This window comes from Spirosoma lacussanchae, from assembly GCF_005870035.1.
Lineage (GTDB): Bacteria > Bacteroidota > Bacteroidia > Cytophagales > Spirosomataceae > Spirosoma > Spirosoma lacussanchae.
This window is the reverse complement of the sequence record NZ_SWJG01000009.1, coordinates 1-57,671: the sequence shown is the minus strand read 5'-3', so window position 1 is coordinate 57,671 and position 57,671 is coordinate 1. Positions and strand designations below refer to the sequence as shown.

49 protein-coding genes and 1 rRNA gene (1 of these 50 running past the window's edge) are annotated in these 57,671 nt (G+C 56.6%); 26 read left to right on the top strand and 24 right to left on the bottom strand.

All coding sequences use genetic code 11. The features are described from left to right. Together FBR45_RS22455 and FBR45_RS22450 are read right to left on the bottom strand one after the other, a co-directional pair. On the bottom strand, positions 1–8 hold the 5' end (the start) of the coding sequence (locus FBR45_RS22455; RefSeq protein ID WP_138506533.1) for a monovalent cation:proton antiporter-2 (CPA2) family protein. The gene continues 1,873 nt to the left of window position 1, outside the view; only the first 8 of its 1,881 coding nucleotides appear in the window; the start codon lies at positions 6–8; the stop codon falls past the left edge of the window. Between the two features lie 28 nt (positions 9–36). Further along, positions 37–645 carry an NAD(P)H-dependent oxidoreductase gene (locus FBR45_RS22450; RefSeq protein WP_138506531.1) on the bottom strand — a complete coding sequence of 203 codons (609 nt, stop codon included), beginning with the start codon at positions 643–645 and terminating at the stop codon, positions 37–39. Positions 646–938: 293 nt separating this feature from the next. Between FBR45_RS22450 and FBR45_RS22445 the strand changes: the two genes are divergently transcribed. Both FBR45_RS22445 and FBR45_RS22440 read left to right on the top strand, forming a co-directional pair. After that, positions 939–2,087 (top strand): glycoside hydrolase family 18 protein, encoded by a 1,149-nt coding sequence (locus FBR45_RS22445; protein WP_138506529.1) that lies wholly within the window; start codon positions 939–941, stop codon positions 2,085–2,087. Positions 2,088–2,368: 281 nt separating this feature from the next. Next, positions 2,369–3,718 carry a PQQ-dependent sugar dehydrogenase gene (locus FBR45_RS22440; protein WP_138506526.1) on the top strand — a complete coding sequence of 450 codons (1,350 nt, stop codon included), beginning with the start codon at positions 2,369–2,371 and terminating at the stop codon, positions 3,716–3,718. Positions 3,719–3,725: 7 nt separating this feature from the next. Here the strand turns inward: FBR45_RS22440 and FBR45_RS22435 are convergent, their stop codons facing one another. After that, positions 3,726–4,766, bottom strand: a complete 1,041-nt coding sequence (locus FBR45_RS22435; protein WP_138506524.1) for a sugar phosphate isomerase/epimerase family protein — start codon at positions 4,764–4,766, stop codon at positions 3,726–3,728. A gap of 278 nt (positions 4,767–5,044) precedes the next feature. Between FBR45_RS22435 and FBR45_RS22430 the strand changes: the two genes are divergently transcribed. From FBR45_RS22430 to FBR45_RS22410, 5 genes are all read left to right on the top strand, one after another. Beyond that, positions 5,045–5,926 (top strand): follicular epithelium yolk protein subunit, encoded by an 882-nt coding sequence (locus tag FBR45_RS22430; RefSeq protein WP_212748647.1) that lies wholly within the window; start codon positions 5,045–5,047, stop codon positions 5,924–5,926. A gap of 196 nt (positions 5,927–6,122) precedes the next feature. Next, positions 6,123–6,731: a dephospho-CoA kinase gene (gene coaE / locus FBR45_RS22425; protein ID WP_138506521.1), complete on the top strand. Its 609-nt coding sequence runs from the start codon at positions 6,123–6,125 to the stop codon at positions 6,729–6,731. 110 nt (positions 6,732–6,841) lie between these two features. Continuing rightward, positions 6,842–8,503, top strand: a complete 1,662-nt coding sequence (locus tag FBR45_RS22420; protein ID WP_138506519.1) for an amidase — start codon at positions 6,842–6,844, stop codon at positions 8,501–8,503. A 179-nt stretch (positions 8,504–8,682) separates the two neighbouring features. After that, positions 8,683–9,255, top strand: coding sequence for a DUF4136 domain-containing protein (locus FBR45_RS22415; RefSeq protein WP_138506517.1), 573 nt, complete (start codon positions 8,683–8,685; stop codon positions 9,253–9,255). Positions 9,256–9,372: 117 nt separating this feature from the next. After that, positions 9,373–10,200 carry a DUF937 domain-containing protein gene (locus tag FBR45_RS22410; RefSeq protein WP_138506515.1) on the top strand — a complete coding sequence of 276 codons (828 nt, stop codon included), beginning with the start codon at positions 9,373–9,375 and terminating at the stop codon, positions 10,198–10,200. On the opposite strand, the gene FBR45_RS22405 is transcribed toward FBR45_RS22410, so the two are convergent. After that, complete coding sequence (locus FBR45_RS22405; protein WP_138506513.1) at positions 10,143–11,054, bottom strand: nucleotidyltransferase family protein; 912 nt, start codon at positions 11,052–11,054, stop codon at positions 10,143–10,145. The genes FBR45_RS22410 and FBR45_RS22405 overlap by 58 nt on opposite strands. A 394-nt stretch (positions 11,055–11,448) precedes the next feature. Here FBR45_RS22405 and FBR45_RS22400 point away from each other — a divergent pair, with 394 nt between their 5' ends. The 6 genes from FBR45_RS22400 to FBR45_RS22375 all read left to right on the top strand — a co-directional run bounded on the left by FBR45_RS22400 (position 11,449) and on the right by FBR45_RS22375 (position 17,413). After that, positions 11,449–12,642, top strand: coding sequence for a homogentisate 1,2-dioxygenase (locus tag FBR45_RS22400; RefSeq protein WP_138506511.1), 1,194 nt, complete (start codon positions 11,449–11,451; stop codon positions 12,640–12,642). A gap of 147 nt (positions 12,643–12,789) precedes the next feature. Beyond that, positions 12,790–13,914, top strand: a complete 1,125-nt coding sequence (gene hppD, locus FBR45_RS22395) for a 4-hydroxyphenylpyruvate dioxygenase (protein ID WP_138506509.1) — start codon at positions 12,790–12,792, stop codon at positions 13,912–13,914. 64 nt (positions 13,915–13,978) lie between these two features. Next, the gene (locus FBR45_RS22390; protein WP_262709541.1) at positions 13,979–14,725 is read left to right on the top strand and encodes a phenylalanine 4-monooxygenase; all 747 of its coding nucleotides are present in this window, start codon (positions 13,979–13,981) and stop codon (positions 14,723–14,725) included. 114 nt (positions 14,726–14,839) lie between these two features. Continuing rightward, positions 14,840–15,277, top strand: coding sequence for a MarR family winged helix-turn-helix transcriptional regulator (locus FBR45_RS22385; protein ID WP_138506505.1), 438 nt, complete (start codon positions 14,840–14,842; stop codon positions 15,275–15,277). 50 nt (positions 15,278–15,327) lie between these two features. After that, entirely contained in the window at positions 15,328–16,530 is a 1,203-nt protein-coding gene (gene fahA, locus FBR45_RS22380; protein ID WP_138506503.1) for a fumarylacetoacetase, read from the top strand. Further along, entirely contained in the window at positions 16,517–17,413 is an 897-nt protein-coding gene (locus tag FBR45_RS22375; RefSeq protein WP_138506500.1) for a flavin reductase family protein, read from the top strand. Before fahA ends, FBR45_RS22375 begins: the two co-directional genes overlap by 14 nt. A 9-nt stretch (positions 17,414–17,422) precedes the next feature. On the opposite strand, the gene FBR45_RS22370 is transcribed toward FBR45_RS22375, so the two are convergent. Then, positions 17,423–17,767, bottom strand: a complete 345-nt coding sequence (locus FBR45_RS22370; RefSeq protein WP_138506498.1) for a hypothetical protein — start codon at positions 17,765–17,767, stop codon at positions 17,423–17,425. 311 nt (positions 17,768–18,078) lie between these two features. Between FBR45_RS22370 and FBR45_RS22365 the strand changes: the two genes are divergently transcribed. Both FBR45_RS22365 and FBR45_RS22360 read left to right on the top strand, forming a co-directional pair. Next, entirely contained in the window at positions 18,079–18,666 is a 588-nt protein-coding gene (locus FBR45_RS22365) for a DUF4142 domain-containing protein (protein ID WP_138506496.1), read from the top strand. After that, a complete protein-coding gene (locus tag FBR45_RS22360; RefSeq protein WP_138506494.1) occupies positions 18,653–19,264 on the top strand; it encodes a DUF4142 domain-containing protein in 612 nt (203 codons plus the stop codon). Before FBR45_RS22365 ends, FBR45_RS22360 begins: the two co-directional genes overlap by 14 nt. Before the next feature lie 99 nt (positions 19,265–19,363). Here the strand turns inward: FBR45_RS22360 and ggt are convergent, their stop codons facing one another. Beyond that, on the bottom strand, positions 19,364–21,166 hold the full coding sequence (ggt, locus tag FBR45_RS22355; protein WP_138506492.1) for a gamma-glutamyltransferase: 1,803 nt from the start codon (positions 21,164–21,166) through the stop codon (positions 19,364–19,366). A 257-nt stretch (positions 21,167–21,423) separates the two neighbouring features. Between ggt and FBR45_RS22350 the strand changes: the two genes are divergently transcribed. The 6 genes from FBR45_RS22350 to FBR45_RS22325 all read left to right on the top strand — a co-directional run bounded on the left by FBR45_RS22350 (position 21,424) and on the right by FBR45_RS22325 (position 30,170). Next, positions 21,424–22,665 carry an ABC transporter permease gene (locus FBR45_RS22350; protein WP_138506490.1) on the top strand — a complete coding sequence of 414 codons (1,242 nt, stop codon included), beginning with the start codon at positions 21,424–21,426 and terminating at the stop codon, positions 22,663–22,665. 319 nt (positions 22,666–22,984) lie between these two features. Next, entirely contained in the window at positions 22,985–24,577 is a 1,593-nt protein-coding gene (locus tag FBR45_RS22345; RefSeq protein ID WP_138506488.1) for a response regulator, read from the top strand. A gap of 20 nt (positions 24,578–24,597) precedes the next feature. Beyond that, on the top strand, positions 24,598–28,215 hold the full coding sequence (locus FBR45_RS22340) for a response regulator (RefSeq protein ID WP_138506486.1): 3,618 nt from the start codon (positions 24,598–24,600) through the stop codon (positions 28,213–28,215). Between the two features lie 180 nt (positions 28,216–28,395). Then, positions 28,396–28,761 (top strand): response regulator, encoded by a 366-nt coding sequence (locus FBR45_RS22335; RefSeq protein ID WP_138506483.1) that lies wholly within the window; start codon positions 28,396–28,398, stop codon positions 28,759–28,761. Between the two features lie 9 nt (positions 28,762–28,770). After that, on the top strand, positions 28,771–29,580 hold the full coding sequence (locus tag FBR45_RS22330) for a CheR family methyltransferase (RefSeq protein WP_138506481.1): 810 nt from the start codon (positions 28,771–28,773) through the stop codon (positions 29,578–29,580). Continuing rightward, positions 29,562–30,170: a chemotaxis protein CheB gene (locus tag FBR45_RS22325; RefSeq protein WP_138506479.1), complete on the top strand. Its 609-nt coding sequence runs from the start codon at positions 29,562–29,564 to the stop codon at positions 30,168–30,170. The genes FBR45_RS22330 and FBR45_RS22325 overlap by 19 nt, the downstream gene beginning before the upstream one ends. Before the next feature lie 3 nt (positions 30,171–30,173). Here the strand turns inward: FBR45_RS22325 and FBR45_RS22320 are convergent, their stop codons facing one another. From FBR45_RS22320 to FBR45_RS22300, 6 genes are all read right to left on the bottom strand, one after another. Next, on the bottom strand, positions 30,174–31,310 hold the full coding sequence (locus FBR45_RS22320) for a multinuclear nonheme iron-dependent oxidase (protein ID WP_138506478.1): 1,137 nt from the start codon (positions 31,308–31,310) through the stop codon (positions 30,174–30,176). A gap of 9 nt (positions 31,311–31,319) precedes the next feature. Beyond that, the gene (locus FBR45_RS26445) at positions 31,320–31,484 is read right to left on the bottom strand and encodes a chryseobasin-related MNIO class RiPP peptide (protein ID WP_171044941.1); all 165 of its coding nucleotides are present in this window, start codon (positions 31,482–31,484) and stop codon (positions 31,320–31,322) included. Between the two features lie 185 nt (positions 31,485–31,669). Then, positions 31,670–33,760, bottom strand: a complete 2,091-nt coding sequence (locus FBR45_RS22315; protein WP_138506476.1) for an alpha-1,4-glucan--maltose-1-phosphate maltosyltransferase — start codon at positions 33,758–33,760, stop codon at positions 31,670–31,672. A 191-nt stretch (positions 33,761–33,951) separates the two neighbouring features. Further along, entirely contained in the window at positions 33,952–35,460 is a 1,509-nt protein-coding gene (locus FBR45_RS22310) for a phosphatase PAP2 family protein (protein WP_138506473.1), read from the bottom strand. A gap of 63 nt (positions 35,461–35,523) precedes the next feature. Then, positions 35,524–36,426 carry a hypothetical protein gene (locus tag FBR45_RS22305; RefSeq protein ID WP_138506471.1) on the bottom strand — a complete coding sequence of 301 codons (903 nt, stop codon included), beginning with the start codon at positions 36,424–36,426 and terminating at the stop codon, positions 35,524–35,526. Positions 36,427–36,672: 246 nt separating this feature from the next. Beyond that, positions 36,673–37,755, bottom strand: a complete 1,083-nt coding sequence (locus FBR45_RS22300; protein WP_138506469.1) for a helix-turn-helix transcriptional regulator — start codon at positions 37,753–37,755, stop codon at positions 36,673–36,675. Positions 37,756–37,890: 135 nt separating this feature from the next. Here FBR45_RS22300 and FBR45_RS22295 point away from each other — a divergent pair, with 135 nt between their 5' ends. The 4 genes from FBR45_RS22295 (at position 37,891) to FBR45_RS22280 (ending at position 39,531) form a co-directional block, all read left to right on the top strand. Continuing rightward, positions 37,891–38,283, top strand: coding sequence for a pPIWI_RE_Z domain-containing protein (locus FBR45_RS22295; RefSeq protein ID WP_077921583.1), 393 nt, complete (start codon positions 37,891–37,893; stop codon positions 38,281–38,283). Then, entirely contained in the window at positions 38,283–38,531 is a 249-nt protein-coding gene (locus FBR45_RS22290) for a hypothetical protein (protein WP_138506467.1), read from the top strand. Before FBR45_RS22295 ends, FBR45_RS22290 begins: the two co-directional genes overlap by 1 nt. A gap of 235 nt (positions 38,532–38,766) precedes the next feature. Further along, positions 38,767–39,219, top strand: a complete 453-nt coding sequence (locus tag FBR45_RS22285; RefSeq protein ID WP_077921586.1) for a pPIWI_RE_Z domain-containing protein — start codon at positions 38,767–38,769, stop codon at positions 39,217–39,219. A 63-nt stretch (positions 39,220–39,282) separates the two neighbouring features. Then, a complete protein-coding gene (locus FBR45_RS22280) occupies positions 39,283–39,531 on the top strand; it encodes a hypothetical protein (RefSeq protein ID WP_129606986.1) in 249 nt (82 codons plus the stop codon). A 120-nt stretch (positions 39,532–39,651) separates the two neighbouring features. Here FBR45_RS22280 and FBR45_RS22275 read toward each other — a convergent pair whose 3' ends face one another. From FBR45_RS22275 to FBR45_RS22245, 7 genes are all read right to left on the bottom strand, one after another. After that, positions 39,652–40,563 (bottom strand): TolB-like translocation protein, encoded by a 912-nt coding sequence (locus FBR45_RS22275; protein ID WP_138506465.1) that lies wholly within the window; start codon positions 40,561–40,563, stop codon positions 39,652–39,654. 31 nt (positions 40,564–40,594) lie between these two features. Continuing rightward, complete coding sequence (locus FBR45_RS22270) at positions 40,595–42,433, bottom strand: SLC5 family protein (protein ID WP_138506463.1); 1,839 nt, start codon at positions 42,431–42,433, stop codon at positions 40,595–40,597. 41 nt (positions 42,434–42,474) lie between these two features. Beyond that, positions 42,475–42,831, bottom strand: a complete 357-nt coding sequence (locus FBR45_RS22265; RefSeq protein ID WP_138506461.1) for a four helix bundle protein — start codon at positions 42,829–42,831, stop codon at positions 42,475–42,477. A gap of 54 nt (positions 42,832–42,885) precedes the next feature. Beyond that, entirely contained in the window at positions 42,886–44,055 is a 1,170-nt protein-coding gene (locus tag FBR45_RS22260) for an LLM class flavin-dependent oxidoreductase (RefSeq protein WP_138506459.1), read from the bottom strand. After that, complete coding sequence (locus FBR45_RS22255) at positions 44,048–46,039, bottom strand: alpha-glucosidase (RefSeq protein ID WP_246082347.1); 1,992 nt, start codon at positions 46,037–46,039, stop codon at positions 44,048–44,050. Before FBR45_RS22255 ends, FBR45_RS22260 begins: the two co-directional genes overlap by 8 nt. Positions 46,040–46,114: 75 nt before the next feature. Continuing rightward, positions 46,115–48,988, bottom strand: a complete 2,874-nt coding sequence (locus FBR45_RS22250; protein WP_138506457.1) for a TonB-dependent receptor domain-containing protein — start codon at positions 48,986–48,988, stop codon at positions 46,115–46,117. 225 nt (positions 48,989–49,213) lie between these two features. Further along, the gene (locus FBR45_RS22245) at positions 49,214–52,069 is read right to left on the bottom strand and encodes a TonB-dependent receptor (protein WP_138506455.1); all 2,856 of its coding nucleotides are present in this window, start codon (positions 52,067–52,069) and stop codon (positions 49,214–49,216) included. Positions 52,070–52,268: 199 nt separating this feature from the next. On the opposite strand from FBR45_RS22245, the gene FBR45_RS22240 reads away from it, so the two are divergent. Next, positions 52,269–53,006 (top strand): DUF2490 domain-containing protein, encoded by a 738-nt coding sequence (locus FBR45_RS22240; protein WP_138506453.1) that lies wholly within the window; start codon positions 52,269–52,271, stop codon positions 53,004–53,006. Between the two features lie 19 nt (positions 53,007–53,025). Here the strand turns inward: FBR45_RS22240 and FBR45_RS22235 are convergent, their stop codons facing one another. From FBR45_RS22235 to rrf, 5 genes are all read right to left on the bottom strand, one after another. After that, positions 53,026–53,619: a YbhB/YbcL family Raf kinase inhibitor-like protein gene (locus FBR45_RS22235; RefSeq protein ID WP_138506451.1), complete on the bottom strand. Its 594-nt coding sequence runs from the start codon at positions 53,617–53,619 to the stop codon at positions 53,026–53,028. 141 nt (positions 53,620–53,760) lie between these two features. After that, positions 53,761–54,462 carry a hypothetical protein gene (locus FBR45_RS22230; protein ID WP_138506449.1) on the bottom strand — a complete coding sequence of 234 codons (702 nt, stop codon included), beginning with the start codon at positions 54,460–54,462 and terminating at the stop codon, positions 53,761–53,763. Between the two features lie 189 nt (positions 54,463–54,651). Continuing rightward, a complete protein-coding gene (locus FBR45_RS22225; RefSeq protein ID WP_138506447.1) occupies positions 54,652–56,817 on the bottom strand; it encodes a xanthine dehydrogenase family protein molybdopterin-binding subunit in 2,166 nt (721 codons plus the stop codon). Between the two features lie 2 nt (positions 56,818–56,819). After that, the gene (locus tag FBR45_RS22220) at positions 56,820–57,299 is read right to left on the bottom strand and encodes a (2Fe-2S)-binding protein (protein WP_138506445.1); all 480 of its coding nucleotides are present in this window, start codon (positions 57,297–57,299) and stop codon (positions 56,820–56,822) included. A 107-nt stretch (positions 57,300–57,406) separates the two neighbouring features. Beyond that, a 5S ribosomal RNA gene (gene rrf / locus FBR45_RS22215) occupies positions 57,407–57,517 on the bottom strand. Positions 57,518–57,671: the final 154 nt, after the last annotated feature.

Sequence of the window (57,671 nt, the reverse complement as noted above, 5' to 3'; positions counted from 1 at the left end):
TCCTGCATACAGAACGAGAGTAAGTGAGTGGCGTACTTATATAGGCTGGCGGCTCAGATCGGCCAGCAGATCATTCATATACTGTACCTGTCCGTAGGCCTCGGGCGTGATACGCTCATCGGCCAGGGCCGAGATCATCAGCCGAAACTCCTCGCTATAGGCCAGCAGCTGCTCGTCGGTAATCCGGTGCGTCTGGTGAATGACAAAGGGCGGCAGGTAGCTCATGTTACAGCGAACGGCCGTCTGATCGAACGGATACAGCAACTGGTTGATCGTATAGCGGTTAAAGCCCGTAGCGCTGTACGCTTCCCGGCTTCCTCCGCACGAAATGACATTCATCATTTTTTTTCCGACCAGAGCCCGGCCCTGCGAACCGTAGGCCCAGTTGTGTTCCAGCACCAGATCGAACCATTGCTTGATAATGGCCGGGCTGCTGTACCAGTAAAACGGGTGCTGGAGAACAATAATGTCGTGGTTCAGCAGCAGCCGCTGCTCCCGGTCCACGTCGATATACAGGTCGGGATACCGTTCGTACAGGTCGTTGACGGTGACATTATTCAGGCTGGAACAATGGCGGATCAGGGCGGCATGCACCCTGGATTTGCTCAGGACCGGATGGGCAAACTGGATTAACACTCGTGCCATACTGTCAAACGCTACATGGAGGATCTGTTGGCTACACAACCCAAGCCCGCTTCAGATAATTCATCTGCCCGCCCGACAAGCGCAACCAGGCGGCTCTTCCGGTCAGCAGCCCCTCAGCAGATACTGGCTTCTAAAGTAAGCGCGAATCAGGCTTCTGGCCAACGACTTACGGCCTGCCATTCAGAAATTTAAAGAAAGCACCGAAAACAACTTATGCTGGAATGGTAATTATTAAAATTTTTTACAAACTATTTGTACCTTATGGACGCAAACGACATATCGTATAAACCTCCATGAAAAACTCGCTTCTTGTTCTGGCGCTGCTCGTTCTGTGCCGCATCGGGTACGCCCAGTCTTCGTCTGGTAAATCATACGTCATCATTGGATACGTAACCGGTGAAGGCTGGACCAAAGAGCAGATCAACCCGAACAAACTGACCCATATCAACTACGCCTTTGCCGTACCGGCCCAGAACGGCGAACTGGCTCCCCTGACCGCCCGCGACTCGGCAAATCTGGCGGCACTTACCTCGTTAAGAGCCATCAACAAAGACCTTAAAATTTTGCTTTCCATCGGCGGCTGGGGCGGTTGCAAATACTTCTCCGACGTGGCCCTGACCGACCAGGCGCGCCAGAAATTCACGAACAGTGCCGTATCCCTGCTCCGCAAACACAAGCTCGACGGTATCGACATCGACTGGGAATACCCGGCGCAGGTCGGAGCAGATAATATTTACCGGCCAGAGGACAAACAAACCTACACCCTGTTGCTGAAAGCCCTGCGCGATGGACTCGACCAGCAGGGCCAGCAGGATCGGCGCACGGGCGCAAACCACTACCTGCTGACTACGGCTACCGGCGTCGATACGGCTTTTGTAAACCATACCGAGTTGGGCAAGGCCCAGCAGTATCTTGACTACGTCAACATCATGACCTATGACATCTACCACGGCAATGATAAAGTAACGGGCCACCATAGTAACCTTTACCAGTCGAAAACCGGAAACCAGTCGCGCAACAGTAGTGCCGACGGGGTAGAAGGCCACATCCGGGCGGGGGTGCCGGCCAGCAAAATTGTACTGGGCATCCCGTTCTACGGGCGGGGCTGGGCCAACGTAGCCAACAAGGACAACGGCCTGTACCAGCCCTCAACCGGTAAGCATTCGTTTATCAGCTACGATAAGCTGGTGGCCGATTACATCAATAAAAACGGCTTCGTTCGCTATTGGGACAAGGAGGCCATGGCCCCCTACCTCTGGAATCCAAACACCCACGAGTTTGTTTCCTACGCCGACGAAGCATCGTTTGTGCCTAAAATAGAGTACGTCAAGACGAAGGGGCTGGCCGGGGTTATGTTCTGGGAATACCTCTATGACCTCCAGCAGGATAAGCTGCTCAACAAGCTCTCCGACGGATTTCTTAAAAACAGGAAGTCGAAGTAACCAGCCGCAGCTAAAAGCCCCAGGGCCCGGTTCATTCGTTCTTCCGAATGGCATAGCAGCAGCCCGACCTTTCTGAAAGGTCGGGCTGCTGGCGTTACTACCTGATAATTAATGGGCCGGGTTTGGCCTGCTTATGCCTCGGTTTTCGGTCGGCAGGTCAATTCGTACTGGCTACCGATCGAATCAACAGCAGGTAACAGGTGACGAAAAAGCATTATAGTAGTATGTATATGTACAGGACATACATTCTACGATCCAGCTGATAATCACTTGTTTCGTTCATGCGCTTTTTTATTCTTGTTTGGCTGGCTACGCTTACCGCAGTAGCCCAGACACCGGTTATTCGGCTTACCCCCTACGCCACGGGCCTTTTTCATCCAGTCGATCTGACGTCTATCGATGCCACTACGTTCCTGGTAGGCCAGGCTAATGGCCAGGTCCGGCTGATCAGCAACGGCGTCCTGAACCCAACTCCTTACCTCGACATTAGCAATCTGGTGCAGGATCTGGAATACAACGGCATCTTTGGCCTGTGTCTCCACCCCAACTACGCGAGCAACGGCTATCTGTACATCCAGTATTTTCGAAAGTCTGACAAAGCAGGGGTAGTAGCCCGGTACACCCGCCATACCACCGACCCCAACCGGGCCGATCCGACCTCAGCGCTGATTATCCTGACCATTCCCTATCCGGGCGAGGGGCACCGGTCCGGGCGGATGGCTTTCGGCCCCGACGGCTACCTCTATATCACCACCGGCGATTCGGAACGGGGCGACCGGGGCTCGATCGGCGACCCGAACGGCTACGCGCAGAACCTGCAGAGCCCCTTCGGAAAACTGCTGCGTATCGATGTCAACAGCGGCTCGCCCTACGCCATTCCGCCCACCAACCCCTACGCCAGCCCGACCGATGGCGTGCCTGACGCTCTCTACGCCCTCGGACTGCGAAATCCCTGGCGGTGGAGCTTCGACCGGCTCACCGGCGACCTTTGGATTGCCGATGTGGGGCAGGACGGCTGGGATGAGCTCAACTTCATGCCCGCTGGGGCTTCTGCTCCGCAGAACTACGGCTGGCGGTGTTACGAAGGGTCGCATCCCTATATCAGCACCGGCTGTACCAACACGGCTTCCTTCGTAACGCCCCTGCTCGACTACCCCGCTTACAACAATAATGGCAACAAAACCGCGTCCATCACGGGTGGTTTCGTGTACCGGGGCAGCCGTTACCCGTCGCTCTACGGCTGGTACGTTTACGGCGACTGGTCGCAGGGAACCATCTGGACGCTACGCCGGAACGCAGCTACCGGAACCTACCAGAACGTGACTCAGGCGGCTACCGTAGCGAACCTGGTTTCGTTCGGCGAAGGCACCGATGGGGAGTTGTACGTACTCTCATTCCTGTCCGGCACGATCTATCAGGTCGGGACCGATGCCATCAGGAGTGTGCAGTCCGGCAACTGGCACGACCCCGCCACCTGGGACTGTACCTGTGTTCCTACGGCCAGTCGCGATGTAATCATTGCCAGTACCCACCGGGTCACCGTAGGGCAGGCGGCCCCGCTACGGTCGCTGGTGCTACAGGGTACCCTGTCCTTCCTGGCTGGTGGTGTACTGACCTATCCTTACGAATAGACCGGCACTAGCTCAGTATATTCCGGCAGAACTCGACGCATTTTTTCACCTCCGCCACCGAGTTCGACCCGGCGGGAATCTGATATTCCAGCTCAACCGTGGCCGGGAAGGTGTATTTCTGCTCGCGCATCAGTTTCAGCACATCGGTGAGGGGGGTGTCGCCCTGTCCCCACGGCAGATTGCCTTTGCCATGCGCCGGGGTTTGTCGGTCTTTGATGTGCATACTGGCAATGCGGTCGTGTTTCTGCCGGATCAGGCCCAACGGATCGGGCTGACCAGCGGCCAGGTAGTGACCCAGGTCGAAATTCATCGCATTTCCCGGCGACTGTGCCAGGGCGGTGTCCCAGAACGTAGGCGTTTGCTGTTCATGACCGTGGTATCCCACGCGTATCCCGTGTTTTTGGGCCATCTGCCCCAGCTTGAGCGTATGCGCATCGTTGGCCGGGTGTTCGAGAGTAACCTGATTGGCACCCAGTGCTTTGGCTGCCCGCATGCCGTAGTCGATCTCACCATCGCTGCTCTGCATCCCGAAGGCATCCGGCTTGAAGCCGTAAATGCTTACCCCTGCCTGTTTATACATCTTCCGCAACTGCTCGAATTTGGCCATCGGTGCCGACAGTCGCCATTTGGCCATCTCGGCCCGGTAGGCCTTCATCTGGCTTTCGGCTTCGGCCAGCGTCTTCTGCTCGTCGTCGGTAAGCGGCTGATTTTCGCGACGTTTCCGCATTAGCGGGAATACCGCCCGCATATCGACCGAATTTGTCGGCGCGCCGACGAACGACTCGGCCGGACCGCCCATAAGCTCGATAGCGCTGATGCCCGAGTCGAGTACGTATTTGAGCGTAGCCTCGGCACTCTGATCGGGCATTTCCCGGAACGAGTACGTAATTACCCCAATCTGTACCCCACCCATCATGGAGTTAGGTTTATCGCCCAGACTCCGGATGAGCGCAGGGGCTCCGAACAACTTACTGCTTCCTATCACCGCTCCCGAAACGAGGGTGGCGGTTGTGCCCAGAAAGGCTCGGCGTGTTTGATGCGTTTTCATAATAAGGGTTCCTGGTTTAGCAATCGGTTTGCCGCTAAAAGGCTGACGCTATCACACACATACTTTTACGACCCCGCCCGAGCCCGGCACTTTCGTAACGACAGCCACTCAACAGCCCATGTATCTACACTACACGCCCACCTATTGCGGGGGTATACATACCAGAACAATAATCTATCCGTTCAATAGATCTTATTGACATTATATTTACATTAATTAATATTTGTACATAAAATATTACTTTTTCAATTTTTCTTAAACCTCAAATTAACCAAATTATGGCAGCAGGAATTAACATTGGTATTACAGCGGGGCTGGAAAACCAAAATCCACAGGTTAGTGCATCGGGTACGATTATGCACATTATCACCGATCAGGAGCGGGCTCAGTTCGGCATTACCGACGGGCCATTGAAGCAGGCGGTGGCGGCCTATTTTGGCCAGGCTCCCGACGATGCTTTTCTACACAGCCCTACCCCCTGGGGCGACCTGTACGCCACTTACGGATGGCCTCAGGTGCAAACGGTACTATCGGTGCTCAACGCTCAGATACTGGGCATCACCTCGCAGCCCGTCATTGTCGGCACGCAGGAGTTCAGCAACCACAGTAGTGTTCGGGGTAGCTTCACGGTAGGCGTTTCGCAGTCGGTCACCGACACGGTAGAAACCAATTGGTCGAATACCTACGGCTTTGAAGTAGGCCAATCGATCAGCTACGGGATTAACATTCTGGGCGCGCAGGCCGAAGGCGAAACGTCGTTCTCGTTCAATGCCTCGTTTGGGCAGGGCGGTTCTGAGAGCAGTTCGACCACCATGGGTAATGAGCAGGCCGTTACGGTCGAGCTGGACCCCGGCCAGAGCGTCATTGCCCAGCTGTCGGCCAGTAAAGGGTCGATGCATGTACAGGTGCAGTATCAGGTATCGCTCACCGGCGTTACGGCCGTGAACTACGGAGGTACCTTCAAGGGGCATCACTTCTGGGCCTTGCCGATCAACAATGTGATGCAGGCTGCCAATTTGCAGACCACCTACCAGATAACCGAGACGATCGAAATTGGCTTCTTCACCAACGGTAAAATCGAGTTGGTAGACCCGTCTACGAAGCATGTTCTCGAAACGCTTGACCTAACTACGCAGTCGGCCGACCTGGTAGCTGCCTGAGCCAGCGCCGATCAGTATCCAGAGCACGTTGACCCGGCGCACCCGAACACTTGTTCGGGTGCGCCGGGCTTTTTTGTGTCGGTATATCATAAGTAAGGTAGCAGCGCTTCGAGTCCATCCTTGCGTCGATTAACTTGCGTTCCTATTGAGCAGGTCGGCCAATGTATCGGGCCGATCAGACACTGCTTTCGGACACATGAAACACCCTCTTCAGATTGGCGTAACCGGCGGCATTGGCTCCGGCAAGAGTATGGTTTGTCGGGTATTCAAAGCCCTGGGCGTTCCGGTATACGAAGCCGACGAACGAGCCAAATGGCTTACCGAACACGATCCCATCCTGAAAGCCGATATTGTTCGGGTGCTGGGCCCGCTGGCCTACGACACGCGGGGGCGTTACAACCGGGCCTGGGTGGCCACGCAGGTATTTGCCGATCCGGCGCGGCTGGCTCAGCTGAATGCCGTCATTCACCCGCGGGTGCTGTCCGATACGGTAGCCTGGGTTGGTCAGCATGCCAGCCAGCCGTACGTGATCAAAGAAGCCGCCCTGATGCGGGCCGCGGGCGATGGTAACTCGCTCGATAAAGTAATTGTGGTTCAGGCTCCGGTAGCGGTGCGGATCGAACGGATACGCCAGCGCGACCCGCACCGCTCCGACGACGAGATTCAGCACATCATCCGTCGGCAGATCAGCGACGACGAACGGCGACAACTGGCTGATTACGTACTTGACAACGACGAGAGCCGGTTGCTGCTCCCCCAGATCCTGTCGTTACACGCTGTTTTTTCGGCCCAATCAGCGGTTTAACCACTTTGCCGGCGTAAGTTGAGGGATATTGCCCCCTGCGTCCCGGCCTAAACAGATCATTTACCCCAACCAGATAACACCGGATTATACACCAGCCTACTGGTACACTGATGAAACAAACGCTACGTATTATGGCTGCCTGCGCGGGCAGCTTCCTGCTGGGCGCCTTCGTAATGGCCCCCGATGAGCCCCGAAAACCAATCACTGCCGACATGGCCGACATAGCTAGCCGACTGTTTGGCCTTGATTTCACGGCAGCGGAGCGCGACTCCATGCTGGCTAACCTCAACGACCAGCGTGCCGATTACGACGCGCTTCGCAAGGTTGACTTGCCTAATGAGGTAGCTCCGGCCCTGTATTTCAACCCCCAGCCAACGGGGTTCAAACTACCCACCGGTCCGTCGTCGTTCAGTGCATCGCCCGCCGGTAAGCTTACGCTGAACCGCAATGATCTTCCTTATTACACCATCGGCCAGTTGGGCTACCTGCTGCGGACCAGGCAGATGACGTCGGTCGAGATGACCACCTTTTTCATCGAGCGGCTCAAAAAATACAACCCGACGCTGTTCTGTGCCATCACCATCACCGAAGACCTGGCCCTTCAGCAGGCCCGCCGGGCCGATGAAGAGATCCGGCGCAACCGGTTTCGGGGGCCGCTCCATGGTATTCCGTACGGGGTAAAAGATCTGCTGGCCAAACGGGGGTATAAAACGACCTGGGGCTCGGTACCGTATAAAGACCAGACGATCAACACCGATGCTACGGTAATCCGGAAGCTCGAAGAAGCAGGTGCCGTTCTCTGCGCCAAGATGGCCGTAGGCGAGCTGGCCTGGGGTGACGTTTGGTTCGGCGGTATGTCACGCAATCCGTGGAAGCCGGAAACGGGGTCCAGTGGTTCGTCGGCAGGGTCGGCATCCTCGGTATCGGCGGGTTTGTTTCCGTTCGCAATCGGCACCGAAACCCTGGGGTCTATCGTATCGCCTTCTACGGTCTGCGGGACAACGGGTCTCCGCCCAACGTTTGGGCGGGTTAGCCGGTACGGAGCTATGGCGCTGAGCTGGAGCATGGATAAGATCGGCCCCATTGCCCGAACGGTTGAAGACTGCGCGCTGGTGTTCAATGCCATCTACGGCCCCGACGCCAATGACCCTACTGTGGTGACGGCTCCGTTCCGCTATGCGCCCCTGACCTCGCTACAGGGAGTTCGGATTGGCTACGTGCGGAAAGCCTTTGCCAGCAACTACCCCAACCGCGCCAACGATTCGCTCACGCTGGCGACCCTGCGTCAGCTGAAGGCGGAGCTGGTCCCTATCGATCTGCCCGACGACGTGCCCCCCGGCCGGATCTCCTTTGTACTGGGCGCAGAGGCAGCCGCGGCTTTCGATGAGCTGACGCGCTCGGGGCGTGACGACCAGATGGTCCGGCAGGTCAAAAACGCCTGGCCCAACGAGTTCCGGTCGTCGCGATTCATTCCGGCGGTGGAGTACATACAGGCCAACCGGGCTCGTACCAAACTTATCAATGACATGGCCAACGTTCTCAAAAATGCCCGGATTGACGTGTACATAGCACCCACCTACGCAGGCGGCAACCTGACGCTGACCAACCTGACGGGCCATCCGTGTGTGGTACTTCCCAATGGTTTCACCAAACAGAACCTGCCAACCAGCATCACCTTTATGGGTCAGTTGTATGAAGAAGGCAAGCTGCTGGCCGTTGCCAAAGCCTACCAGGACGCCACCGCCTGGCACAAAAAGCACCCAGCTTTGTAGAGACGCGATCCTTCGCGTCTCCTTCGCGTCAGCCATGAATTGTAATTACAAGACCTGCTGACGCGCAATTATACCATCCGGACATGAGACGCGAGGACCGGTGCGCCGGTCCGATCGCGTCTCTACGAAACTTTTTATATTCCTACTAGTTTAGTAGAGAAATAAAACAACACAACGTTATGAAGCGAATCATGCTGGTAGCCGTCCTGCTGACGGCTATGATCGGCTGCGCACCCCGGGTAACGGTAGATAGCAACAGCCGCGTAAATTTCAGTAAATACCGGACCTATGCCTGGATGGATTCAGACATTAAAGCAGGCAAAAACCCCCTCTATTATAATCAGTTAGCCACCGAGAGCGTAGAGAACACCTTAAGCCGGGTGCTGTCGGAGAAAGGCCTGAAACCGGTTCGTTCCCGTCCAGACCTGCTGGTTGGTTACCATTTTTTCGTAGAGGATAAAACCCGCACCGTGGCGACTCCCACGTCGCCGTTCTACGGTCCCTATCTGGGTTGGGGCCGCTGGGGCTATGGGGGCTGGGGACCTGGCTGGTGGGGCTGGGGCGGTCAACAGTATACCCAGGAGCAGTACCAGGCCGGTACGGTCGTGGTCGACATGGTTGACACCCGGACTCGTCAACTGGTATGGCGCGGATCGGTTCAGAACGCCATCGGTGACCCCGCCCGCATTGCGGCTCAGCTGACCAAAGAAGTCGAACGTATCGTTGAGAAATTCCCGGAGCGAAAAAGTTAACCTCCGCCAAAGGCGTTACCAACCATATAGTAAGTAGTCTTAAAAGCCGTTGTCGCCGACAAAAGCGACAACGGCTTTTTTGTGTGCGGCTTTGCCGACCGCCCAACCCGTATCGACATGATGACTACTGTATTTGACCTTGCCCAACAACGCCTGAATAAACCGGTTATCGATCAGCTGAGTACGCATCTGGGCGAAAGTTCACCGGCTATCAGCAAGGCCGTGCTCGGTGCGTTACCAACGGTATTAGGTCAACTGACACAAAGCATAACGGAGCCGGGAGGCTACAGCCTGCTGACCGACATGATAAAGCAGGTCAACTCGGTAATGCCCCCCGCCGGAGACGATGAGTCAGAAGACAGCCTTTTAGGGATGCTGAGCGGCAGCAGCGGTCAGCTAAACAGGTTGCTGGCAACCGGCTCTTCCATTACAGCCAGTCTCTTCGGCCCAACCGCCGACCTACTCATCAATTCGCTGGCGGAGTATAGTTCCGTTCGACCATCATCTGCCGCAGCAACCCTTAGCCTGACCAGTTCGGTCTTACTGAGTGTGCTGGGCAAACTAACCACCAGCGAGCCGTCCGTACTGACCCGCTCCGACGGCGGTAGCCTGCAGGCCGCCATGCCCGCTGATTTTCTGCTTTACCTGCGTACTATTCCGGGTCTGACATTTATGGATAGCCCGGTCGCTACTGCCGCCGAATGGACGGGTAGTAGTGACCGGGCTACGCTCGTATCCTCAACTCGTTCGGAAGACGTGCTGCCCTATTTTCAGGCGCACCCACAGGAGGATAAGGGAGGTCAGTGGCTGCCTTGGCTGATCCTGCTCCTGGGGTCCGCTCTATTTGTTTTCATGGTCAGGGCTTGCCGACGCGACAATCCGACCGACTACCACAAGGTATCGGGGTACGCGCCTTCATCGTGTAGCTGCCTGAGAGCGGCCTGAACCGTCGGCTTGTCATCGGGATAGGTCACTCCAAACCATTCTGACTGACTGCGGAACACTTTGCAGCGGCCCGTTTCGGTCTGGATCAGATTGGTCATCACGGTTGGAATATAAAACTCGGCTTTGGGCGAGTCGATGTTGGCGATAGCGTAACTCTCGAACTGTTTCTGTACCAGCGGAAATACGCTGGGCTTGAACCCCCAGAAGTTCATCGACACCGGCGTATCGGGCGAGAGGGGCGTCCGGTCGTCGTTTTCCTCAAAAACAATCCGCCGGCCAGTGGTTTCCTGCTCTTCCTGGTAAATTTTGGTCCGTTCGATAACCGATGCCAGGTGGCCATACGCATCTACCGTACAAACGCCCCGCGAAACAGATCCATTTTCAGACAGGGTCTTCTGCACTTCGTAACCAACCATGGCGTGTAGATCATCTTCGGTGTCGGTGGCCAGAAAGTTGCCGATCAGCTGAAAAGCCTCAAGCCCGTAAAAGTCGTCGGCGTTGATTACGGCGAAGGGCGTAGTCGTGTGCTCCCTGGCGCATAACATGGCATGGCCCGTACCCCAGGGCTTGGTGCGCCGAACCTCACCCAGCTCCTCGGGAACGTAGGCACCCAGCGATTGAATGGCGTAGTCTACCTCGATTTTTCCCGCTAATTTTTTCCCGAATATCTCGTCGAAGTCGTTTCGTAATTCCTCCCGGATAATGAAAACGACCTTGCCAAAGCCGGCTCGGATGGCATCGAAAAGCGAATAGTCAATAATCGTTTCGCCATGCGGACCAAACTGATCGAGTTGTTTGATTCCGCCATAACGGCTGCCCATACCGGCTGCCAGAATTAAAAGGGTAGGTTGCATCAAAGTGGTCAATAGTGGCAACGCTGCGCGCTACCAGATGAATAGTATGCTTCTGGACTGAATGATTACACGGCCAAAGGTACAGAAAACCCCTTTAGCCGCTTACCATGATTTGTGGCAACGGCCTGTCGACGGCGTTGGGCAGCCTGCTCCGCCGGTGACGCCTGCTCTACAACCGGCCCGGATCGGACTGTGTTTGACTTCTACCCCTATGCTGGCCTATTTATCATCTTTTTATAAAATTTAATCTGAACAATATTCAAGTTTTATAGTTGTTAGTATAAATTTGTGCACAACAATAGTTGTCATAACAACTACGCTTCACCAACAAAAGCCCGACCCTCCCGGCTGATTCCAGACAACCCATCAGCCGGGAGGGGTCGGCACCACCGATATGCCTTTCTATCACTCACTCGGTCAGATACCGCCCAAACGGCACACGCAGTTTGAGAAACCGCCTGGTCAGTCAGGCAGTCCAGGCGGCTTGTACTACGAGCAGCTTTTCGGTACGATCGGTTTCGATGGCATGTCGTCGCTCCTCTACCATGTTCATCGCCCAACGATGGTACGCGACGTGCTGGGCAGCGTAGATATGACGCCCAAACTGGCCGTCGAGAAAAATATTATGGCGCGGAAACTGATCGGGTTTGACGCCGAGCCAGCCGCCCCCGCCGATCGCGACGACTACCTTGGCAGTCGGATACCCCTCTTTGTCAACAAAGACCTGCTCGTTGGGGTAGCGGCCCCGCGCCAGTCGCTGACCGACTATTTCTACAAGAATGCCGACGCCGACGAGCTGCTGTTCGTTCATCGGGGCACCGGAACGCTTCGCACGCTGCTGGGGCAAATCCGGTTCGGCTACGGCGACTACCTGGTTATTCCGCGCGGCATGATCTACCAGATTTCGTTCGATACGCCCGAGACGAGGCTGCTGTACGTAGAATCGCACTCACCTATCTACACCCCCAGGCGCTATCGGAATCACTTCGGGCAGATGCTCGAACAGGCGCCCTTCTGCGAACGGGACATCCGCCGACCACAGGACCTTGAAACACACGACGAAACGGGCGATTTTCTGATGAAGATCAAAAAGCAGGGGACTCTGCACTCGCTCGTATACGCCACGCATCCGTTCGATGTAGTTGGCTGGGATGGGTACAATTATCCCTATGCCTTCAACATCCAGGATTTTGAACCGATTACGGGGCGGGTTCACCAGCCCCCGCCGGTCCACCAGACCTTTCAGACCGACACGTTTGTCGTTTGTTCGTTCTGCCCACGCCTGTACGATTATCATCCTAAGGCGATTCCGGCTCCCTATAACCACTCGAATATCGACTCCGACGAGGTCATCTATTATGTAGACGGCGATTTTATGTCACGCAACGACATTGCTCCGGGTCATATAACGCTGCACCCCGGCGGTATCCCTCACGGGCCTGCACCGGGCGCGATGGAGCGAAGTATCGGCAAACGGGAAACGGTCGAGTATGCCGTAATGGTCGATACGTTTCGCCCCCTGATGCTGACCGAACAGGCGCTCCGCATCGACGACGGAAAATACTACCAGTCGTGGCTGGATGCTTAGGCGATGCAAGGGGTTGGCTGGCGCTACCATTAGCTGACGCATGGGAGACGGGAAGGCCGGCTGACGAGAACAACGGCTGACGCACAGGAGACGCGAAGGCCGGGGCGCCGGTGCGATCGCGTCTCTACATCACATCAACAAACGATCATGGAAACACTAGACTATGTAGAAACAGCTGCGGCTGTTGACTTTCTGCCACTGAATGGTACGGATTACCTCGAACTGTATGTGGGCAATGCCCGGCAGTCGGCCCATTATTTTCAGACCGCGTTCGGGTTTCAGCCCGTGGCCCATGCCGGCCTGTCGACGGGACAACGCGACCGCGAATCGTACGTGGTACAGCAGGGTAAAATCCGGCTGGTACTGACCTCACCACTCCATGGCGATTCGGACATTGGCCGTCATATCGATCAACACGGCGATGGCGTTCGGGTCGTAGCGCTGTGGGTCGATGACGCGACAAAGTCCTTCGAGGAAACGACCCGACGCGGTGCCCGCCCGTTCCTGGAGCCCACCCGCGAGCAGGACGACAAGGGGTATGTTGTACGATCCGGCATCCATACCTACGGCGATACGGTGCATCTGTTTGTGGAGCGTAACGACTACACAGGCGTGTTTCTGCCTGGCTACGAAGCCTGGAACCCGACCTATCGCCCGGCCGACGCGGGTCTGAAGTACGTTGATCATATGGTAGGCAATGTGGGCTGGAACGAGATGAACCAGTGGATGCAGTTCTACCAGGATGTGATGGGCTTCCAACAGCTCGTTAGCTTCGACGATAAAGATATCTCGACCGATTATACGGCGCTGATGAGCAAGGTAATGAGTAACGGCAACGGCCGGGTCAAGTTTCCGATCAACGAACCGGCTGAGGGCAGGAAGAAATCGCAGATCGAAGAGTACCTCGACTTCTACGGCGGGCCCGGCGTTCAGCATATTGCCGTGGCTACCGACAACATCGTTGATACCGTACTGTCCCTCCGCGACCGGGGCGTCGAGTTTCTGACCGTACCCGATACCTACTACGACACCCTGGCCGACCGCGTTGGCCAGATCGACGAGGAAATAACCACGCTGCGCTCACTGGGCGTACTCGTTGACCGCGACGACGAGGGGTATCTGCTCCAGATTTTCACCAAGCCCGTTTGCCCGCGCCCCACGCTGTTTTTTGAAATTATTCAGCGCAAGGGGGCCCGTTCGTTCGGAAAAGGCAATTTCAAAGCCCTTTTTGAAGCCATCGAACGGGAACAGGCGCTGCGGGGAACGTTGTAATTTTAGCGATGGAGTACTTGGTGATCGACTACCTGAACTACAGGCCTTTCTCACTCAATCACCAATCACTCCATCACTCACCAACATGATCCAGAACTATTCGACATACACCCCCGACGATCAGGCCGTCTGGGAATTGCTGTTCCGGCGGCAAATGGAGCGCCTGCCGGGCCGGGCCAGTCAGGCGTATATGGACGGGATCGTGGCTACGGGTTTTCCGAATGCCCGCATCCCCGATTTTGAGCGTGACCTCAATCCACGCCTGCTCCCCATTACGGGCTGGCGGGTTGTGCCGGTGCCGGGCCTGATTGGCAACCGTGACTTTTTCGAGCTAATGGCCGACCGGCAGTTTCCGGCCACTACCTGGGTTCGCAGCCGCGACCAGCTCGATTACCTGCCTGAGCCAGATATGTTTCACGATACGTTTGGGCACGTGCCGGTGCTGACGAATCAGTCGTTTTGCGATTTTCTGGCTGCCCTGAGCCGGATTGCCCTGCGGTTTGTAGATCATCCCGAAGCCATCGACATGATCTCTCGGCTATACTGGTATACCGTTGAGTTTGGACTCATTCAGGAGCCCGACGGACTGCGTATTTACGGCGGAGGAATTCTCTCATCGCCGGGCGAGACGATCTACGCCCTGGAGAGCAATGTGCCCGAACGCAGTCCGTATAATGTGGCTACCCTGCTCCAGACACCCTATATCATCGATCATTTTCAGGCTCGTTATTTCGTCATCGACTCCTACGAGCAGCTGTTCCACTCGGTACCCGAGATTGAAGCAACCCTGGAGGGGTTATTGGTTAGTTAGCCCGTTAGTGGTTAGCTTCGCGTCAGTAGCCGTCACGGATGGTCATTTGTCGGTTCGCAGCCGACGAGCGTCAGCCTGTTCGTGAGGGCCAGTGATCACTGAATAACCCAGTCCATGACCCATCCTTCTGATACCCGGGCCTATTTTTTTAAAATTGACACAACGATCAAGAAGATCCGGAATGCGCTGCAGAAGCAGTTTAACGAAGCCGGTTTCGACCTGACCGTTGACCAGTGGGTGGTTATTGATCATCTGTACCGAAACCCCGGCATCAGCCAGAACAACCTGGCCGAGATGACCACGAAAGATGCGCCTACGGTTACGCGCATCATCGACCTGCTCAGCCAGAAAGGGCTCACCGAACGCCGGATGGCCGACGATGACCGGCGGAAGTTTCTGGTTTTTCTGACCGAAGCCGGGGCGGCCAAACACCGGGAGGTACTCCCCGTTGTATCGGCCATGCGACGAAAAGGCTGGGGCGAACTCAGCGAAGAAGACTATCAGCACTTCGTTCGCATCATGGATTCTATCTATCAAAATATAAGTGAATGACGGGGCCGAACGGGGGCTGGTTTCAGCTCCATTCGGCCTGTTCTCTTCCTATGTACGGCATTTTCAGTTACGGCATCAGCAGCCCGCGGGTGGGCTACAAATACGGCAACCACATACTCGATCTGGAAGTAGCCGGTCTGCTGGGTTTTTTCGACGATCTCGGTTTCGATCCCAACGTGTTCACCCGCTCGGCCCTGAACGATTTCATAGCCCTGGGGAAACCGGTCTGGCGGGCCGTAGGTCAGCGTATCAGGCAGCTGCTGGCCAGCAACGAAGCGGGCCTGAACGGCGTTCGGGATCAGGTACTCATCGACGAAACACGGGCCAGACTCTACCTGCCGGTTCGGGTCGGTGATTATACCGACTTTTACGCGGGCATCTACCATGCCGAACACGTTGGCCAGATGTTTCGCCCCGACGCGGCTCCCCTCCTGCCCAACTACCGCCACCTGCCCGTAGCCTACCACGGCCGGGCGTCGAGCCTGGTGGTGTCGGGTACACCCATCCGCCGGCCGGCCGGTCAGCTACCAACACCCGATGGTCAGCCGACTTTCGGGCCGTCGCGGGCGCTGGATTTCGAGCTGGAGCTGGGGCTGATTATCGGCAAAAGCAATCCGCTGGGCGAACCCATTGCCGTCGATGAAGCCGAAGACTATATTTTCGGGATCACGCTCTTCAACGACTGGTCGGCCCGGGACATCCAGCGGTGGGAATACCAGCCGCTGGGGCCTTTTCTGGGGAAAAACTTCGGGTCGAGTATGTCGGCCTGGATCGTACCGCTGATCGATCTGGAGCCTTTTCGGGTAGCCGCGCAGCCTCAGGAGCCCGCTCCACTCCCGTATCTGCAGGGTACCCATTCCCCGTCGGCCTTTGATCTGGAACTGGAAGTCGTTCTGCACACCCCCGACGACGCCGACGGGATCGTCATCAGCCGAACCAACGCTCGCTACCTGTACTGGTCATTTGCGCAGATGGTAGCCCATCATACCGTCAACGGCTGTAACCTCACCGTAGGCGATGTACTGGCTACCGGCACCGTGTCGGGTCCGGAACCGGGCAGCTACGGTTCACTGCTGGAGCTGAGCTGGAACGGCACCCGCCCGCTGCATTTGCCTAACAACAGCAGCCGTACGTTCCTGCTCGATGGCGACCGGATCAGCCTGCGCGGCTGGGGATTTTCGAACGGCCTTCGGGTCGACCTGGGCGATGTGCATGGCGACATACAACCACCTCTATCGCATGACCACCATTAACCCCGCCGATCTCAAACCCCACGAGTTCTACCGGCTCCTGAACAGTGCCGTAGCTCCGCGTCCGATTGCGTTTGTCAGTACAATCAGTGCCGATGGCCATGTGAACCTGGCGCCGTATAGCTTCTTCAACGTATTCGGTTTCAACCCACCCATACTGGTATTTTCGCCCAGTCGTAACCGACACGGCCACAAAAAACATACGCTGCTCAACGTTGAGGAGGTGCCCGAGGTGGTTATCAACATGGTCAGTCATGCTATGGTCGAGCAGACGTCGCTGGCCAGTGCCGAGTTTGACCGACACGTCAGCGAGTTCACCAAGGCAGGTTTTACGGAAGCCCCCTCCGAACGGGTCCGGCCACCGCGCGTGGCCGAGTCGCCGGTATCGTTCGAGTGCGTCGTACGGCAACTGCTGCCCGTCGGCCCGGATAACGATGCCGATGGGCCGGGCGCCGGTACGCTGGTCATTTGCGAGGTCGTGCTGGCCCACGTACAGGACGGCTTTTTGAGCGCATCAGGCGCCGTTGACCCACACCGGATGGATCTCGTCGGCCGGCTGGGGGGCGACTGGTATGTTCGGGCGCAGGGCGATGCCCTCTTTGAGGTAAGTCGTCCGCAGATGGGCATTGGTATCGATCAGTTGCCAGCCGCCGTACGAAACAGTGCTATTCTGACCGGTAATGATCTCGGCAAATTGGGTAGTGTGCTCAGCCTGCCCACGCCCGACGAGGTCAACGAATATCGCCTGTCGGGCACGCTGACCGAGCTTTTCAACGAAGCCCGAACCGGTTGCCAGTACCTGCCCGACCTGCTTCACCTCCGCGCCAGACAACTTCTCGCCCAGAACAACGTCCGCGAAGCCTGGCTAACCCTGCTGTCGGCTTAACCCACCCGATCAGTGGCCGCAGATCCTGATCGTGGTGGCGTGAGCGAGTGAAAGCGTTTCGCGGGTCATACCGGCGTGGAAGTCGATGTATGACGGGTGCCCATCGAACCAGTCGAGTATAAACTGGCGCTTTAGCAGGGTTGGTTTTGTTAACAGATGCGACTGATAAGAGGAGTGTGGATAGGTTGTGAAGTCTGACACAAAGCCGTGCTTTAGGGGGTTGCTGTGCATATAAAAAACGAGCTGACTGAAGTACGTATCCTGATCGACCCACTCCCGATGAAAAGGCCCCTCGAATAAGCCGCCCGTCCGGCCCATCAGCGCGTTGACCGTTTGCGCGTGACTGTTGAACACATGCTTCCCAGCAACCGGGATGGCTCCGATAGCTTCGTCCAGCCGCGCTCCGTGCGCCAGCGTTGGGTATCTACTTCGTATGGTTCTTTGATGCGGACCAGTATGGGAAAGAGGTTGTTTAGCAGGCAGCCATCGTACCGTACTCTGACGGTGCGCCGACTGCTGGGGTTACCGAGCGTATGACTTTAGCCGACTTACGACCCGACCGCTAAACCAGTAGATGGAAGGTTGACTGGCGGGTGGCATGATGCCTTGAAACCAAACAAGCGTTGACCAATCGGGTTCTGTTAGGTAGAAAATCCATAAACGCTATGAAACCAACGCTTATGTCTGCCGCACTCCTGGCAGGTTTTTTGATAAACGCAGGCTGCGCATCCGACGACAGTACCAGCAAAGCCAATAAGGTCAACGAAGAACGAATCGATAAGCAGGCAATTGCCATCAGCGACGACGATAAAGACAAGGCAAAAGACGTCTCCAAAAGCCTCGTCGATCTGGCCAGTATGAGCATGACCGAGTACGAGCTGAGCAAGGTTGCGTTTCAGCGAGCCACCAATCCGCAGGTTAAGGCGCTGGCCCAGCAGGCCATGAACGAACATCAGCAGTCGGAACGGGATCTGCGGGCGCTGGCCCGTCAGCTGAACGTCACCCTGCCGACGACTATGGCCCGGGAGGGTAAGAGCCGAATCGATGACCTACAGGATGCTCAGGCAGGTACTGCTTTCGACATCGACTACCTCTCCGAGATGGCCAAGGTCAACGATAAGGCCCTCGATATAGCCGATGATCTTGACGATAACGCTCCCAACGACGCGGTAAAGGAGCTTGCCAAAAAGGTACAGACTAACGACGAGAAGCATAAGGACCAGGCCAAACAGCTCAAAAATGTACTGGAGTAACCACGACCTGCGAAGACTGGCCTGTCTGCTGCTCACAGCGACGCCCCTGTGGCTGGGGAGCTGCTCGGCCCGAAAAGACAGTACAAAAGTGGCCGAAGCAACTAACGATAGTCTGATCGAACAAGTAACGCCCGATCAGGAGTCGCGTTTGCCCGCCGACTCTAAAGCCAATGCCAAAGACGTAGCTGAATTTATGGGAACCGTCGCAAACGCCAGCCAGACGGCCCGTACGCTCAGCGAACTGGCGCTGGAACGGACTACCGATCCAACCGTGAAAGCCCTGGCCCAGCGGTCGGTCGATCAGGAACGTCGGCACAAGGCCAGCCTCGACAGCGTGGCCCGGACCTACGCCATTGTGCTGCCTCAAACGTTATCGACGGATAGCGAATCGATGGTCAATGCGCTGCGGGGTGAGAAAGCCGGTGCTGATTTCGATAAGCGCTACCTGCGCTACCTGGCCGACCTGTACGATCAGCTGGTTAGCAAAACCAAGAACCTCAACCAGAACGCCAGCAGTCCGACAGTTAAAAACCTCGCCCTAACCATCTCCGCCCACGCCGACGACCTCATGACCGAAGCCGAAAAAGCGAAACGTTAATAATGATGAGTGATGAATGATCATCGTAGGCACCCGTGTCCCCACGGACACGGGTAACTCCCCCACTCATCGCTCATCGTTCATCACTCATCATTAAAATCAGTAGCCGCGGGCGGTGTTGTCGGCGCGGGGGTCCGATGCCCCTTCGTAGCTGCCGTCGGGCCGAATCAGCACGCAGTCCATGCGTCCGAGGGTGTTGGTCATTCGTTCGAGCACGTAACCCCGGTTTTGTAGCGACTGAACGGTCGTTTCAGAAAAAGCGCCGTTCTCGAATGTCGTTTTATCGGGGAGCCACTGATGATGGAATTTCAGGGCGTTGACCGCCTGCTGCATGGTCATACCATGCTCGATCACGTTCAGGATGGTCTGATAGACCGACGTAATGATGGTAGATCCGCCGGGCGTACCGACAACCATAAACAGTTTACCGTCTTTTTCCAGAATAGTGGGCGTCATGCTCGACAGCATCCGCTTGTTGGGTGCAATGGCGTTGGCCTGATTCCCGATCAGCCCGAACATGTTGGGAACGCCGGGCTTTACGCTGAAATCGTCCATCTCGTTGTTCAGGAAGAAGCCGGCTCCTCCCACGACTACGCGACTGCCATAGCCCCCGTTCAGGGTCGTTGTGATGCTGACCGCATTGCCGTCTTTATCGACGACCGAGAAGTGGGTAGTTTCGAGGCTCTCGTAGCCCGGAATCGTGCCGCCCCGTACGGCTTGGCTGTCGGTGGCTTTGGCAAACGAGAAGTCGATCCAGCGGCTGCGCAGGTAGTCAGGACTCATCAGTTGCTGGGTTGGCACTTTTATGAAATCAGGATCACCCAGAAATTTGGCCCGGTCGGCATAGACGCGCCGTTCGGCTTCGATCATCACCTGTACCGTACTGTCGCGGTTCCAGCCCCACCGACGCAATGGAAACGGTTCCGTAAACCGCATCAGCTGCACCAGCGCTACCCCACCGCTCGACGTAGGGGGCATGGTGATAACCGTATACTGTTTGTAGGCCGCCTTGATGGGCTCGCGCCAGACCGAATGGTAGTTGCTCAGATCGGCTTCGGTAATCAGGCCGCCCCCGCGCTGCATCTCTTCGGCAACCAGCCGGGCCGTTTCGCCTTCGTAGAAGCCCGCCCGCCCCTGTGCCTGTATGCGTTGCAGGGTTCTGGCCAGATCCGTCTGCACCAGCCGGTCCCCTTTGTGCCAGGTAAGGGTATCGGCCGGAACGGTGCTTTTCAGGAAATAAGGCTTGCCGGGATTGATTCGGTTCAGGTCATTTTTGATCCGGTTGAGCCCCAGCGCATCGCGTTCGGTGAGCGCGAACCCCCGGGCCGCCAGATCAATAGCTGGCTGGAGCACCTGCGTCCACGACAGTTTGCCGAAGCGTTTGTGGGCTTCGACCATCCCATCTACCGAGCCCGGCACCCCGCTGGCCAGGTGACCACTGATGCTCAGCCCCGCCCGTACGTTACCGAGCGAGTCGAGGTACATATTCTGCGTGGCCTGGCCCGGCGCTTTTTCGCGATAGTCGAGCGTGTAGGCCTTGCCGTCGCGGTCGCGGTAAACCATGAAGCCGCCCCCGCCAATGTTACCCGCACCCGGATACACGACCGCCAGCGCAAACTGCACCGCCACGGCTGCGTCGACCGCGTTGCCCCCCGCCTGCAAAATAGCCAGCCCGACCGCCGACGCTTCGGGATGCGCCGACGCCACCATGCCGTTACGCCCGATTACGCCCTGCCGGTCCGAATAGAACGGCTTTACGGATGGGTCTTCGTCGCGGTACTGGTAAACGCCCTGGCTTTCCTGAATACGGGTTGTCGATGCAGTCGTACCGGGCGACTGGGTCTTACAGGCCGCCAGCGATGCAGCCAGCAGTAGAGCATGGGGTAGGATACGTTTTATCATGGAGCCAACAGGTTGTATGAGCGTATTGGGACAATAACAAAAGAAATCACAGAATCGGTAGAAACCAAACCCCGCCCTGGCTCATAGCCAACAGCGTTTGCCTGTAGCATGAAGCTGGTCAGGAACGTTTCACCAACCACTTATCCGCCCAGGCTGCGCATCCGTCCGAAAACCGTTGGTAGTCGGCTAAAGACGCCGTATATTCATACACTCGTTTTTCCACCCGGCCCGCTCCGGCGGTTTGTCCTTTATACAACGTGCAGTTTATTCGCCAGACGTTCGAAAGTTTCCGGTTTGCGTGGCAGGCGCTACGCTCGAATCTGCTTCGTACCACCCTCTCTCTGCTGGGCGTTACGATTGGCATATTTGCCATCATTGCCGTTTTTACGCTGGTCGACTCGCTGGAGCGTAACATCAAAGACAGCCTGTCGTTCATCGGCGACAAGGTCGTTTACATAGAAAAATGGCCGTGGTCGTTCGGGGGCGAGTATCAGTGGTGGAAGTATTTCCAGCGGCCCGAGCCGAGCATGAACGAATACAAATTCCTGGCCGAGCGACTCGAAACCGCCCAGGCCGTTGTAGCGCTCGACTTCAAGGGACGCGTAACGATAAAGCAGGGAAATAACAGCATGTCGTCCCTGATTCAGGGCACCACCTTCGACTATAACAAGATCTCGGACGTCCCCATCGAACAGGGCCGTTATTTCACCCAGCAGGAGATAGACAACGCCCGCAACGTAGCCATCATCGGGTCCGACGTGGCCGACAATCTGTTTCCAGGTCAGGAGCCGGTTGGTCAGTCCTTCAAACTGAATGGACTCAACTACGTAGTCATCGGGGTTCAGGAGCGTAAAGGGGAAAGTATCCTCAACGTGGGGGGCAATCCCGATATCAAATGCCTGATTCCGATCGGTGCGTTTGCCAAGATGTTCCACTCCATCAACCCGAGTATCAGCATAGCCGTCAAAGGATACGACGACGACCAGGGGTTGCTTGAACTGGAGAGCGAAATTCGGGGGCTGATGCGTACCCGCCGGGGTGTGCGGCCTACTCAGGATGATAACTTCGCCATCAACCGGCCCGAAGCGCTGGCCCAGGCGATTGGCGGCATTTTTGGCGTGCTGACCGTAGCGGGCTGGGTCATTGGCGGATTCTCGATCCTGATTGGCGGGTTCGGCATTGCCAACATTATGTTCGTCAGCGTACGGGAGCGGACCAACATCATCGGCATTCAGAAATCGCTGGGCGCCAAGAACTACTTTATCCTCTTCCAATTTCTGTTCGAAGCCGTGCTGCTGAGTCTGGTGGGCGGACTGGCGGGAATTTTCTTCGTATATCTGCTTTCCTTCGTGAATCTGGGCAGCCTGGACCTTGAGCTGACGGCCGGCAACATCATTCTCGGCCTGGGCGTATCGAGCGTGATCGGGATTCTGTCCGGCATCATTCCGGCATTTTCGGCTGCCCGTATGGACCCCGTTATCGCCATCCGGGCCAAGTAAACCCGATTACCAGTTAGTCACGAACACGGTCAGCTCCTGTCGGCAGCCAGTGTCCTGGAAAAACCAGTCCTCCATGGCTGGAACCTGGTACTTTATTAATCAAAACCTTACCAATGTGGTTTAGGTCTATATGGGCTACCGATTTGGAAGCACCTGACTTTGGCATTTATCTTCACGCCGGAATTACACAGCCGCATTCGGTTCAATTGGCTCTTTAGTAGATCAGTTGGATATAAGCCGTCTGGACTTACCTACCGTATACACCGTAACGTAATGACTAAACGCCTTCGATATCCTCGTTCTAACTAGTAGCTTTTACATGATTCTCATTGTTGATGACAGGCCAGAAAATATTCTTCCCCTCAAGAAGATTCTCGAACTGCATCGTTTTTCGGTCGATACAGCCGGTTCGGGGGAAGAAGCCCTGAAGAAAGTGCTTAAGAACGCCTACTCTGTCATCATCCTCGACGTTCAGATGCCAGGGATGGACGGCTTCGAGGTGGCCAATGCCATTGCCGGTTTTAGCAAAGCCCGCGACACCTCCATCATTTTTCTGTCGGCGGTCAACACCGAGAAGCGGTTTATCACCAAAGGCTATACCGCCGGGGGCGTCGACTACCTGACCAAACCCGTCGACCCGGATATTCTGGTGCTGAAAGTAAAGACCCTTCGGAAGCTGTACGAACAGCAGCAGGAGCTACGCACCATTCAGGATTCGCTCCGCAAAGAAGTCGACGTTCGCAAGCGCGCCCAGGAAGAGCTGGCGGACCGGGTTCAGGAACTACAGACCGTGCTGGCGACCCTGCCGCAGATGGCCTTTACCATTACCCCCGACGGCAAACTTGAATACGTGAACGAACACTGGTTCCGGTACGCGGCCAGCCCAACCACCTTTCCCGACATCCACGCCGACGATGACATCTGCCCCGGCTGGGAATCGTGCCGCGATGCGGTTACCGAGTTTACCCGCGAGGTACGGCTCAAAAACGTCAGTACGGGCGACTACCGCTACCACCTGCTGCGCATTCTGCCGATCCGGCAACAGGACGTGCTGACCCGCTGGATCGGGACGTTTACCGACATTCACCCCCAGAAGCAGGCTGCCGAACTGCTCGAACAACAGGTCGAAATCCGGACCAACGAGCTGCTGCTTAAGAACGCTGAGCTGGAACGCACCAATCACGAACTGCAGCAGTTTACGTGGGTGGTGTCGCATGACCTGAAAGAGCCGCTCCGAAAAATTCAGCTCCTCAACGATACGATCAAAGAGAAATACCTCAAAGACAACGACGAAGCGGTTTCGTACCTCGACCGCTCCATCCGGTCGTCGGCGCGGATGTCGGCGCTGATCAACGACCTGCTGGCGTACTCGCAGCTGTCGGCGCCCGAACCGTTTCAGCCAACCGACCTCAACGACCTGCTCGACGACCTGTTGCTCGACTTCGACGATGTGATCAGCCGCCGGTCGGCGCTCGTTACGGTGGCGCCCCTCCCCGTTCTGGATGTCATACCGACCCGCATCCGGCAGGTTTTCCAGAACCTGATCAGCAATGCGCTTAAGTTTTCGCAGCCCGATCAGCCGCCCGTCATCAGCATCTTCGGCGAGCGCATCGACCGGAAAGCCATCGATGGCGACCCCGCCGATGAGGGTCCGTTCTGCCGACTTGTGGTACAGGATAACGGCATCGGCTTCGACGAGAAATTCCTCGACCGGATCTTTGTTATTTTTCAGCGACTCCACAGCCGCACCAGCTACGAAGGCACGGGCATCGGGCTGGCCATTGCCAAAAAGAACATCGACAAACATAACGGCCTGATCTCGGCCCGGAGCCGCCCCAACGAGGGCACGCGGTTTATTCTGATCCTGCCGGTCAACCAACCCCAGCGGCTCTCTGATTCCAGCTCACTGTAAGTCCCTATTTATTTGCACACATGCCACCAACCTCAACGTCGAACTCGGTAATCCGGCAGCTACAACTCGTTTTTTCCCTATCAACGCTGCTGCTGCTAATTAGCCTGACCGCTTCGTTCTACAGCATCCAGAAACTGATCAGCAACTCGCAGCTGGTCAACCGCACCAACCAGGTCCTGATTGAATCGGAGAATATTATCTCCTTCATGAAAGACGCCGAAACAGGGCAGCGTGGCTATCTGCTGACGCTCGACCCCCAGTTTCTGCAACCCTACGAAGGCAGCCGGCAGAAAGTACTGGCCAGCCACGAACGACTCCGCGACCTCACCAGCGATAACCCCGCGCAACAGAAAAACCTGACGCAGGCGAAAGGGCTGTACGAGGCCAAGTTTGCGCAGATGCAGCGGATCATCAACATGGTCGTTCGCAACAGAGGGTTCAGCCGGGATACCGTAGCCCGCCATCGGGAGATGGTACGCGGCAGGCAGGTGATGGACGAGCTACGGACTGTTGTGGAGCGGATGAAAGCCGAAGAGAACGCCCTGCTGCGCAGCCGCACGCAGCAACAGCAGGTCTATATTACCTATACGCCCTTCCTGCTGGTTATATCGGCCATTATTTCTATGCTGATTACCGCCTTCACCTACGTCCGTATCAAAAAAGATATGGACGACCGGATTGCGCGGCAGCAGGAAGCCGAAGAGAAATACATCGAAACGGCCGGGCGGATTGCCGTCATGGAAGACATTACCCAGAGCATTGCGGCTGGTAACTACGCCGTCAGAAGTCAGGACACCAAAGACGACGAGCTGGGCCGTATTGCGCGGGCGCTGAACCAGATGGCCGGCGCGCTCGAACAGACCTTTACCGATCTCAACGCCAGAAACTGGCTGCAGAGCGGAGCCGTCCGCATCAGCGACGCTATTCGGGGTGAACGCGACATCAACCGGCTGGCTACCCGTCTGATCGATACCATGGCCGACTACCTCCGGGCTCCGCTGGGTACAATCTACCTCCTCGATAACAACCTCACCTTCTCACTGGCCGGCAGTTTTGCCGCCAAAAACGTGCCTGTCACCGTCAAATCCGGCGAAGGGCTGGTTGGCCACGTCATCGAACGCAAAAAAACGATGGTGGTCGACAACGTACCCGCCGACTACAGCCGGATCAGCTCGTCGCTGGGCGAAGCGGTACCCAACGCGCTGCTGCTGACTCCGCTCGTGTACGGCGATACCTGCCTGGGCGTGCTGGAGCTGGGCCTGCTGGACAAACCCGACCCGCTGACGCTCGAATTTGTGGAAGCCAACCGCGAAGGGATGGCCATGGGCGTCAATGCCGCGCTGGATTACGTCAAGCTCCAGAATTTCCTCGAAGAAACCCAGGCCCAGGCCGAAGAGCTGCAGGCGCAGCATAGCGAAATGGAGAACCTGAACGCCGAGCTGGAAATGCAGGCCCAGAAGCTGCAAGCGTCGGAAGAGGAATTGCGAGTTCAGCAGGAAGAGCTCCAGCAAACCAATACCGAACTCGAAGAGCGGGGCCTGCTGCTGGAAGAAAAAAACAACGACATCCAGAAAAAAGCCGACGAGCTGGAGCTGGCCACGCGCTACAAGTCCGAATTTCTGGCCAATATGTCGCACGAGCTGCGGACGCCCCTCAACTCGATTCTGCTGCTGAGCCGCCTGCTGGCCGAAAATACCGAAGCCAACCTCAACGACGATCAGGTCGAGTACGCGCGGGTCATTCAGTCATCGGGCAACGGGCTGCTGGGGCTGATCGACGAAATCCTCGACCTGTCGAAGATCGAAGCCGGGCAGATGAAACTCGAATACCAGGAGGTAGCCCTGACCGACATCACCGACGAACTCCAGGCCCTGTTCGGTATGCTGGCCCGCGAAAAAGGGCTCGACTTCACCATCACGACGGCACCCGACGTGCCCGCCCTGATCGAAACCGACCGGACCCGACTCGGGCAGATACTGAAAAACCTCCTCTCCAACGCCCTTAAGTTTACGGCTGCGGGCAGCGTATCGCTGGCTGTCGAGCGGGAGACGTCGCGGCCCAACGCGCTCTGTTTCATCGTAACCGATACGGGCATTGGCATACCTGCCGAGAAGCAGCCGCTGATCTTCGAAGCCTTCCAGCAGGCCGATGGGTCGACCAAGCGCAAGTACGGCGGCACCGGTCTGGGCCTGTCGATCAGCCGCGAGCTGGCCAAGCTGCTGGGTGGTGAGATCACCCTCCGGAGCCAGGTCGACAAGGGCAGTACGTTTACTATTCACCTGCCCATTTCGCCGAACCAACCGGTCAGTTCGGCCAGCCCATCACCGACCCAGCCTGAGCCGACGCCCATCCCGGTAGCCGCTCCGCCCCAACGCCCGGCTGCGGAGCCTGGCCGGTACATCAGCACCGTTATTCCGGAAGCCATCCCCGACGATCGGCACACCATTACGGAGCAGGACAAAACGCTGCTGATCGTGGAAGATGATACCAGCTTCGCCAAATCGCTGCTCGACTACACCCGCAAGAAAGGCTACAAAGGAATTGTGTCGGTTCGGGGCGACGAGGGCCTCCAGCTGGCCATGACATACAAACCGGTGGGTATTCTACTCGATATTCAGCTGCCCGTTATGAGCGGCTGGGAGGTGATGGACGCGCTGAAAGCCAACCCGCAGACCCGCCCCATTCCGGTACATATCATGTCGTCGCACAAGCTCAGGAACGAGAGTCTGATGAAAGGGGCCATCGACTTTGTCGATAAGCCAATGGCGTTTGAACAGATGCAGGATGTGTTCAAAAAGATCGAGTACGTCCTCAACCGCGACCCCAAAAAGGTACTGATCATTGAAGATAACCCCAAACATGCCAAAGCCCTGGCCTATTTCCTGGAAACATTCGATATCAGCTCGGAGCTGAAGAGCAACGTGACGGAAGGGATCGATGCGCTGAAGCGCCGGGAGGTTGACTGCGTCATTCTGGACATGGGCATTCCCGACCATAAAGCCTACGAGACGCTGGAAGAAGCCAAAAAGAACCCTGGTTTCGAGAACTTGCCTATCATCATTTTTACCGGCAAAAGCCTGTCTATGGCCGAGGAGCTCCGAATCAAGCAATATGCCGACTCGATCATTGTCAAGACGGCCCACTCGTACCAGCGCATGCTCGACGAGGTGTCGCTGTTTCTGCACCTGGTCGAAGAGAACAAAGCCGCCAGCGGCACCAACGGCGCCAGCAAGAAGCTCGGTGGCCTGAGTCAGGTGCTGACCAACAAAACGGTGCTGGTCGCCGATGATGATGTTCGGAATATATTTTCGCTGTCGAAAGCCCTGGAGCAGTACAACATGACCGTCATTGCCGCGCTGGATGGCAAAGAAGCCCTGCAGAAACTGGCCGAAAACCCCGACGTCGACGTGGTGCTGCTCGACATGATGATGCCCCAGATGGATGGTTACGAAACCGCCCGCCAGATTCGGGAGCAGTATCAGTGGCGCAACCTGCCCGTCATTGCCGTAACGGCCAAAGCCATGACCGGCGACCGGGAAAAATGCATTCAGGCGGGCGCATCGGACTACATCACCAAACCCGTTGACATTGACCAGCTCGTTTCCCTGCTGCGCGTCTGGCTCTACGACCGGGCGTAGCTGTAGTGGATTAGCTGACGCCTATGAGACGCGAGGGCCGGGGCGCCGGGGCGGTCGCGTCTCTACATTGTGATCCGTGCGGTCGGGGCGCCGACCGCACGGACCACAGTGACAAACCGCACAGCAAAACCCGGCCAGACTTTCAAACTCAACTACCTTCTCCTCAAACATCCCTGACACATGCCAAAAAAACGAATCCTGATTATTGACGATGACGCCCGGAATATATTCGCCCTGACCGCTACGCTGAAGGCCAGATCGTTCGAGTGTGTGTCCTGCCTGAACGCCCGCGATGCCCTGGACATCCTCAAAACCGAGAGCCCGATCGATGCCATCCTGATCGATATGATGATGCCCGACATGGACGGTTACGAAGCCATTCCGCGCATCAAAAACCTCGACAGCCGACGCAACACCCCTATCTTTTCGGTGACGGCGCAGGCTATGGTCGGCGATCGGGAAAAATGCCTGCGCGCGGGCGCGACCGACTACATTGCCAAGCCCATTGATGTAGACCGGCTGCTGCAACTGCTGTCGACTATCTGATGAATGACTATGATTGAGGAGGAAGAAATCGATCTGTTATTAAAAGACCTCTATGAGGTATACGGTTATGACTTTACGCAATACGCCCGGGCGTCGCTGAAACGACGCATCAACCGTCTGTGGACGCTCGACAAGTTTCCGAGCTTTGCCGAACTGCGCTACCGGGTCCGCTCCGATCCCGATTACCTGAAACGGTTCGTGGAAGAGCTGACCGTAAACGTAACCGAGATGTTCCGCGACCCCATGTACTACCGAACTCTGCGCGCCGAAGTACTGCCAACCCTGATGGCCAAGCCGTTTATCCGGATCTGGCACGCGGGCTGCTCAACGGGCGAAGAGGTTTTCTCGATGGCTATTCTGCTAAAAGAAGCCCGGCTGCTGCACAAGTCGATTCTGTACGCCACCGACCTCAACCCCGAAGTACTGGAATCGGCCCGCCAGGGTATTTTCTCGATGAGCACCATGAAGCAGTACTCCGAAAACTACATCCTGTCGGGTGGCACAACCGATTTTTCGACCTATTACACAGCGCATTACGGACGGGTGAAGTTCAACGAAGAGCTGGCCGAGAAAATGGTTTTTTCGACGCATAACCTGGTATCTGACCGGTCGTTCAATGAGTTTGACCTGATCCTGTGCCGAAACGTGCTGATCTATTTTACGAAGACATTACAGGAGCGGGTCCTTACGCTATTTGATGAGAGTCTGGCTCCGCTCAGCTACCTGGGGCTGGGCAGCAAGGAAACCCTGAAATTTTCCAGCATCCAGCCCCGCTACAAACAACTCGAAGGCGAAAAAATATGGCGGAAAATAGGCTAAACGCGGGTCATTCTGTCGACTGTAGGGTTGTCGTTATTGGCGGTTCTACCGGTAGCATCGATGTGCTGCTGCGGTTGCTGCCTGCTTTACAGCCCCCCCTGTCGTTTGCGCTCATCATTGTGGTGCATCGCCGGAATACGGCCGACTCCACGCTGGCCCATCTGTTCTCCCTCAAAACGTCCGTTCCGGTCAAGGAAGTAGACGACAAAGACGTTATCCGGCCCGGCACGATCTACCTGGCCCCGGCCGATTACCACCTGCTGCTCGAACGCGACGGCACCTTCTCACTCGACGATTCCGAGAAAATCAATTACAGCCGCCCGTCCATCGACGTTACCTTCGAGTCGGCAGCCGACGTATGCGGGTCGTCGCTGGTGGGGGTGCTGCTGTCGGGGTCCAACGCCGACGGAACCGCTGGGCTGAAGGCCATCAAAAGCATGGGCGGTTTTACGGTTGTTCAGGAGCCCGATACGGCTCAGGTTGGGTTTATGCCGCAACAGGCTATATCGGGCGGAGCCGCCGACTATGTATTCGACATTCCGGGGCTGATCCGGTTTATCAACGACCTCAACACGACTCGTAGTCGCTGAGAGTCAGTCGAAGCCGTTTTTCCACTTCTGCGCAATGGCCAGGGCCGTTTCGAGCATGGCAGGCTGCCACGTTTCTACCGCCCAGTTGGACCGGGCCAGCCCCGACCCGGCCAGCCGTTGCTGCGCCTGTGCGCAACTTACCGACGTTTCCAGAATGTCTGACAGTTCGAGTTGCTGCGCATACAGCAGCGGGTCTTCCAGCGGGCTGGAGTCAGGCACGTGGAACCGGCGCGGCAGAAACGAGTGATTGATCAGGGAGTTGCGGATCTGGTTGGCGGTCTGTACGATATGGTCCATCCACAGAAAATCCTGTTGAAACTGGCTCTGCTGCCCATCGGTCTGCAGGCCCGCCCCCAGCTGCTCCAGCACGACATAGCGGAGGTTCGGGCACAGGTCGATGGCCTGTTTCAGCAGCCGGAAAACGTCGGCCGGCACCGCATCGTCGTGCGTATCGCGCCGGATGGTCCGGCCCGGCTCAACAGCCGACGGCGCCCAGCTTCCGCCCGAGAGGTGAATTTCGCGCACCCGATAGAGCGGATACAGCGACAGCAAAGCGTCCGGTTCAACGCCAAAATTCCGGCTCTGGCAGTAGAGGTTGTGTAAGTCGAGTATGATAAACCCGTTAACGGGCTCGATCAGCTGGCTCAGAAAAGCGCCGTGCCGGTTAACCTCATCGATCGTATAAGCGAACGCCAGATTTTCGAGACCTACCGGGCAGCGGCAGGCGTCCTGCAAGCGCACCAGCCGGTCGCGGCCGATGGCCAGTGTCGACTCGGTAAACGGAATACTCATGGGAGCCCCTTTGTGGAAGTCGGCTCCGGTCATGAACCCGAAATGTTCGGTAACATGGTCAAACCGGTAGGTCCGGCTGAGCGATCTCAGCTGATCCAGCCACTGCTGCTGCGCCCCCGTCCAACGGCCCGAGAACAGGGAGTAGAAAACCCCGTGGCCTACCAGGCAACCCGCTTCGCTGTAGGTACGGAGCAGCTCGCCAAACCAGTCAGGCATGGATCGTTGGTTAATCAGCGCATCGAACGACCATTCGATAGCGCCTACTTTCTCGTCGGCAAAGAGCGGCAGCGCAGCCCGCAGTATATGGCTGTCGAGGTTACAGGCTATCGATGAGCGAATGTCGATCATAGGTAGGGATTATCCCATGCCGCAGGCCGGGCAGTTGTCGGGTAGTTTCCGTTGCTGCTCTTTCTTCGCTTCTTCTTTTTTTGGTTTCACAAGGCCGTCTTTGCAGCTGCTGCCAACGGTCGTTACGGCTACGGCCAGCGCCATGGCCTGCAAAATTGGTTTGGAGATTTTCATACGTTCAGGAACAGGAATGGGTGAAACAACAAGCCACCCGCTCACTGGCAGGCAGTTCTGTTCTCCAGACCCGCTTGTCGGCTCCGCGGTTGGAAAAGCAACCGTTTTTTTACGGGAGACACGCCAAAAAAAGCGCCGGCAACCTGAAGTCGCCGGCGCGTTGGACATCGTACGAAAAAATCCGTTTACCGTTCGATGCGGAAGATGTGCATGGGCAGCACGTAAGGGTCCAGCTCCACGTAGTTCCATTCGCCCTTCCAGGTGTAGTAGGCCCCCGTTAGCAGATCGTGGACCTGATACGACTCGTCGCCACCGATGCCCAGCTGCCAGATCGGCACCTGAACCATACCGGCCCGGCGCTGGTACGCATCCGTATTGACCACGATCAGCAGGCGGTTGCTGGCAGCCGTTTTCAGATACGCCATAATCGCATCGTCGCTAACGGTGCAAAAGGTCAGGTTGTTGGTCTGCTGCAGGGCGGCATTCTCGCGTCGGATGCGGTTGGTCAGCCCGATGAGGTAGGTCAGCTTATTGGTTTTGTTCCAGTCCCAGTACCGGATTTCATACTTTTCGGAATTCAGGAATTCTTCTTTGTTGGGGAACGGCACATGTTCCATCAGCTCGAACGACGGGCCGTAAATGCCGTAGTTGCTCGACAGCGTAGCCGCCATGAAGTACCGGATCAGGAACTGCGGCTCGTGGCCCCCCTGCAGGCTATACGGGTTGATATCGTGCGTGGTTGGCCAGAAGTTAGGCCGGAAATAGTGCCGCATCTCGCCCTGGGTCAGTTCCGTCAGGTACTCCTGCATCTCGGCTTTGGTATTCCGCCAGGTGTAGTAGGTATAGGAATGGGCAAACCCACGCTTGGCTAGCTCCTGCATCACTTTAGGCTTGGTGAAAGCCTCGGACAGAAACAGCATATCCGGGTACTCTTTCTTGACTTCGGCAATGAGCCACTCCCAGAACGCAAACGGTTTGGTATGCGGGTTATCGACGCGGACAATACGCACGCCCCACGACCCCCACACGAGCAATATCCGTTTCAGCTCCAGCCATAGGTTCTGCCAGTCTTCGGTTTCGAAATAAACGGGGTAAATATCCTGGTATTTCTTGGGCGGATTTTCGGCGTACTGAATACTTCCGTCGGGCCGTTTTTTGAACCACTCGGGGTGTTCTCTAGCCCAGGGGTGATCGGGCGAACACTGAATGGCGAGGTCCATGGCTACCTCCATGTCGTAGTTGGCAGCAATGGCAATCAGGTGCTTAAAATCCTCGACCGTGCCCAGTTCGGGGTGGATGGCGTCATGCCCGCCCAGCTCCGACCCAATTCCGTAAGGTACCCCCGGCTCGCCCGGCTGGCAAATTACCGAGTTGTTTTTGCCTTTGCGGTGCGCCATCCCGATTGGATGGATGGGCGGCAGGTACAGCACGTCGAAACCCATGCCGGCAATGCGCGGCAGCAAAGCCTCCACATCGCGGAAGGTTCCATGCTTGCCCTCCTCCCGCGCGGCCGAGCGGGGAAACAGACAGTACCAGGTGCTGAAGCCAGCTCTGGCCCGGTCTACCTCAACGCCCAGCTCGGAACTGTACCGTGCAGGATGCTGGCGCTCGGGATATCGTTTGGCGAAGAAGGTAAACTGGTCGCTTTCGGCTACTGACACCGCTTCGTCGTAACGGCTCTCGTCGCGGAACAGAGTAGCCATCTCGCGCAGCGCTTTCAGGTCGGCTGATTCATCGGCCGCTTTGGCTCCTTTCCGGGCGGGTTTCGTGTCGCCACCGGCCCGCCGGATGAGTCCGTCAACGTATTGCGCGCCCGCCAGCAGTTCGCTCGTGATGCGCTGGCCATCGGCTACTTTCAGGTGTATTTCGTGTTGCCAGGAGGCCAGGTGGTCGACCCAGCCTTCGATGGTGTAGGTATAACGGCCCTGCTTCTCAACCACAAACGACGCCCCCCAGCGGTCGTTGCCCAGCAGCGCCATGGCCGTTTCGCGGTAGCTTTCCTCGTCGGCATGTTTGTAGAGCAGCCGGACCGACAGGTAGTCGTGTCCATCGGCAAATACATCGGCCTCTACCGCGATCACATCGCCCGGCACGGCTTTGATGGGGAAGCGCCCCCCGTCGAGTTCAGGGCTGACGCGTTCGATCACCACTCGCGATTGTCCGTCGATGAGCGGCAATGCGACAGCCACGGGTAGTGTCGCATCGGCAGATACAGTTGGAGCCACGGCCGACGCTTTACTACGCGAACGGGCAGGTGCTGTTTTGGGACTATTCATTCGTGATACACGTAAGTTAGTTGACGTTCAAAGTGGTTTTTCAGGCCAGAACCGTGCTGCAAAGAAACAGTGCAGCCGCCGTTTTATGCTAAAAACCCGGCGTCCGAATTTACGGACGGGAACAAAACGCCCTTACTTCGTAACGCATAACACCCGCAATTGTCACGAAACAGCCCCTAACTAATCCAAACTTATCGGGCTCCGTCGGCGCTGGCCCAGCCAACGGCCAGCTGCCCTACAGCCGTCCCCGAGCGAGCCCCCGCGTCGATATCGAACCGGTACTGGACGCCCCCGTACAGTTGCGAGAGGGTAGCTTCGGCCGCCTGGGCTTTCAGCACCTCGGCTTCGTTCGGGAAGAGATACACCAGCACCGTAGTTGCCGCATTGGCCAGGAGGGCATGGGTAGACGGGTAGCCCGGCATGTTCGGAATTCGTACGGCCGTTTTGATGGCTGGGTCAACCTGCGAAGGACGGGGTACAAAATAGGTGAAGCTGGTTCGCCAGCCCACGGTGGCGCCATCCTGCATGGCTCGGTTCACGAGCGCATACGTCCGCGCCGACCGCAGTTCATTTTGTCCATACTGCCGTACGAGGTCTTCGGCAATGCGGTTCCAGTGGCCGGGGGTGGTGTAGGTACCGCTGCCGTCGGACCAGAACTCGGCGATGCGCCACTGGTCGCGGGTGCGGGTGTTGGCCAGGTCGCGAACTTCGGCTAGCGCCTGCTGAAAAGCGGGGGTCGTGGTGGCGGGAGGAGCAGCGGGCAGCGCCCGGGCTATGGCCGTCGAGTCGAACCAGGTTCGGGTCGTGCCAGCCAGCGGGAGCATGGGCGGCCGGGCCGGTATATCCAGACTTTTCCAGGTCAGGTCGTAAGGCGCGCGGCTCCGCAGGCTTTCCCAGGTACTGTTGGGGTCGCGGGCCCGATCGAACCGGTCGTTGCGGGCGTAGGCGATGGCTTTAGCGGCTACCGCAGCGGCCAGCTCTTCACCGGCTTTCAGATCACTCGGTACGCAGGCGCCCGCCCAGACCCGGCTTTGTTTGTGTTCAGCGGCTTTGGCTTTCAGCCAGGCCGTCTCGCCCGGAAAGAAATACGCCAGCACCTGACACGACGCTTCGGCTACGGCCGCATCTTCTGACGGATACGACGGCACGTCGAGGATCGGCACCCGCGCCAGAATGCCCTGCCGTTCCAGCGAGGGGCGGTTGTAACGAAACTTGGCCCGCCACGATACGACCAGCGCATCGTACTGAGCCACACTGAGCAGGGCATAGAGCCGGGCGGCATAAGGCGCACTGGCCACCGGTTTCGTGGCGTCGTAGGGCGCATACTGGCCCGTAGCTTCGTCATAAGCCGCATCGACATTATACTTGGAAACCAGCAGTCGGGCAATCTGATTCCAGCGCTGCACACTCCCGGCGGCCCAGTAGTTGACGGCCGTATTCTGCTCGGGCGTGGCGCTGAGCAATCCATTTTTGACCGCCGTCAGCTCGCTCTGGTAGGCGTCGGAGGTGGTGGCGGCTGGCTGCGGAACGGCAATGTCGGCTGCCGACGTCAGGAGCACTGTTCGCCAGGTACCGCCCGTTGAGTCGGTCGAGGTGGGGGTTACGAATGGCAGAATGCCCTCATCGATGGTCGGCTCCTTACAGGCCGACAGTCCCGTGAGCAGCGAGAGGGTAACGAATAGACTGGCGTATGTTTTCATCGGTCGCGTTCGCCCGGTGGGCCGGGTGAGGTTATAGAAAAGCCGAAAGGCCGATTGGTCTGGTTATAATCCGATAATGAACCCCCCGCTGAGTCGCGTCGATTTGCCAACATTCTGGCCGTCGAGGGTGGTGCTGTAGGCGCCCGTCAGCCCAAACTTCCGGATCAGCGGCACGTAGAGGCTAGCCCCGGCCCGCGTGAATCCCACCGCGTTGGTTGGGTAGGGAATTCCGGGCGCAATGTCGGTTCCTTTGCTGTAGGGCGACTGCTGCTGCCACCACCCGTCAACGTAGAAATACTTCGTAGAGAAGCCCGACCGAACCACGATGTCTGTCACATCGGGCACGTTGACTTTCGAGCCGCTGTTGGGGTTGAGGTTATCAGGCTGATAATAGTTGGCCACCCGATCAAGAGAAACCGCTCCCCGCCGGATGTAGCCGTACTGGCCAGTCAGGAAGAACGCACCGGCTTTAAAATGTAGCATGGTGCGGCCGTCGAGGTTCCGGGACCCGTGACCGATGGTGACGGGAGCGTCAATGACATAGTTCTGCAGGGGAAGCGAATAGCCCAGCGCAAAGAGCCACGACAGCCGGGTTTTTCCGAACTTATAGTCGTAAGCTTCCCAGCGGAGGGCAGCCGTAAGATCCTGAAACCCCTCCTGTTTGGGCCAGTAGCCCGCGCTGGCTTCGGTGCGAACGTAAGGAGCGTTAACGATCAGGTCCAGGTCGTAGCCCAGGCCGTAGGTGGCGTAGAGGTTCAGTGACTGGGTGCTGACGGTACCGAGGTTCGGATCGCGGATTTCGCGCGTACCTACGTAATAGCTATCGAAGGATTCCTGCGAATAGGTCAGGGCCAGACTGGCTTTGCGCTGCCCGCGCATGAACCCATCTACCAGCCCCTGGGCACGGGCAAACGGGTCGACAAAAAGAGTGAGCAGAGAAATAGCAATGGGTACGATTCGGCGCATGGCTACGGTTTAGTATCGTAAAGATAAACGGCCCATCCCCCCGCCCATTGTAAAAATCGATATTCCGCGTCAACGGCCAGCCCATTTTTCGACTGTCCGGCCTACCGGATTAACGTTTTGCGGTTCCGGTTATCTGTAGAGACGCGACCGCCCGGCGCCCGGTCATCGCGTCTCAGGTGCGTCAGCAATAAACCATCCGGATAGGTGGTCCAGCCTTCGCATCTAATACGCGTCAGCAGCGAACCGTCAGGCTGGGGAACTATAATGGGCCAGCATTGCCACCAGCGATGCTTTCATCTCCTCGACCAGGCTGGCGGGTTGCAGTACGGTCAGGTGTTCGCCATACGAGCGCAGGTGCATCAGCAGATCGCGGTTGGGGGCCAGCCGGAGCCGCACGACGCAGGCCTCGTCGGTATCGCTGATTACCTCCTGGGTCTGGTGGATGGGCTTGGCTTTTACGTAACGACCAAACAGCGGACTAAACGACAGCACGATATTCTCGACCGGGCCGTGGCTGTCGGTGATGCCGTAGATGTGTTCGAACAGGTCGCTGACACTGGCCAGTACGGCGGGTGGCACATCGCAGGGGTCGTCGAGGAGTTCAAGATCGCTCATGCGGTCGAGGGCAAACGTCCGCTCGCTGCCGCTGGCCGCGTCATAGCCGATAACATACCAGCTATCAGCCACTTCACGCAGCAGAATAGGGTGCAGAATACGAAGTTTGGGTCGCTCGGGCTCGGTCATACGCGCGCCCCGCCGGAGCCGCGCTGGTGTGCCGCGCTGGGCCGATACCGCTTCTTCGTGTTTGAGGTACCGGAACGCTACCTGTCGGTTCTGGTTCACGGCCCGAATCAGCATGGGTACGTACTGGCGGTTGCCGCCAAGAATCTTTTCTTCGACGTATACGATCCGGCGCGACGGTGCCGGGGCACTGCCGTCGCTCTTCACCTCGCGGATAATATCCAGACTTTGCCGGACTTTCTGGAGGGCGTTGGTCAGTTCATCGGCCACGGTAGCGCCCTGAGTAGCGGCCAGCACCTCGCGGGCGTAGTCGAGCGCTTCCATATCGTCGGGGCTCAGCATCAGGTTCAGGAGCCTGAACTGCGGATTGCTATAGTAATAGCCGTTGGCCCGCTTGTCGTATTCGATCGGCGCGTCATGGTCTTCGCGCATCCGCTGGATGTCTTTTTCCAGCGACGAGATGGACCGGATACCGCACTTATCCTGGCAGAGTTCGAAAAGTTGCTGTTTGGAATACCGTCGGGGATATCGACTGATTACTTCGTCGATGAGTCGGTAGCGTTGAAAGGCAGAACGGGTTATGGGCATATCGATGTCGTTGGTAGCAGGAGCGCTGGTATACTGACAAAGCAACCAAAACTTTTTTTCAGAAAAAAGAGAGAACGTAAATAGTTTACGTTTACGGTACAACAACTTTGAGTCGGACAATTACATACGACGATCATGAACCATACGCAACGTCCTCGCTCAAACGCCCCCGCTTACCACCGCCCGTCGCTCTCGACCCGGCAGCTCGTTGACCTCGAACTGGGCCTCTACCTGCTCGGCCAGTTACGTCCGTCAGCCCCGCCAACGGCGCTCCCCGCCCTGCTTTCGGCCGACACCAGCACCCGCGCCAGCCTCACCCCGCAGCAGCATAAATACCTCAACCGGGCCCGGCTGCTGCTGGCTCATTTTGCCAACCCCAGCCATTGGCAGGACCTGCTCGACGCCTACGCAACCGCTCCCACCCACCGGCTCGCCTACGACATCAGCCGTGACCTGAGCCGCTTCACAGAAAAGACCGTTGGCTTCTCGCGCAACCGCATCGGCGTACTTCGGAAGATGCTGGCCTGATGAACGCCACACGCAAGCAATTGACACCCGCGGCTGTACGGCTGGCGGCTACGACACTTATTCTGGCCGAGGGCTATACGACGACCCTTTGCGTAAAGCAGTTTCTGCGCAACCGTGGGTACCGGGCCTACCAGGCTGAAGTATCGCAGTGGCTATTGGTGATTGCCAGCCAGCAGGGCTGGTCCGTTCACGACAATGGGCTGTTTCGGGTTTATTATTTTCCGAGGCTACCGCTGCTGCCGCAGTAGACCGATCGGCGCTCGCGGGATTCTATCAGCTCTGCTTACCCGCCCCCACCGCGGCTCCTGTCGACCCTACGGAGCCGCGGTGGGGGCTTCAGTTTGTGCCCCCTCCCGACCGGGTTTCATGGCGGGTACAGCGCTGTCAGGTTCATCGAAAATAAATTTCACAAAATTCACACAACGTAAAAAGGTTACGTTCTTCTAGTGTGAAATTTGATATGAACAACGAACAACGATACTAATGAACGCTCTTTTGACCACCGCTCCTGTTGCCCGCCCGGTTCTGGCCAGTCAGCTTCGCTGGCAGGAGCCACTAGCCACCCGGCTTCGCTTCCGTCATGCCCTGCCGGGTATGGTTGCCAACCGGTTGCTGAACATCGAACTGGGCTTATTTCTGATGGCCGAGCTGCTGCCGCTGGCTCCGCCGGAGTCACTGCCCGACCTGCTGAACGGTCAGGGTGCCGCTTTCCGGCAGCGGCCCATCTGGTCGCCCCGCCAGCATCGGATGCTGAGCCAGGCCCGGATGCTGCTGGCCCCCTACCAGAACCGCAACGTCTGGTACAACGCCCTGATCAAGTACGCCGGTCTGCGGTCCGATCTGCGCGCTTTCACCCTCAAAGGAAACCTCAACGCTCAGGTCGGCAGTACGATCCTGCGTGAGCGTGTTACCCTGTTTCGACAGGCGCTGGGCTAGACCAACGGCCCATTACATCGGGCACTTACGTAGGATGTACCACATGACCAAACAACCTGACTAATGAACGTAACGCATCGAAAACTAGACCAGCAGGCCGTACGAATGGCCGCCACCACGCTGATCCTGGCCGAAGGCTGCACAACTACCCTAATGGTACAGCAGTTTCTGCGTAACCAGGGCTACAGCACCTACCAGGCCGACATTTCGGACTGGCTGAACGAGGTAGCGCAGCAGGAAAACTGGAACGTCGACCAGAACCCGCTCTTCCGGGTCTACCATTTTCCGACGTTCAGCGCCTTGCCACAGTAAGCGCCCATACACCAATAAACACAGCGGAGCCGCCGACCTATCTCCAGGTTAGCGGCTCCGCCATATATAGACTATTTCAGCGAAAAGGCTGCAGCCAGAAGCGTCGAGCTTATTCGCTTCTCACTGCCCCACCAGCACCAGCGTTTTTCCGCGAGGGTCTATGGCCAGACGGGTAATCTGGGTGATGCCGGCCGTGCTGAAGTCGGCCAGTTTTGTCCAGCCAGTGCTGGTACCCGGCCGACATTGATACAGCGTGGCTCCCTGGCCCATCAGCAGGGTACCGTCGGGCATCCAGACAAAGTCTTCGCTACCCGGTAGAGTCGGCGTAATGGGGCTGATCTGACGGGTTTGCCGATCGAGCTGGCTGATGGTCCAGTCGGTGGTGGTTCGCTTGTGTACGAAGCTGACCGCTTTTTTACCGGGCACGTTGTGCAGAGACCGGCCGATGTTACCTGCCAGCCGGGCCGTATCGCCGGTGCTGACGCTGGCCAGTTGCAGCGAGTTGGGTTTACCCAGGATGAACAGCGCCAGCGAGTCGGGGGTAAGCCAGCAGTGGTATCCAACCGGTTTTACGTTATCGAGTACCAGCGCCGGGTTGCCCGCACCGGAGATCGGGAATTTCCACAGCCGCTGCGTCTGGTCTTTCTCGACCCGAATGACGGAAAAATACCCCTGATCGGGGGTAACGGTAGGTGAGTATTCGCTTTCGGGCGTCCGGGTGAGCGGGGTGTTTGTTTTCTGCCGGAGATCGTAGCGATAGATATCGGTCTGCCCATCCTCGCGAGCCGATGTATACAGCACCGCCCGGCCATCGGGTGTAAACGAGGGCTGATTGTCGTAGCCCTTCCGCTGGGTAATGTTGCGGGGAGTACCGACCTGAAGCGCCTGTCCGCTCCGGATCAGATCGACCAGAAACAGTTCTGTGTCGGGCGGGGCCTGCCCCCAGGCTACCAGATGACCGGATAGCGTAAGCGCAGCCAGCCAGGCCGCGAAAAACAGAGGACGAAAAGCAGCGCGATAGAGCCGTGGCATACAGGGTGGGATAGGCCGGGAGTTACAGACCTCACGCAAAATAATACAATATGCCTATACTACCGGCGGTCAAGGCGCCCGCCCAGCGCAGATCCCCCCTGAGCGATAACGACGGCTTTGTACCGGCCTCGTCGGAGTCTGCCTCTGCCGACTCGTTGACGGCCTGACTGGGCAGCAGGAACAGCCCCAGCGTAGCCAGAGCCGCCCAGGGCGCCAGGCTTTTCGGCGAGAAACCGCCCCAGAAAACCAACCCGACAAACACCGCCTGCACGACCAGGAACAAACCGACCGCCCGCACCAGCTGTCCGGCGTTCAGGCTCACGCGCAGTCGCTCGAAACCCGCCAGGTTCCGGTTGGGGAACAGCGTCCGGCTGAGTACAATAAGCGTAGTCAGACTCAGTACGAAGGTCAGAAAGACCCGATGCATGAAGTTGAGCTGCTGGCCAAATACCGCTGCTACGGCCGGGCTGGTGCCGAGAAAGTTGTCGTAGATGAACTCAGCCAGCAGGCCGTAACAGGGAGCCATCGCCATAGCGATTACGGCCGCCCGCGCGGAAGCGCCCCGCCACAACACCCCGACAAAAAAAGCAACCATAATCCCCGGAGTGAAGTATGACAGCTGCGCCGATACCTTCAGCATGAAGTTATTCGTTCGATCGGGCGTGTAGGTATACAGCGCCAGCGCGATGCTGGCCACGACCATCACCACGATCATCAGCCGACCAAACCGCACAATCTGTCTGTCGCTAGCCCCGGGGTTTACGTATTTCTGGTACACATCGACCGTCAGCAGGGTCGTAGCGGCATTCATCATCGAGTCGACCGACGAAAACGTGGCGGCCGTCAGTCCGGCCAGAATCATGCCGACCAGGCCTGTGCCGGGTGGGATAACGGTTTCGACCAGTTTCAGAAACGCGTTGTCTGAGTTGAAGTCCATCGTACCGAAGCGCGCCCGAAACAGATAAAAGGCCGCCACGCCCGCCGAGATGCTGAAGAACGGAATGGTCAGTTTCAGAAAGCCGCTGGCAATAACGCCACGCCGGGCGTCGTGGTCGGAGTTAGCCGCCAGCACCCGCTGCACCAGAAACTGGTTGGTGCTGAAGTTGAAACAGTGCTGCAGCAGCAGGCCCGTAAAAATGCCCGTCCAGGGCAGGTTAGGGTGATTACTGGGCAGGTAGAGATGCATTTTCTGGACCTCGCGGGGCTGGGCCGCATCCAGGTCGAGCAAGCCCACGAACCCGCCGATTTCGGGCTGACTCAGGGTAAAATAAGCCACCGCAGTACCGGCCGCGAGCATCATAACGGTCTGGATGGTATCGGTCACGACAATACTTTCCATACCGCCCCAGATGGTATAGGAGCAGGTAATGAGGCCAATCAGGAGAAGCCCCACCGGGTATGACATGGCAAAACTGGTGCCGCCGAAGAGCCATTGCAGGGTAATACTTCCGACATAGAACGAGCCGACCAGCTGCACCAGAATGATCAGTATCAACAGGATGGTGTAGAGCAGTCGCGCTTTGTCGTTATAGCGCACTTCGAGATACTGCGAGAGGGTAAAGACATCCAGTCGTCGGTACGAACTCAGGAATACGAAACACAGCAGCAGTATGGCCGGAAATACAATCTCGTAATGGGCCTGTACGAACCCGATGGAGTAGCCGATTCCCAGCATGCCGATCAGGTGAAACGACGAGATATTGGTACCAAATACCGACCCCGCCACCGCCCACCAGCGAATGGACCGCCCCGCCAGAAAATAATCTTCAGCCGTTTTTTTACGCAGGGCAATGATGATACCGGCGGTGGGCATAATGGCCAGCATCAGCACCAGCACAACGACGTCGATGGTTTCGAGTTGACTTAACAAACTTTATAACGATGAATGATGAACGATAAATGAAGAATGTGTTATCGGTTAGCTTTTGCAGTTATGATAATACTACGAATCAGCTTAAGCAGTTCATCTGCATCAGCATGCATACTGGCAAACTCTTTCTCAGCCAGGTAACCCGTTTCTTTCATTAGCTCTAGCCAGTATAGCGTTTCATCGGTTTCTTTCTGCGCTACACCCATTTTGTGTATAAAGTCGGCCTTGCTCTCGGCATTATCTGCCTCGCGAACATTAGCTCCTACTGATGTACCTGATCGAAGCATCTGTTTACTCAATACATATTCCTTCTGTCCATCACTTAGGTATTGGTAAAGGCGGATGGCACGAACCGCAAATCGGAAGCTTTTCTCCCGAATAACATTTTCCTTTTTCATCGTACAAGTCGGTTTTAGGTTTTTACAAATCATTCATCATTCATCATTCATCATTCAATAAGATAACGTTCCAAAAGTTAACGGCGTTTCGGGGGTGGTGGCGGGGCGACGGCCTTGTACGTCGGCCAGGCGGACGTTGGGGAGGTGCGGGAGTACGAGCTGGCCGAACAGTTCGCACTCCTCGAGCAGCGGGTAGCCGGAAAACACAAACGACCGGATGCCCATGTCCATGTAGCGATTGAGTTGCCGGATGATTTGATCGGGTGTACCGACCAGCGCTCCACCGGCTCCCGAGCGGGCCCGGCCGATACCGGTCCAGAGAATCGGCTCGACAAAGCCTTCATCATCGGCTTCCTGACGCATGGCGTCCTGCCGCAACACCCCCAGCGACTTACCGTCCTGGGTGCGCTGCTTGAGCGCTTCGGCCTGGCCAGCATCGAACCGGCTCATCAGATGGCGGGTCCAGGCGCGGGCTTCCGCTTCGGTTTCGCGCACCACAACGTGAATACGCAGGCCGAAATCGATGGTGCGTCCGTGGCGGGCCGCCCGGGCCGATACGTCCTGCATGGTTGCGTAGAGGCTCTCTTCTTTCTCGGGCCACATCAGAAACACGTCGCAGTGTTGGGCACATACCTCGCGGGCGCCATCGGCTATACCCCCAAAATACAGCAGCGGACCGCCGTTTTGCTGGTAGGGTTTAACGGGTTGGCTGGAGAGGTTAAGCGGCCCGTAGACGGGGCCATCGTGCACGACGCGGTCCTGGGTCCAGCCCTGCCGCAGTATCTCGATCGTCTCGCTACACCGCTGGTAACGCAGGGGGCCCTCTTCCTTGTAGCCGGGCAGGTCGGAGTTGATGATGTTGATCGTCAGACGCCCCTCCAGCAGATGATCGAGGGTACTAATAATCCGGGCCAGCATTGGCGGATGGTATTCGCCGGTACGAATCGCTACCAGCAGGCTGATGTCGGTCGTTAGCTGTGACAGGGCCGACGCGAAGGCCAACGGGTCCTGCCCCACTACGTAAGACGTGGGCAACAGTATGTTTTTGAACCCCTTCCGCTCGGCCATCAGCAGGATGTCTCGGCAATGGGCAAAGCTACTGCGCCGGGTTGGGTCGAGCTGACCCAGAAATTCGGTGTCGCCCCCGCAGAGGTCACAGAACCAGGCAATTTCGGCTACCCGGTCCGTTGTTCGGACGGGTACAGCCGTTATGGAATCAAGCATGGTATAATCGGGCTTCAAAGGGCCGCAATACATCGGCCGTATCTGGATAATTTGATAAGATAACCGGTCCGGGCGCCGGCCGGTCAATGGTTACGGGCTGAGCCGAAAAATTGGCCCATACAACCCTGACCTCGTCGCCCAGTCGACGTTCGTATACCCACACGGTCGGGTGTTCGGGCAACCAGTCCTGGTACGAACCCGTATGCAGCGCCGGGGTTTGTTTCCGCAGCTGAAGCAGTTGCCGGTAGAAAGCCAGCACCGACCGATCCTGCCGTTCCTGGTCGGCAACGTTGATGGTTTTGTAATTGGGGTTCACTTTCAGCCAGGTTCGCTCCCCCTCGGTAAAGCCCGCGTTGGCCGCGCCTGACCACTGCATCGGCGTCCGGGCATGGTCGCGGGCAATGCGGTTGGCCGTAGCCAGGAATCGACCTGCTCTTGATGACTGATCGGAATTTTGTTCCGGCATGAATGCCGGAGCTACGCATGGATCGTATAAGGTGGATTCATCCGGTCCTTCTACCAACTCCGCAGACGTCACACTACCGGCCAAATCCGGATCTGGTCGATCCATGAATCGCGTCGGCATTGATGCCGACGAATCCTGCCCCGGCATGAATGCCGGAGCTACGCATGGATCGTATGAGGTGGATTCATCCGGTCCATCTACCAACTCCGCAGACGTCACACTACCGGCCAAATCCGGATCTGGTCGATCTATGACTCGCGTCGGCATTGATGCCGACGAATCCAATTCATCCGAATCCGGTCCACCCGCAACCAATCCATCCGCCCCTGATTCGACCAGCGCCCGCCAGGCATTTTTCACCTGGATATCGTCATACTCATCGATGGAGTCGAACGGGCAGTTTGTCATGCCGATCTCATCGCCCTGGTAGATACTGGGCGTGCCGCGCTGGGTCAGCAGGACGGTTGCCAGCATCGTAGCCGACTCGTAATGATAGCGGTCGACGTTGCCGAAACGAGACAGACAGCGCGGGTTGTCGTGGTTGCCAAAATAAATATTCTGCCAGCCGGGCGCGTCGGGTCCGCTCGCCAGGGCTACATTCCATTTGGCAAACACGGCTTTCAGCTCCGGCAGGGTAAACTCAGGCGCGGGGTCGAGAAACCGGTATTCCTCGCGGGGTACGGCATGATCGAAATGGTAAATCATGTTCAACTCCTGCCGGGACTCGCCCACGTAGAGGTTGGCCTGTTCGGCCGATACACCGAAGCCCTCGCCGATGGTGATGACGTCAGGATAGTGAGCCAGCACCTCCCGGTGCATTTCCTGCAAAAACTCATGGATACGAGGCCCGTTGGCATGAATGGTCAGATCCCCGAAGCGCCCCGCCGGATAGTCGGGAAACAGCGGGTCTTTTGACAGAAACGGGATCACATCCATCCGAAACCCATCTACGCCCTTGTCGAGCCAGAAGTGCATCATCCGGTAAATGGCCTGCCGCAAGGCCGGGTTCTCCCAGTTCAGATCGGGTTGTTTTTCCGCGAACAGGTGGAGGTAGTACTCGTCGGTAGCGGCATCATGGGTCCATACCGATCCCGAGAAGAACGACTGCCAGTTGTTGATCATACCAGCAGGCCGCCAGATGTAATAATCGCGGTAGGGGTTGTCCTTGCTTTTCCGGCTTTCCTGAAACCAGCGATGCTCGTCGGAGCTGTGGTTAACGACCAGATCCAGCACGATTTTCAGACCGCGACGATGCGCCTGGGCCAGCAACTCGTCAAAGTCGGCCATCGTACCGAACTCGGGCATAATGGCTTCGTAGTCGGAGATGTCGTAGCCATTATCGGCATTGGGCGACTGAAAAACAGGACTGATCCAGAGAATATCGACGCCCAGATCAGCCAGGTAACCGAGTTTGTCCGTAATACCCCGCAGATCCCCGATACCGTCGCCGTTGGCATCGGCAAACGAGCGCGGGTAGATCTGATAAATAACCTTATCTTTATAACCCATAGTTTCCATAAAACACAAAGGCACAGAGCACACAGAGTTAGTAAATTTCTGCTGTGTCTCCGTGCCCCTATGCTAAAAAACCAGTTACCGCATCAACTCATCGAAGGTGATGCTGAGGTAATATAACCCACCAATCCGGGCCAGGCCATAGCCCTGCGCGTAATACTGGTTGAAGATATTGGTACCGCCCAGCTTTACGACCGACTTAAACGCAGGTACCCGGTAGCTGACCTGCGCATCGACGCTGCTCCACGAAGGCAACCAGACATCGCCCGCGGTAGTCCCCTGCTCCACCCACGTCCGGTCGGTCCAGCGGTAGGTGAGCGTAGCCCCCAGCCGATCGGTCAGGCGAGGGTTGGCCAGGCTGATGTTATACCGGTTCTCGGGCGAGATAAAGAAGTTACGCCCCAGCTGCGATACTTCAGGATTGCTCATCTTCCGCTTCACGACCGGCACACCCGCCCGGTCGTTGCGGATGGCACCGCGGGCGTCGCGTAGCGTAATCAGCCCGGTCTGGTAGGCGTAGTTACCGCTGAGGGTATAGCCCCGGCCAAGCCCGTATTCGAGACCGATACCGGCCCCGCGCACAAAGATTTCGTTCTTGTTGTTGAAGTTGACCTGCAGCGTCCGATAACTGGTCGGCGTCAGCAAGGCGCTGACATCGGCACCCGGCGTTAGAAGCTGGAATACGTTCTGGGCGGCAATAAAGTCAGTGTAGCGGCTAGAAAAGTAGAACGCATCGACATAGAACCGATTGCTGATCAGGGTTTTGTAGCCGACCTCCCAGGTCTTGATTTTTTCAGTCGTGAACTGCGTCGGATCGATGATGAACGGTTGTGGCACGGCAGCTCCTGTACTGCTCTGATAAGGCGTTACTTCAACCTGCAGATAGCCGGGATTGGTGTTCAGTCCGGCTCCATTATAGGCCTGGGGTAATCCGCCAACCTCACCCGCCTGTCCCGTTGGCGGAATGGCGAACAACTGCCCCGGGGCGGGGTTCCGGAACGCCGACTGCCACGACGCCCGTACGTTATGAACGCCAGCACTCACCACCGCCGACGCCCTGGGCGTAAAACCACCCTGCAGGTACTGGTTCTTGTCATAGCGCACCGCCACCGTAGGCTTTATCGTCAGCCGGTCCGGGCCGGTTCCAAAGCCCACCTCCTTCGACGCCTGCACGTAGGCCCCGAATTCGTTGATGGTATATTCTGATCCGTCGGCCCGGCGTGGGAAAGCCGTACCTCCCGATTCGAGCAGGAACCGGCGTAAACTCGACCCGGCAATCACGTCAATGACGCCATGTAGCAGCTGAGAGAAGTTGTACATACCTTCATAGTGGAACAGCTGCGAGTTGTCCCTGAAGCGGGTTCCGGTCGTGTTCAGCAAGGCGATACGCTCGTTATTGTAGACGCTGGTAATGCCGTCGCGCACAAACCGGAAGTCCGGCGAACCCGGCAGATACCGGCCCCGGTCAGCCACCGCCCGCGCTTCCTGAATGCTGACTTTGTTCTCCACATAAGCCTGCCCAAACTCGTCGGCCCACTGGCTGGTCGGTTTCCAGATGGTATTCATGATCCGGGCCGTCTGTCCAATGTTCCAGCCTTCGGCGCGCTGTTGGGTAGTATAGGCCCGCAAAAAGAAGTTATCCCCCCGCAGTTCGGCTTTGAACTGGTGCCGCCGGTAATCCGGGAAGTATTCGCGAAAACCAGCCGTCCGGATGAAGTTGCCGTTGCCGTAGTACCAACCCACCGACGCTTCCATGTTCCGGCCTACTTTGTAATGCAGCGATACGTTGGCCCGGTTGTTATAAACGCGCCCGTAGTTACCCAGCAGATCCAGTTCGGTATAGCCAGTTCGGGTAACCAGTTTACCCTGCAGGGCCGCGTTGCCGTAGTTGGCCGGAAACCGGAAGGCCCCTGCGTTGTTGATGTCATCGCCGTATATGTTGACTCCGTCGTATTCGAAGTTTGTGTTGGGATTATTGTTGGGCACGTAGGCAATCCCCGTGGCAACGCCACCCTGTCCGGCATCGGTGCTGAAAAAGCCGGTTCGGGCGCCGGTTGATCGGTCGTCGTAATCGTCGGCAATGAAATCGGTGCCGCTCACCCGCTGAAAATTCACTTTGTAGGCAAACCGCGTTCCGATCTGTTTCGCGTAACGGACGGCCATGTCGATGTATCCTTTGGGGCCAAAATTGGATTTGCCTACGTTATTGAGGCCTACTTTCATCTGTGCACTCAGACCCTGGTAGGTAAACGGATTTTTGCTGGAGGTCAGCATCAGCCCCTGCAAGGCATCCGGCCCGTACAGGGCCGACGAGGCCCCTGGAATCAGCTCAATGCTTTCAATATCGAGGTCAGAAATGCCGGCTACGCTGCCAAAGCCAAACCCCAGTCCCGGCGATCGGTTGTCCATCCCATCGGTGAGTTGCACGAACCGGTTGTTATTGTTAGCCCCGAACCCGCGCACGTTGACCGACTTGAACGTCAGACTCTGGGTGAGCAGGTCCACGCCTTTTACGTTCTGGAGCGCATCAAAAGGATTGGCCGCCGGCGAGTTGGCAAACTGCCGCGCTCCCAGTTTCTCGACCGTTACGGGCGCTTTGCGGATGTCTTCGGGCACCCGGCTGGCCGATACCACTACTTCATCGGCCGTGATGGCTTCCTCAGCCAGTTTTACGTCAATAGCTCTGAAGTTATTGCCCCGAACAACGACCTCTTCGCGCCGGTAGCCAATGAATGATACACTCAGGGTGAAGGGAAGCTCCTTTTCCGTCGAAAGCGAAAACCGACCGTCGGCCTGGGTTACGGTTCCGGTATTGGTACCCCGAATCAGTACAGTTACCCCAGCTAGTGGCTGGTCGTTGGCATCGGTAACCTGCCCCGACAAAACCGTTTGTGCCCAGCTAGTTACCGACAAAGCCAGTATAAGTATAAAAGAAAAAGAAATGTGTTTCATGTAGATTCGTTGGTAAAGCTTTATTTCTGCTTGATAGAAGCAAAGTTAACTAGTTAGACGCTGTTTAAGCTAGTCAATCCTTAAAGGCGCATTTTTTGATCCCCGTAAAGGGCTAAAATCGGGACTTGTGGCCGGAGCGAGTAACTTACCTGGCTGTCCGAAAACAAAAAAGCCCCGGATGTCTGTTTAGAACAGACATCCGGGGCCTCTCTGGCAATCAGTCAGCTAGAAACGTGTAACGTCGTAGGTGATGGCCAGATAATAGAGTCCGCCGATAGTTGGTCCAGCCGCGTACTGGATATAGCGGTTGTTGAAAAGATTCGATGCGCCCAGCTTAAACGACAAAGCGGGTTGAGGCACTTTATAGGTCATCTGCGCATCAACCGTATGGTAGGCCGGTATGGTACCGTTAGCCAGCGGACTTTGCCACAGGAAACTATCCTGCCAGCGCCATACCACGTTGAAGCCAAGGTTTTTGGCCACTTCCCGGTTACCGATGCTGATGTTGGCAACGTACCTGGGCGTGTTAAAGCCCGTCACGAAAATATCGGGGTTGTCGTTGCCGGCAATATTGTTGTAGTTCACATTACCCGACGCCGTGAATTTACGGTAGAAGTTGTAGGTAATACCCAGCGCTGCGCCGTAGCTGCGGTAGGTGTTCTTGGCGTTCGTATACACGCGGTACCGAACCTGGTTGGCGCGGGTCAGCATATCGAGCACCGATGCATCGGTTCCAACCCGGCCGGTAGTCGGCACCGCCACCTCCACCTGTCCCAGAAAATTCTGGTACGAGTTATAGTAAGCTTCCCCGTCAATGGCCAGCCGGTTGTTGAGCAGTACGCTTTTGTACCCTACTTCAAACGAATTGATGTGTTCAGGCTGCGACGGCGACAGGTTGGCAACCTGGAGCAATCCCCGATTTCTCAGCGCAGCCGCATTCCGCGTTGAGCCGGCAGCCACATCGGTGTTTACGGCTGCATTGAAGTTGTTCAGCGATGCCAGCGTATACGAGTTTTCCAGGAAGCCCAGCCCTTCATTAACCCGGGCCAGCCCGCCTACGCGCCGAACGTTGCTGTTGTTTACGTAAGACAACGCTTCGAACAACGACGGAAAGCGGAACCCATTCTGGTACGTAAACCGGAAATTATGCCGCTCGGCAGCTGTATAAACAAGGGCCAGCCGTGGATTCACCTTTGGCGAAAACTCCGGATTGTTATCGACCCGCAGCGATGCTGACACTTTCAGCCGGTCGGCCAGCAACAGTTTGGTGGCCGATACGAACGCGCCGTATTTTGTATAAATCTGGTTCGCTCCGCCGGGCGTTGTCCGCTGCTCGATCGGCTTCGAGAAATCAACAAAGTTGTTGCCGTCCGGAATGACTTCGTAGCGCCGGTAATCGGCCCCAACCAAAACCTCCGCAAATTTGATACGTTGATTCAGGTTGTACTGAATATCGCTGTGGTAGGTGCGGCTTTGCTGCCAGAGTGCGGCCCCACCCGTTGCCGGCGCCCCCGGAATGATAGAACCTATATCCCAGTTATTGGTATTGACAATGGTTTGCTTCAGCGACTCGAAGGCGGCTGTTCCGGGTTCTACGCGGCCCCGGTCGGCGGCTACGCGGGCCAGTTGCATAGCCGTTGCCAGATTGGTACCGCTGTTGACCTGTGCCAGCAGCTCCGTCCGGAATTTGGCGCCCCAAACGGCGTTGGTGCCGTTGTTCAGGTCCAGGTTGTAGGCCAGCGGGTTCAAATTATACGACTGTCCCGTGTTTTCAGACAGCACATACGCCCGCACCACCAGATCGGTACTGCGTAGCTCCAGCTTGTGGTTTTGTACCGTTACGCCCGTCAGCTGAATACGGTTACCCCGCTGAAAAATTCCGTCCATCAATCCGTACCGATAGCCATACTGAACCTCTACCCGGTCGTTTAGCCGATAATGCAGACTCCCGTCAAATTTCAGGTTACGCACCCGGGGGTTCACCAGGTCCCGCTCCAGATAACCGGTCCGGCTCACGTTGAAAGTTTCGTTCCGACCGTTATAGGGAATCGTAATAGCTACCCGGGCCTGCCCATCGTCGCCGTACTGATTCCACAGGTCGCGGGCGGGGTTACTGGCTCCCGATAGCTCCGGGAAACGGGGGTTCGCCGTGTTGAGCGGTTGCGGGTTCTGATCGGTCTGGTTGTTAGCCAGCCAGTCAGTACCCTGTAAATAACTGAAGTTCAGTTTAAAAGCAAAGCGATTATTAAACGCTTTGGCAATTCGCACGGCCGACTCGGTCAGGACAGAGGGGTCGCGATCGATTCCGTCGATGTGGTTGACCCCTGTTTTCTGATAGAGACTCACGCCCTGATACTGAAAAGGGCTTTTGGTCAGGAGGTTAGCCAGCCCGTTAATGGCGTTCATACCGTACAGAGCCGAGGCCGCACCAGGCGTAATCTCAACGCTTTCAATGTCCAGCTCCGTTGGCCCGATGGCATTGCCGAGCGGCACACCCAGCGTGGCAGCCTGCATGTCGACCCCGTCGACGAGCTGCATAAACCGGAAATTGTTCGGAATGTTGAAGCCGCGGGTGTTCGGTACTTTGAACGTCAGACTGGAGGTTGTCATCTGAACCCCTTTCACGTTTTCGAGCGCGTCGTAAAAGCTGGGAGCAGGGCTTTCTTTCAAAACCCGCAGATTGAGTTTCTCAACCGCTACCGGCGACTTCAGTATGCTTTCCTCAATCCGTGAAGCCGTTACGACCACTTCATTACCTAATATAGCCTGCGTATTGAGGGATACGCTGATCTTATCCGTAGGTCGTTCAACAACAATTTCCTTAGGGGCATACCCAATGACCTGGAAAACCAGCGTGAACGGAAACTTCACTCTGGTTTTGAGCGTAAATTCACCCTGATCGTTGGTAATGGTACCGGCAACGGTGTTCTTGATCAAAACCCCGGCACCCGGTATAGGCTGCCGGGTATCGCTGTCATCGACCCGCCCCGACAGTAAAATAAGATCGTCCTGAGCAACAGCCCGGAACGATGCCAGCACAACCAACATAATGAGGTGCGCAGCTAATAAACGGTTCTTCATGCTTGATAATCGGTGTACTGCTTTATTCTCCCACTACTCCCGGTTGTAGATAGAGTATTAGTGCTTATAATCTATTGAACTAGTGGATTTATGCAAATAAACTAGTATCTTACCCACCCTTCCAAATGGGGGCCTCTAAATCTTTATTAAAGGATAGATTGAAACGGAATTAGTCAATTTTACTCATCGACCGCTTTCTATGAAGAAATCAGTACTACTTATATCTCTCTTCTTTCTGTACACCATTGCTGCCGGTCAGTCAGTTAAGATCGTCAACCAGCAGCAGAGCACCTGGCTCGGCTATTTCAACCAGACCCGATTCAGTACCCGTTGGGGACTTTGGGTCGACCTCCATCACCGCCGTACTGATTTTGCGGATCGTGCCAACCAGAACCTGGTGCGGGCCGGGCTGACTTACTTCCTAGCCGACAATGTGCGGCTGACGGCTGGTTACGCCTATGTAGGGTCTTATTTATCGCCCAGTGGCATCATTCGCCCCGAACATCGTCCCTGGCAGCAGATCTGGTGGACGGGCCGTTCGGGCCGGTTAAATCTCCTGCAATGGGTACGGGCCGAGCAACGGTACAACCACCGCATCAATGGCGATCAGCTGGGCGACGGATACGGTTTTAACTGGCGCCTGAGGTATAACCTCATGCTACAGATCCCGCTCAAGGGCGAAACCATCCAGCCACACGTACCTAACTTCGTTGTTCAAAACGAAGCGTTTCTCAATTTCGGCAAGCAGATTGTAGCGAACACCTTCGATCAGAACCGGTTCTTCGTAGGCATGTCGTACCCGTTCAGCAAGCACCTGCTGGGCCAGTTGGGCTATATGAACCAGTTCATTCAGCAACCGTCGGGCAATACGTACGTAAACAATCACACGTTACGGCTGTTTGTCTTTCATACACTGGATTTACGCAAACAGCCCTAGCGGGTTGTTCGAGAGCCGACTACTGAAAATAGCCGGTCAATTCGCCATAGGCCAGCACATGCCCCTGCATTGCGTTCAGCACCGACTGCTTATCAGGAGTCTCCTCAAACGTCAGGGCCTGATCGAGGGCATATACCCGGAAAACGTAGGCATGACGGCCTACCGGCGGGCAGGGGCCAATAAAGGCGAGAGCACCGGCGCCGTTTTTCCCGGTTTTCCCGCCCAGCATCCGCATCTGCTCGGCGCTTACGCCCTCGGGCAGGCTATGCACCACGTCTGGCAGGTTATATACCACCCAGTGCGATAGGTTGAACAACGGAAAAGCGGGTGTCGGCACGTCGTAATCGGTGGTAAGAATGACGTAGGATTCTACGCCGGGAATATCTCCATCCCAGTTTAGCGCTGGCGACACTTCCTGTCCCTTACAGGTGCAGTTAACGGGCATATCGCCCCCGGGCGGAAATGAGCTACTGGTTACGGTCAGCGTCTTCCTGAGAGTCAGGTGATAGTCCGTTTCCTGAGTACGCTTACTTCTGGCATAAAGATGGAGACCAACAGCCAGAAGCCCTAACACAACAAATACTCCCAATAAGATCCGTTGCAGAAGGCGCATAAAAATGCCGGTTAAGTACGTTCACGTATCTAACCGGCTAAATAAGGTAAAGTTTGTTAATTTTTCGGTCAGACCGCCACGAATACAGGCCTTTATCCAGAGCGCCTGACCGCCATTTTTCGGTCTGTACAAGGGGGGTACCTAAGCTGCCCGGCTGCTTTGGGGCCGACGCAGGGGTCCGGAACGAACTGACTGTGTATTGTTTCGGGTCTCTTCCATGACCTGCTCCGACACCAGATCCAGGTGATTGGCCCGTTTCAGTACGTAATCAAATGGCAGATTGAAGTAATTTGACACCTCGCTGCGGAACGAATCCGGAAACCTGGAAAGCCGAAGTCCGAAAAATTTGCGCACTTCTTCTTCCGGCAGTAGGGCCGCCAGTGCCACACGTTCAGCTTCTGCCAGCAGAGCCGTACGCGACGGGAACAAATGCTCCAGCCCGATAGAGGCCGTGAGGATATTCAGAAACAGATTCTTGTACATGGCCGACAGCTCGGCGGGCAGAATAACCCAGCCCTGATCACGGAACTTGGCAGAAAAACCCGTTAGCCCCTGCTCACCCCGAATCTCGCCGGCAATCAACTCATCCGGAAAACGGAGCCTGTTCGTCCCGTTGTCACGATCCAGCTTCTGTAAACGAAAAACAACAGCTTCGACCGGGCTCTTCCGGAACAAAAGATCAGCGGGCATTACCCGGGTGCTCTCCCATTGATCAGTCATGCGCATGAACAAACTCTCGTTCACGGGCAGGTTGTCGGCGCTCCCAAGACTAATCAGTATCTGCCGGTAGGCCGCCAGAAAATCAATCTGAAGTTGGTTTGGATTTGAACGTCCTCGCTTCATGCGGTTGAGGAAGCCGTTTCCTGACGGTGAGTCAGTTAACGGCATTCATTAGTATGGTTGTTGATTGAAATAAGGAAGGTAAATATACAAACTAAGCCGCTGAAAACAAAGCTGGTAGACGAATAAATTCACGTATCCGACAGCCTCGTTTTCAACGGCTCAATAATGGGGTATTCCACCTTTCCGGGATCAGGAAAGCCCTTTCAGCGCTTCTTCCTCCACGAATGGCTGATTACGGAGTCGCTTGCCTGTGGCCTTAAATATAGCATTGGCCACCGCTGCCCCGGCCGGGGGCAGAGAAGGTTCTCCCAGGCCCGTTGGCTCAATGGTATTATTGACAAAATGGACTTCTACTTCCGGAATTTCGTTCAGCCGGATGATCCGGTATTCATTGAAATTCTTCTGCTCCGGAACGCCCTCCTTAAAGGTCAGGTTGCCATACATAGCATGGCCTATACCGTCAACGATACAGCCGGTTACCTGCTGCCGGGCTCCGCTCTGGTTCACGACAATACCACAGTCGGCAGCTGAATAAATTTTCTGTAATACCGGGCGGCCTTTCTGCATGACTACTTCGCCCACCTGCGCTACGTACGACCGGTGCGAGAAATACACGCTGAAACCCTGCGCTACGGGTTTACCATCGGCGCCCTTCTTCTTGCCCCAGCCGGATTTCTCGGCGGCCAGTTCAATAACCCCCTTCATCCGGTCAATATCGTACTTCACAGCGCCAGCCGGCTTTTGCTTTGCCTTATCCAGCAACGCCAGCCGGAACGCTACCGGATCTTTTCCGGCGGCCTGGGCCACCTCATCCAGAAATGATTGCTCCGCAAAGGCCAGGAAGTTGGTAATGGGCGCCCGCCACGGACCCGTCGTTATCGGCGACTTTACATAATCGACACTATCGATCAACAGATTGTCGACCGCCCCTGCCGGGAAGTTATCCTCCCGGGTAGGATTGCCGGCTTTGATACTAACGCCCCGCAGTTTATAACCGATCATATTTCCCTGGGCGTCCAGAGCCGCTTCAAAGCGATACCGGACGGCCGGGCGGTAGCTGCCACCCGTCATATCGTCTTCACGCGTCCAGATCAGCTTAACGGGGGCTTTGACCTGCTGGGAAACCTGTACGGCTTCAAGCACGTAATCGGCTTTCAGCCGACGCCCAAAGCCGCCCCCCATTCGGGTAAGCTGAACACTGACGGCGTCGGGAGAGATGCCTAGTAGCTTGGCGGTTTCATTGCGAGCCAATTCCGGGGTTTGCGTAGGTCCTACCAGCTCAGCTCCGTCCGGGCGCACATGTGCAAAAAAGTTCATCGGCTCCAGAGGGCTGTGTGGCAGAAACGGGCATTGGTACTCGGCCTTCACCACTTTAGCGGCTGAAGCAAAGGCTGCGTCCACATCGCCATCCTTCCGCCGAACGGTTGCCTCCTTGCTATCGAGCAATTCCTTAAATAACCGATTATGATCGGCTGTGCTCTCCACGCTATGGGTCTTTTCCCAGTCAATCTGCAGAGCGTCTTTCGCCTTACGAACCTGCCAGGTTGATTTCCCAACAACAGCTACCGTATCGCCAATGGTTAAGACATCGGTAATGCCGGGCATGGCCTTTATGGTAGTAGCGTTACGTATCGACTTCAGCTTGTGGCCGAAACCGGGCCGCTGCATCATAGCGAACAGCATACCTTCCCGGTAAAAATCCATACCAAACAAGGGCTTTCCCGTTATGATACCCGGATTGTCGACGTTTTTGACCGTGCTTCCAATAAGTTTAAAATCGGCCGGGTCCTTGAGCTTCACTTCGGTAGGTGCGGGGAGCTGTGCGGCTTCATTAGCTAACTCACCATAGCTCAGTTTCCGCTTTGTAGCTGCGTGCAGAACAAACCCGTTTTCGGTTGCGCATTCGGCGACAGGTACATTCCAGCGTTTGGCGCCGGCCTCGAGCAGCATTTGCCGGGCCGTAGCACCAGCCGTACGCAGTCGTTTCCATGAGTGCGGAATAGACCCGCTCCCACCGGCCACCTGCCGTTCAAACTTTTTCGTGTCCAGGGGCGCCTGCTCTACAACGACTTTTGTCCAGTCCGCATCCAGCTCTTCGGCAACGATAATCGGAAATGCTGTTTTTATGCCCTGCCCAACCTCGGGATTCGGCGATAAAATGGTAATAATGCCCTGCGGGTTTATAGACAGATAGCTGTTAAACGTGTTTCCAGCCAGCCCGCTTCCGGTAGCCGTCTCTACAGCAACAGCCGCTCCTTCTGACTCAAACCAGTTGAAGCCAACCAGCAAACCACCCCCGGCGGCTGCGGCTATCTTCAGAAAATTTCGTCTGCTATTATTCGTTACTGCTGTCATGACTATTTCTTGGATTTAGCCGTGGGGGTCATCCGGGCAGCCACGCTGACAGCTTCCCGAATCCGATGGTACGTGCCACACCGGCAGATGTTTCCGGACATCGTAGCGTCGATGTCGGCCTGAGAAGGGGTAGGGTTACGCTTCAGCAACGCAGCCGCAGTCATGATCTGCCCTGCCTGGCAATAGCCGCATTGGGGCACATCAATCTCATTCCAGGCCCGTTGCACAGGGTGGTCACCCGTAGGCGACAAGCCTTCAATCGTTGTTATTTTAGCCGTAGCCACTGCCGAAACAGGCAGCACACAGGAACGCGTTGCTTCACCATCAACATGAACGGTACAGGCTCCGCATTGAGCAATGCCACAACCGTACTTAGTACCGACCAATCCGAAAGAATCGCGCAATACCCATAATAAAGGAGTATCGGGATCAACGTCAGCGCGATAGGCGCGACCATTGATTTTAAGGTTGAAGACAGCCATTGATTAAGATAACTTAGATGAGTGCTCTAAGTTACTAAACATAAGCCGTATAACATGCAAAAAGCCGTTACCCGGATCGGATAACGGCTCTCGCCTTCAATAACAGCAGGTGGCACCTTCCTACTCTCCCACTTGTGACAGCAGTACCATCGGCAGTACGGGGCTTAACGGCTCTGTTCGGAATGGAAGAGGTGTTCACCCGCCTTACCAGCACCAACCTGCTTGTTGCTCATCGATCGATCCTAACCTCTTCACAAGATCAGCTCGATCTAATATCCAATGTCTTTTTCCCCACAGGAAAACCAGAAAACACTAGCGCACTACTTTTCAGACGAAGCGAAGCACACGCGTCCGGGGCCATTAGTACGGCTC

Excerpts from the sequence above, each read along its gene's own strand:
- FBR45_RS22265 (WP_138506461.1), bottom strand. The coding sequence starts at position 42,831 with ATGAAAAAGGAAAATGTTATTCGGGAGAAAAGCTTCCGATTTGCGGTT.
- FBR45_RS22230 (WP_138506449.1), bottom strand. The coding sequence starts at position 54,462 with ATGAAGCGAGGACGTTCAAATCCAAACCAACTTCAGATTGATTTTCTG.
- FBR45_RS22235 (WP_138506451.1), bottom strand. The coding sequence starts at position 53,619 with ATGCGCCTTCTGCAACGGATCTTATTGGGAGTATTTGTTGTGTTAGGG.
- FBR45_RS22240 (WP_138506453.1), top strand. The coding sequence starts at position 52,269 with ATGAAGAAATCAGTACTACTTATATCTCTCTTCTTTCTGTACACCATT.
- FBR45_RS22430 (WP_212748647.1), top strand. The coding sequence starts at position 5,045 with ATGGCAGCAGGAATTAACATTGGTATTACAGCGGGGCTGGAAAACCAA.
- FBR45_RS22275 (WP_138506465.1), bottom strand. The coding sequence starts at position 40,563 with ATGCCACGGCTCTATCGCGCTGCTTTTCGTCCTCTGTTTTTCGCGGCC.
- fahA (WP_138506503.1), top strand. The coding sequence starts at position 15,328 with ATGTACGGCATTTTCAGTTACGGCATCAGCAGCCCGCGGGTGGGCTAC.
- FBR45_RS22415 (WP_138506517.1), top strand. The coding sequence starts at position 8,683 with ATGAAGCGAATCATGCTGGTAGCCGTCCTGCTGACGGCTATGATCGGC.
- FBR45_RS22420 (WP_138506519.1), top strand. The coding sequence starts at position 6,842 with ATGAAACAAACGCTACGTATTATGGCTGCCTGCGCGGGCAGCTTCCTG.
- ggt (WP_138506492.1), bottom strand. The coding sequence starts at position 21,166 with ATGATAAAACGTATCCTACCCCATGCTCTACTGCTGGCTGCATCGCTG.
- FBR45_RS22360 (WP_138506494.1), top strand. The coding sequence starts at position 18,653 with ATGTACTGGAGTAACCACGACCTGCGAAGACTGGCCTGTCTGCTGCTC.
- FBR45_RS22250 (WP_138506457.1), bottom strand. The coding sequence starts at position 48,988 with ATGAAACACATTTCTTTTTCTTTTATACTTATACTGGCTTTGTCGGTA.
- FBR45_RS22345 (WP_138506488.1), top strand. The coding sequence starts at position 22,985 with ATGATTCTCATTGTTGATGACAGGCCAGAAAATATTCTTCCCCTCAAG.
- FBR45_RS22400 (WP_138506511.1), top strand. The coding sequence starts at position 11,449 with ATGCCTTTCTATCACTCACTCGGTCAGATACCGCCCAAACGGCACACG.
- FBR45_RS22325 (WP_138506479.1), top strand. The coding sequence starts at position 29,562 with ATGGCGGAAAATAGGCTAAACGCGGGTCATTCTGTCGACTGTAGGGTT.
- hppD (WP_138506509.1), top strand. The coding sequence starts at position 12,790 with ATGGAAACACTAGACTATGTAGAAACAGCTGCGGCTGTTGACTTTCTG.
- FBR45_RS22305 (WP_138506471.1), bottom strand. The coding sequence starts at position 36,426 with ATGCGCCGAATCGTACCCATTGCTATTTCTCTGCTCACTCTTTTTGTC.
- FBR45_RS22220 (WP_138506445.1), bottom strand. The coding sequence starts at position 57,299 with ATGGCTGTCTTCAACCTTAAAATCAATGGTCGCGCCTATCGCGCTGAC.
- FBR45_RS22310 (WP_138506473.1), bottom strand. The coding sequence starts at position 35,460 with ATGAAAACATACGCCAGTCTATTCGTTACCCTCTCGCTGCTCACGGGA.
- FBR45_RS22295 (WP_077921583.1), top strand. The coding sequence starts at position 37,891 with ATGAACCATACGCAACGTCCTCGCTCAAACGCCCCCGCTTACCACCGC.
- FBR45_RS22255 (WP_246082347.1), bottom strand. The coding sequence starts at position 46,039 with ATGGAAACTATGGGTTATAAAGATAAGGTTATTTATCAGATCTACCCG.
- FBR45_RS22330 (WP_138506481.1), top strand. The coding sequence starts at position 28,771 with ATGATTGAGGAGGAAGAAATCGATCTGTTATTAAAAGACCTCTATGAG.
- FBR45_RS26445 (WP_171044941.1), bottom strand. The coding sequence starts at position 31,484 with ATGAAAATCTCCAAACCAATTTTGCAGGCCATGGCGCTGGCCGTAGCC.
- FBR45_RS22285 (WP_077921586.1), top strand. The coding sequence starts at position 38,767 with ATGAACGCTCTTTTGACCACCGCTCCTGTTGCCCGCCCGGTTCTGGCC.
- FBR45_RS22315 (WP_138506476.1), bottom strand. The coding sequence starts at position 33,760 with ATGAATAGTCCCAAAACAGCACCTGCCCGTTCGCGTAGTAAAGCGTCG.
- FBR45_RS22340 (WP_138506486.1), top strand. The coding sequence starts at position 24,598 with ATGCCACCAACCTCAACGTCGAACTCGGTAATCCGGCAGCTACAACTC.
- FBR45_RS22320 (WP_138506478.1), bottom strand. The coding sequence starts at position 31,310 with ATGATCGACATTCGCTCATCGATAGCCTGTAACCTCGACAGCCATATA.
- FBR45_RS22450 (WP_138506531.1), bottom strand. The coding sequence starts at position 645 with ATGGCACGAGTGTTAATCCAGTTTGCCCATCCGGTCCTGAGCAAATCC.
- FBR45_RS22260 (WP_138506459.1), bottom strand. The coding sequence starts at position 44,055 with ATGCTTGATTCCATAACGGCTGTACCCGTCCGAACAACGGACCGGGTA.
- FBR45_RS22245 (WP_138506455.1), bottom strand. The coding sequence starts at position 52,069 with ATGAAGAACCGTTTATTAGCTGCGCACCTCATTATGTTGGTTGTGCTG.
- FBR45_RS22440 (WP_138506526.1), top strand. The coding sequence starts at position 2,369 with ATGCGCTTTTTTATTCTTGTTTGGCTGGCTACGCTTACCGCAGTAGCC.
- FBR45_RS22280 (WP_129606986.1), top strand. The coding sequence starts at position 39,283 with ATGAACGTAACGCATCGAAAACTAGACCAGCAGGCCGTACGAATGGCC.
- FBR45_RS22405 (WP_138506513.1), bottom strand. The coding sequence starts at position 11,054 with ATGCAACCTACCCTTTTAATTCTGGCAGCCGGTATGGGCAGCCGTTAT.
- FBR45_RS22410 (WP_138506515.1), top strand. The coding sequence starts at position 9,373 with ATGATGACTACTGTATTTGACCTTGCCCAACAACGCCTGAATAAACCG.
- FBR45_RS22225 (WP_138506447.1), bottom strand. The coding sequence starts at position 56,817 with ATGACAGCAGTAACGAATAATAGCAGACGAAATTTTCTGAAGATAGCC.
- coaE (WP_138506521.1), top strand. The coding sequence starts at position 6,123 with ATGAAACACCCTCTTCAGATTGGCGTAACCGGCGGCATTGGCTCCGGC.
- FBR45_RS22375 (WP_138506500.1), top strand. The coding sequence starts at position 16,517 with ATGACCACCATTAACCCCGCCGATCTCAAACCCCACGAGTTCTACCGG.
- FBR45_RS22335 (WP_138506483.1), top strand. The coding sequence starts at position 28,396 with ATGCCAAAAAAACGAATCCTGATTATTGACGATGACGCCCGGAATATA.
- FBR45_RS22290 (WP_138506467.1), top strand. The coding sequence starts at position 38,283 with ATGAACGCCACACGCAAGCAATTGACACCCGCGGCTGTACGGCTGGCG.
- FBR45_RS22300 (WP_138506469.1), bottom strand. The coding sequence starts at position 37,755 with ATGCCCATAACCCGTTCTGCCTTTCAACGCTACCGACTCATCGACGAA.
- FBR45_RS22445 (WP_138506529.1), top strand. The coding sequence starts at position 939 with ATGAAAAACTCGCTTCTTGTTCTGGCGCTGCTCGTTCTGTGCCGCATC.
- FBR45_RS22385 (WP_138506505.1), top strand. The coding sequence starts at position 14,840 with ATGACCCATCCTTCTGATACCCGGGCCTATTTTTTTAAAATTGACACA.
- FBR45_RS22365 (WP_138506496.1), top strand. The coding sequence starts at position 18,079 with ATGAAACCAACGCTTATGTCTGCCGCACTCCTGGCAGGTTTTTTGATA.
- FBR45_RS22435 (WP_138506524.1), bottom strand. The coding sequence starts at position 4,766 with ATGAAAACGCATCAAACACGCCGAGCCTTTCTGGGCACAACCGCCACC.